General features: G+C 46.4%; 38 protein-coding genes. 14 read left to right on the plus strand and 24 right to left on the minus strand.

The genetic code is table 11. The annotated features are described in order from the left end of the window. Positions 1-210: 210 nt before the first annotated feature. On the plus strand, positions 211-1,329 hold the full coding sequence (locus K8R76_11330; GenBank protein ID MCD4848765.1) for a hypothetical protein: 1,119 nt from the start codon (positions 211-213) through the stop codon (positions 1,327-1,329). A gap of 164 nt (positions 1,330-1,493) precedes the next feature. Here the strand turns inward: K8R76_11330 and K8R76_11335 are convergent, their stop codons facing one another. After that, positions 1,494-2,177 (minus strand): hypothetical protein, encoded by a 684-nt coding sequence (locus K8R76_11335; protein ID MCD4848766.1) that lies wholly within the window; start codon positions 2,175-2,177, stop codon positions 1,494-1,496. Between the two features lie 275 nt (positions 2,178-2,452). Then, positions 2,453-3,406, minus strand: coding sequence for a hypothetical protein (locus K8R76_11340; protein MCD4848767.1), 954 nt, complete (start codon positions 3,404-3,406; stop codon positions 2,453-2,455). 599 nt (positions 3,407-4,005) lie between these two features. Between K8R76_11340 and K8R76_11345 the strand changes: the two genes are divergently transcribed. From K8R76_11345 to K8R76_11365, 5 genes are all read left to right on the plus strand, one after another. Beyond that, positions 4,006-5,703: a T9SS type A sorting domain-containing protein gene (locus tag K8R76_11345; GenBank protein MCD4848768.1), complete on the plus strand. Its 1,698-nt coding sequence runs from the start codon at positions 4,006-4,008 to the stop codon at positions 5,701-5,703. Between the two features lie 154 nt (positions 5,704-5,857). Beyond that, positions 5,858-7,348, plus strand: a complete 1,491-nt coding sequence (locus K8R76_11350; protein ID MCD4848769.1) for a T9SS type A sorting domain-containing protein — start codon at positions 5,858-5,860, stop codon at positions 7,346-7,348. 317 nt (positions 7,349-7,665) lie between these two features. After that, positions 7,666-9,483 carry a T9SS type A sorting domain-containing protein gene (locus K8R76_11355; GenBank protein MCD4848770.1) on the plus strand — a complete coding sequence of 606 codons (1,818 nt, stop codon included), beginning with the start codon at positions 7,666-7,668 and terminating at the stop codon, positions 9,481-9,483. Between the two features lie 415 nt (positions 9,484-9,898). After that, the gene (locus K8R76_11360) at positions 9,899-10,576 is read left to right on the plus strand and encodes a hypothetical protein (protein MCD4848771.1); all 678 of its coding nucleotides are present in this window, start codon (positions 9,899-9,901) and stop codon (positions 10,574-10,576) included. Between the two features lie 280 nt (positions 10,577-10,856). Beyond that, complete coding sequence (locus tag K8R76_11365; protein ID MCD4848772.1) at positions 10,857-11,924, plus strand: nitronate monooxygenase family protein; 1,068 nt, start codon at positions 10,857-10,859, stop codon at positions 11,922-11,924. Between the two features lie 12 nt (positions 11,925-11,936). Here the strand turns inward: K8R76_11365 and K8R76_11370 are convergent, their stop codons facing one another. Both K8R76_11370 and K8R76_11375 read right to left on the minus strand, forming a co-directional pair. Further along, positions 11,937-12,743: a methyltransferase domain-containing protein gene (locus K8R76_11370; GenBank protein ID MCD4848773.1), complete on the minus strand. Its 807-nt coding sequence runs from the start codon at positions 12,741-12,743 to the stop codon at positions 11,937-11,939. 1 nt (position 12,744) lies between these two features. Beyond that, complete coding sequence (locus K8R76_11375; protein MCD4848774.1) at positions 12,745-14,028, minus strand: radical SAM protein; 1,284 nt, start codon at positions 14,026-14,028, stop codon at positions 12,745-12,747. Positions 14,029-14,212: 184 nt separating this feature from the next. On the opposite strand from K8R76_11375, the gene K8R76_11380 reads away from it, so the two are divergent. Both K8R76_11380 and K8R76_11385 read left to right on the plus strand, forming a co-directional pair. Then, on the plus strand, positions 14,213-15,160 hold the full coding sequence (locus K8R76_11380; GenBank protein MCD4848775.1) for a hypothetical protein: 948 nt from the start codon (positions 14,213-14,215) through the stop codon (positions 15,158-15,160). A gap of 50 nt (positions 15,161-15,210) precedes the next feature. Next, positions 15,211-15,921, plus strand: a complete 711-nt coding sequence (locus K8R76_11385) for a hypothetical protein (GenBank protein MCD4848776.1) — start codon at positions 15,211-15,213, stop codon at positions 15,919-15,921. Between the two features lie 16 nt (positions 15,922-15,937). On the opposite strand, the gene K8R76_11390 is transcribed toward K8R76_11385, so the two are convergent. Further along, entirely contained in the window at positions 15,938-16,378 is a 441-nt protein-coding gene (locus tag K8R76_11390) for a hypothetical protein (GenBank protein ID MCD4848777.1), read from the minus strand. A gap of 239 nt (positions 16,379-16,617) precedes the next feature. Between K8R76_11390 and K8R76_11395 the strand changes: the two genes are divergently transcribed. Next, entirely contained in the window at positions 16,618-17,703 is a 1,086-nt protein-coding gene (locus K8R76_11395; GenBank protein MCD4848778.1) for a 6-bladed beta-propeller, read from the plus strand. A gap of 15 nt (positions 17,704-17,718) precedes the next feature. Here K8R76_11395 and K8R76_11400 read toward each other — a convergent pair whose 3' ends face one another. The 9 genes from K8R76_11400 to K8R76_11440 form a co-directional block, all read right to left on the minus strand. Beyond that, positions 17,719-18,399: an RNA methyltransferase gene (locus K8R76_11400; GenBank protein ID MCD4848779.1), complete on the minus strand. Its 681-nt coding sequence runs from the start codon at positions 18,397-18,399 to the stop codon at positions 17,719-17,721. Positions 18,400-18,527: 128 nt separating this feature from the next. Beyond that, positions 18,528-19,493 (minus strand): GDP-mannose 4,6-dehydratase, encoded by a 966-nt coding sequence (locus K8R76_11405; protein ID MCD4848780.1) that lies wholly within the window; start codon positions 19,491-19,493, stop codon positions 18,528-18,530. A gap of 13 nt (positions 19,494-19,506) precedes the next feature. After that, positions 19,507-20,691, minus strand: coding sequence for a sodium ion-translocating decarboxylase subunit beta (locus K8R76_11410; protein MCD4848781.1), 1,185 nt, complete (start codon positions 20,689-20,691; stop codon positions 19,507-19,509). Positions 20,692-20,718: 27 nt separating this feature from the next. Then, complete coding sequence (locus K8R76_11415; GenBank protein MCD4848782.1) at positions 20,719-21,159, minus strand: biotin/lipoyl-binding protein; 441 nt, start codon at positions 21,157-21,159, stop codon at positions 20,719-20,721. Beyond that, positions 21,152-21,571, minus strand: coding sequence for an OadG family protein (locus K8R76_11420; protein MCD4848783.1), 420 nt, complete (start codon positions 21,569-21,571; stop codon positions 21,152-21,154). The genes K8R76_11415 and K8R76_11420 overlap by 8 nt, the downstream gene beginning before the upstream one ends. Beyond that, positions 21,568-23,118 (minus strand): acyl-CoA carboxylase subunit beta, encoded by a 1,551-nt coding sequence (locus K8R76_11425; GenBank protein ID MCD4848784.1) that lies wholly within the window; start codon positions 23,116-23,118, stop codon positions 21,568-21,570. Before K8R76_11425 ends, K8R76_11420 begins: the two co-directional genes overlap by 4 nt. A 2-nt stretch (positions 23,119-23,120) precedes the next feature. Further along, positions 23,121-23,543, minus strand: a complete 423-nt coding sequence (gene mce / locus K8R76_11430) for a methylmalonyl-CoA epimerase (protein MCD4848785.1) — start codon at positions 23,541-23,543, stop codon at positions 23,121-23,123. Beyond that, a complete protein-coding gene (gene meaB / locus K8R76_11435; GenBank protein MCD4848786.1) occupies positions 23,524-24,531 on the minus strand; it encodes a methylmalonyl Co-A mutase-associated GTPase MeaB in 1,008 nt (335 codons plus the stop codon). Before meaB ends, mce begins: the two co-directional genes overlap by 20 nt. A gap of 7 nt (positions 24,532-24,538) precedes the next feature. Further along, entirely contained in the window at positions 24,539-24,937 is a 399-nt protein-coding gene (locus tag K8R76_11440; GenBank protein ID MCD4848787.1) for a cobalamin B12-binding domain-containing protein, read from the minus strand. 224 nt (positions 24,938-25,161) lie between these two features. On the opposite strand from K8R76_11440, the gene K8R76_11445 reads away from it, so the two are divergent. Then, positions 25,162-26,202, plus strand: coding sequence for a ribose-phosphate pyrophosphokinase (locus K8R76_11445; protein ID MCD4848788.1), 1,041 nt, complete (start codon positions 25,162-25,164; stop codon positions 26,200-26,202). Positions 26,203-26,304: 102 nt separating this feature from the next. Further along, complete coding sequence (locus K8R76_11450) at positions 26,305-29,283, plus strand: GNAT family N-acetyltransferase (GenBank protein MCD4848789.1); 2,979 nt, start codon at positions 26,305-26,307, stop codon at positions 29,281-29,283. A gap of 120 nt (positions 29,284-29,403) precedes the next feature. Here K8R76_11450 and K8R76_11455 read toward each other — a convergent pair whose 3' ends face one another. The 6 genes from K8R76_11455 to K8R76_11480 all read right to left on the minus strand — a co-directional run bounded on the left by K8R76_11455 (position 29,404) and on the right by K8R76_11480 (position 36,145). After that, positions 29,404-30,990 (minus strand): metallophosphoesterase, encoded by a 1,587-nt coding sequence (locus K8R76_11455; GenBank protein ID MCD4848790.1) that lies wholly within the window; start codon positions 30,988-30,990, stop codon positions 29,404-29,406. 18 nt (positions 30,991-31,008) lie between these two features. Next, a complete protein-coding gene (locus K8R76_11460) occupies positions 31,009-31,461 on the minus strand; it encodes a nucleoside deaminase (protein MCD4848791.1) in 453 nt (150 codons plus the stop codon). Positions 31,462-31,492: 31 nt separating this feature from the next. Next, positions 31,493-32,746: an aminopeptidase P N-terminal domain-containing protein gene (locus tag K8R76_11465; GenBank protein ID MCD4848792.1), complete on the minus strand. Its 1,254-nt coding sequence runs from the start codon at positions 32,744-32,746 to the stop codon at positions 31,493-31,495. A gap of 25 nt (positions 32,747-32,771) precedes the next feature. Beyond that, entirely contained in the window at positions 32,772-33,335 is a 564-nt protein-coding gene (locus K8R76_11470) for a nitroreductase family protein (protein MCD4848793.1), read from the minus strand. A 130-nt stretch (positions 33,336-33,465) separates the two neighbouring features. Further along, on the minus strand, positions 33,466-34,779 hold the full coding sequence (locus K8R76_11475; protein ID MCD4848794.1) for a TldD/PmbA family protein: 1,314 nt from the start codon (positions 34,777-34,779) through the stop codon (positions 33,466-33,468). Position 34,780: 1 nt separating this feature from the next. Further along, positions 34,781-36,145, minus strand: a complete 1,365-nt coding sequence (locus K8R76_11480; protein ID MCD4848795.1) for a TldD/PmbA family protein — start codon at positions 36,143-36,145, stop codon at positions 34,781-34,783. Between the two features lie 280 nt (positions 36,146-36,425). On the opposite strand from K8R76_11480, the gene K8R76_11485 reads away from it, so the two are divergent. Further along, positions 36,426-38,033: a T9SS type A sorting domain-containing protein gene (locus K8R76_11485; protein ID MCD4848796.1), complete on the plus strand. Its 1,608-nt coding sequence runs from the start codon at positions 36,426-36,428 to the stop codon at positions 38,031-38,033. Positions 38,034-38,058: 25 nt separating this feature from the next. Here the strand turns inward: K8R76_11485 and K8R76_11490 are convergent, their stop codons facing one another. The 4 genes from K8R76_11490 to K8R76_11505 form a co-directional block, all read right to left on the minus strand. Further along, positions 38,059-39,405: a phosphomannomutase/phosphoglucomutase gene (locus tag K8R76_11490; GenBank protein ID MCD4848797.1), complete on the minus strand. Its 1,347-nt coding sequence runs from the start codon at positions 39,403-39,405 to the stop codon at positions 38,059-38,061. Position 39,406: 1 nt separating this feature from the next. Then, on the minus strand, positions 39,407-40,522 hold the full coding sequence (locus K8R76_11495) for a flippase-like domain-containing protein (GenBank protein ID MCD4848798.1): 1,116 nt from the start codon (positions 40,520-40,522) through the stop codon (positions 39,407-39,409). Beyond that, positions 40,506-43,238, minus strand: a complete 2,733-nt coding sequence (locus K8R76_11500; protein ID MCD4848799.1) for a PAS domain S-box protein — start codon at positions 43,236-43,238, stop codon at positions 40,506-40,508. Before K8R76_11500 ends, K8R76_11495 begins: the two co-directional genes overlap by 17 nt. A 168-nt stretch (positions 43,239-43,406) precedes the next feature. Then, on the minus strand, positions 43,407-43,658 hold the full coding sequence (locus K8R76_11505; GenBank protein ID MCD4848800.1) for a DMT family transporter: 252 nt from the start codon (positions 43,656-43,658) through the stop codon (positions 43,407-43,409). Positions 43,659-43,752: 94 nt separating this feature from the next. Here K8R76_11505 and K8R76_11510 point away from each other — a divergent pair, with 94 nt between their 5' ends. Together K8R76_11510 and K8R76_11515 are read left to right on the plus strand one after the other, a co-directional pair. Beyond that, positions 43,753-44,172 (plus strand): helix-turn-helix transcriptional regulator, encoded by a 420-nt coding sequence (locus K8R76_11510; protein MCD4848801.1) that lies wholly within the window; start codon positions 43,753-43,755, stop codon positions 44,170-44,172. Between the two features lie 2 nt (positions 44,173-44,174). Next, positions 44,175-44,519, plus strand: a complete 345-nt coding sequence (locus tag K8R76_11515; GenBank protein MCD4848802.1) for a DUF5320 domain-containing protein — start codon at positions 44,175-44,177, stop codon at positions 44,517-44,519. The last annotated feature ends 50 nt before the right edge of the window (positions 44,520-44,569 follow it).

The raw sequence follows: 44,569 nt of genomic DNA on the forward strand, positions 1-44,569 counted from the left end.
GAATAGCGAACTGGTGTGTTTACCCTGAGCGAGCGTAGCGAGTCGAATAAAACGCTAAGTGTTCTGATCTTCGCTTCGCTGAAGTAAGCTTCCGCAGCAGCAGTAATGATAGTTCTCCAGATCTTCATGAAATTGACATGTCTGAGCTGCTACCGCTATTGTCAGTTCAATAGGGAAGCAATGACCGGATGGGTTGGATGGAGAATGAAAATGAGATACAGAGTCGCGGAGAACGGAAGATCTAATCCTGCGCTACGCCGAATCACGTTCATTCTGATACTTCTGATGACACTAACGGGACATGCTTCGAGTCAGGATATCTCTCAATCTCCATTCCTTCTTGCTGAGGATGTACAACTCTTCACACCAATCTCCGAGAAAGAGGTTCTCTTCGTGGATTCCAGCGGTGAGATTCGTCTTGTTAATATTGATCATCCTCTGGAACCTATTGAGTGGTCGTCCGACTGGGATCCTCGCATATTGGAATGGAGCGAAACGGGCAGAACACTGTATCTGAGTTCCAGCATAGATGGGGAGTGGGTCTGCTTCGCGATCTCCGTTGATACCCCCGGTTTGGAGGAAGTTGGTCCCGCGCCTTTAGCGGTGGTCGTTTCAAGATCCGACGGTTCAGGATCGAAGACTGTTGCTCTCGCACAAAATGCTGGTGGAGGTCCTCAGTTCAGCTTCAGCTCAGACACCAATCTGCTTTATGGCTATCCCTTCATGCCCTGTGGCATTAATGCATCTGACTACATCGCATACATGTCAGGGGAAACAGCTGAGGAGCAATACGAGTTCTACACAATTATCGATCTACGGGACGGCTCGCGGTTTCATGAAGATCTTCCGCTCAGTTCAGGCTATATAGATTGTCCTTTCAGTGATCTCGCAGCAATAGCGAACGAGGGATCGCTGCTCGCTTTTGCCCGCATTTCTGCCGAGGGATCATTCATTGATTTCTACGGTGGATCTTACTTGAAAGTCCTTAGCTGGGTTCTGCCGGATGGTCTGCTGGCTGAGCATGAGGGAAAGCAGTTCCTTGTTCTCTCTGACGGAACACTTCTGGAAAACACCACTGAGTGGTTGAATGTTCGATGCTGGGTATCGGACGCACTCTATCTCTGCTCTACAGGAGAATCATGCGAGGTTCTTCTGACCGGGATTGATTGGGAGAACTTCGAGCCTGTTCACGGACGAATCCTGGAGGACTTCCCCAGGGAAGGGCTTGTCATGTCTATGCCCGGCTCGGAGGGGTTGCTCATTGCCGACTATGATAAGCTCTTTTACTATCCACTTTTGCGTGGAACATCCAGCAGTATCACTGAATGATGAGAATACTGCTGCTAAAATCCATGAACTCAGCAACCTGTTTAATCACTTAATTCATTTATCGGGAGGATCAACAGAGAAAGTTCGATAATGTGTCACGATGCCCCGCCAGTGCCCCAAACAGTGCCACCCACCAATAAAGCGACAGGGGGGCTTTAGAACTTCTAGAAGAGGATTTTTATGTTGCCCCAGGTTTCAGATTCCACAGCAGCAAACTGTCCGTCGAAATCGAAGAACATATCGGAGTCCTGTTCGAATACAACATCGGACCTCTCCCATATGCCGGAACCATCGTTGTACCAGCAATAGTCACCGATGTAATTGTGACTTACAAGAATGAAGCAGTTATCAGAGATATCAGCCTGGGTTTCAAAGTAGTAGTGAATACCAGGAAGAAGCTCAAGAGTATACGAGTCTTCATAGAGGATTATATGGTTCTCGTAGATGTCAAAACCCCAGCTACTGTCACCGGTGAATGTGTTAGTACAGGATGCGCTCTCGGCCCACACATCGGTATTTGTGTTTGGGTCGGAATCGCCGGTATCATCCTTGGAGACTACTAAGTTCATCGTTGAGGCATGCCCACCTGTCCAGATCATCCAGACGTAGATCTCATGAATCCAGGCTAAACCAATAACCTCAACGTCATCGCAGGCCCACCGATCACCAGCGCCGTAGATGCTGTAACCGTTAAGCAAGTTTTCAAAATTGTAAGTCTGTGAATAAACCAGGTTGTCTATCCCAGTCGGACCAGTTCCTGGAATGTGACGGGAGCCCAATTCATAAGGTTGATCAGCCAGTGAAGATGACAGGGATATGATCAGAATAGCGGAAAGGAATACTCTCATAACTCACCTCCTTTCAATGGAGGTAGACCCAAATAGAGTGTAAAGTTTTACGTATGTGATGTCAAGATGAGTTCAGGAACTCTGAAACCTGCTGAATCACTTAAATTCTGTTTTCGGGAGTATCAGTAAAGAAAGTTAGATGATGTATCAAGATGCCTGCCTATGGTTAAATCTTTTCGAATACAGTTAAATTCATTTTTGCTATTATGCTGTCATTAACATGCATATAAGATTTCTATTTCTAAGTTATTGAGAACAAATAACCAGTACCCTGATCAATAAATGCCCATCGTGTTGTCCGTTGTGAAAAGAGCAAGGCCATTAATGCATTGGTATTCGTAATGAAATGTTATTCCGTAACTGAGTGGCTGATCGGGATGCTGAGGAATATCAACAACATAGATTTTTACGAAATAACCGTCATGCAGATGTGCGAATATCACATCATCCTGGATGATATACCCCATTACCCACCAGGCATATGTCCCTCCCGGAGCCGCCCCGTAGTTTATCCAACCCTGTTCACCCCATGCGAACATCATTGTCTCATAACCATTCCCAAAAGGTGGAGCAGCACCGCTGAAGAAACCTACTGGACTGATCGGCCAATTACCATCATAGCAATAGATGTCCTGTATGAAAGAAGAGCTGGCTGCGAATCCGGCTATACCCGATATCGCGCCGAATATAAACGCGTTATACTCGTATTCTGGTGCATGATTATCCCATATCGTATACAGTGTAGATATTTCATTTGGCATAGTACTGACAGTATTCGAATAGTTCTCGGAGAACTCGGATCCCAGGTAAGCCTTGACTGAGTAGAGTCCGGCACATGTAGCTTGATGGTTAAAGGTAGTAAGAGAAACATCACCGACTGAAACCCAACCTCCTTTAGCATTTGCCTTGAAGTATATCACATAACCATCAGCATCTCCTGCAACAGGATTCCAGTTAAGCACAACGGACATTCCTTCAGACAATGCTTCATCAATTGTCAGCCCTGTAACAGTTGGCAATGTACCCGTGCATGGAATTGTTACGCATACTTCGTTGCTCCACAATAAATCATCATCAGAGTTCAACACAGTTGCGAGGGCAACATAATAGGTTGTACCTCCGACTACCGTTGTATCAACGAACGAGGTATCAGTGGATTCCAGAAATGCTCCAAGATTTTCTGCTGATGAAATATTCTGAACAGAATAACTGATAAGAAGTGAAGTCACCGGCTTCGCACACCTGCCAATTAATGTGTAATGAGCCGGTGTCTATCTCCGTAACAGTAAGTGTTCCGGCTGAAGGAGCGGAATCTGTCGCAGTTGGCTCCTCAATACACGCCAGAAGAAATATTGAACAGGTAAATACAGACAGGAGTATCCGTTTTTGCAAAATAGCATCACCTCATATCTCTAAATAAACACTACTAATTCGACTGATTTCACTTCATCCAAAAGAGGATGATCAAAATAAATTGTAGGGTTTTGCTTATGCAATGTCAAGATGAGGCGTTTCTGCATGAACATGATATTCAATCCGGAAATTTCACCTGTATTCTGTGGATTTCCCCAGGAACCGCAGGTTTCCGGACATGCTGGTTGCTGTGGATTTCCACAGGACCGCAGGTTTCCAGACATGATGGTTGCTACTGAAACAACACATGAAGCCGGGTATGCTCTAAGTAAGTTTATTATTCGATTCGGATATTCGGTTGAATACTGAAATAGTGATTCTCTATCTATTATTGACTTGTTTACTGAATACTTGTATCTATAGTATTGATACAGTATTAAATTGCATCTGAGTATTGTGAAATGAGGAATCGCTGATGGGCAAACATATTGGCATATCAACACTTGCAGGAGCTGCAGTAATCTTTTTAAATACTATTCGGTGGAAGAGCATAGTTCGGAAACATTGCGCTGCGATTGTATTTCTATTTCTCATACCCTTCCTGGCACAGGTTGCCATTGCTGACAGAGAAGTTTTTTCTGATCCGGCAACGTACAAGACCACTTTCGAGGATATGGGAAGCGGATTCCTGCCTGAAGGAGATCATCTTGAACTCTTCAAACGGCTGATTGAGATGGAGACACCGCGGGAAGAGACGTTCATGGATCTCACCTCACCACTGCCTGATCCTGGCAGCGATCTGGACATAGCGTGGACCTTCCTCTTCTACGACGATGCAGAATTTCCGGCCTTCAATCCATTTTTGGTTTTCTCCAGCGATGCTTACTCATCCGAAAGCCTTAAAGTGATTGTCCTGCAGGACACTGAAGACGAACCAACTACCCTGTGGTATGTCCATGAAGACAGTTATCCGGTATTTCTGGAGGACTGGGGGGAAAGGAATATGGGGGATTGGTCAACACTCTACGACTTCATCGTATGGGGCAAGGCGAACTACCCGGCCGATAGATATATACTGACCATGTACGACCACGGGGGAGGATGGATGGGAGCATGTTGGGATTACACCTCTTATGGTGATTTTCTCCTTATGGACGAGATTGATTGCGCAATCAGAAAAGCCGGTGGGGTAGATATTTTAGCCTTCACCGCCCCTTGCTTAATGGGCGCGCTGGAATCAGCCTACGAACTCCGGGATTGTGTGGATGTCTACATTGGAAGCGAGGAGATAACCGGGTACATCTTCTGGTGGGACATAATTGATGATATCTGCGATATACTCAATGATTCCTCCTCTCTCTCCAATGCGGAGATCGGCAGCATGATAATAGATCTCGTTGAGGTAAACGCTCCTATTCAATACATTGAGTGGCTCACGATGAGCGCTGTTGACCAGGCCAGGATACAGGATTTCACTGACCCTCTGGATGAACTGATAGTGTACATGATACAAAACATGGGCGAACTTGGCCCGAATATTCAGACAGCCCGTAATAATGCCTGGATTATGGGAAAGGGAGGGACTTATACCTGTTACGAAACTGACCTGTACGATTACCTGTTGCAGATCACGGAAGTAGAGACCGATCCCTTTGTTCTTGATAAGGCGCTGGAGATCAGGCAGGCCTTCACTCCTGCTATAATCAACGAGTGTCACGGAAGCTCTCAGTCCAGGACTCACGGTCTGACTATATATTTTCCGCCTGATGCAGAATCTTTCAATACTCAATACGGAAATGTTAATCTGGATTTCGCCGACAACACTCAATGGAATGAATTCCTTGAAGCCTACTACGACTGGCAGCAGACCGGTATCGCAGGGGGCCCTTCCGTCAGCAATCCAGACATTAACGTGAATCCCAATCCATTCACTAACACAACGCAGGTAACATATACATGCCATTCCTCTGAAATTGTTGATCTGACAGTTTTCGATATTTCAGGTCGTACTGTCCGTACACTCACTTATGGTATGGTAGAAAGCGGAACCCACAATATCAGCTGGGATGGTAGAAATCATCTGGGTAGTCTGGTTCCGGCAGGCGTGTACATCTGTGTTCTTAAGACAGAGAAAGGTTCCGTGAGTAGTGCTATGGTCATCCTGGTGAGATAGAAAACCGATAATCGATTAAATACCATGATCTTCCTGTTCAGTTGTAGATGGTCTGCGAATCTGAAGCAGATTATGTTCCCTGAGTGCATTATGTTTTTGTTATATAATGTTTGAACGGCAAAGAGACTAAGATATCTCTGTACAGGAGGATGATATGATTCTGATGATTATAGCTGTGGCTCTTCTGGGTGATGTTTACGACGATATTACCGTGACCAGAAACCCTGATCCAAATTATGTGGCGGGAACGTACGAAGAGTGGCTAGAGGATCAGCCCGATTTCCAGCCGTTCTTCGCAAGAACCATTATGGGAAGCGATGGAGCGGAGTTTCTGCTGGTATTCGAGAATGGACTTACCGACAGTCTTGAGGCTGGAGTCCTCGAACAGTGGACCGCTGATATCGCGTCCCAGGGGCTTTCATGGGAGGTAGTGGAGGTTACCTACAGTACACCGGAGGATCTCAAGAGTTACCTTACGGATAAGTACAACGATGGACTGGAGGGCGCGGTTCTGGTGGGGATTCTCCCCACTGCCTGGGTCATGCTTGAGAACTCATTCGGAGGTAATGAGCACTTCCCTTGTGATTATTTCCTGATGGATCTTGATGGAACATGGGAAGATCTTTGGGTGGGTTATCCCTCAAGCGGTGTTCCCGGATCGGATGGAAAATACGATACTTTCAGCGGAAGTCTGGATCCGGAGATATATACCGGACGGATCAAGGTGGACAATCTCAATGCGCTTGGTGATCCCATCGAGATGCTTAATGACTACATCGAGCGGAACCATGTCTGGCGGATGAACGGAGGTCCCGACCCTCTGACTGCTCTATTGTATGTGGATGATGACTGGGCAGGCTGGTCTGGTCTGCAGGCTTCAATGCAGCACCTCTATCCCAACACGATACTGGTAAACGATATTTACGGAACCAACGGAACTGATTATCTGGAGACCAGGCTTCCGGATGCCTACGTTTGGATAAGCCCCTTTGTACATTCGAGTCCGAATACTCATTACTGGGCACAGGGTCCCTCCACCAACTGGGACGAGATCGTACCTGCCAACCCACAGGCGCATTTCTATAACCTGTTCGCATGTTCAAATGCCCGTTTTACAACTACTCGCTGCATGGGAGCGGTTTACGCATTCTGTACGTCCGCAGGACTTGCTTCCGTTGGCAGCACCAAGACGGGTTCCATGATGCAGTTCACCCAGTTCTACTATCCTATGGGACAAGGAGCATCGATAGGTGAAGCATACAAAGACTGGTGGGACTACATCGCTACCAACGGTCTGTCCCAGGATGAGAGATCATGGCATCTGGGTATGGTCCTTCTGGGTGATCCATCATTGATGCCTGCAATGCACATGCTGGGCATTGAGGATCAGAGTACTGAGACCAATACGTCATCAGGATTGATAATTGCGGAAAACCCCTGTCAGTCGGAACTGGTTCTGACATATGCTGAAGCACAGCAGGGTACAGTGGAACTGTATGATACTTCCGGAAGGCTTGTGGCATCCGGTACACTTGAAGATTCATCCTGCACGCTGTCTTTATCATCAATCCAGACGGGATTTTACATTGTGAAAGTTACAGCAGCAGGCATATCAGCACAGACATCGGTAGTTATCCTCAGATAGGGTCATCAATGTGCAGTGTGTGAATACGCGCTTCTGACAGAAGCACTGAATATGGATATGAAGTAAGTCCTCCTGCTTAAGGTAGAATCCGTCCGCGGTCAGGTTTACCCTGGCCCGCCATCCAAGCAAATAACCAAAGCGTAAAAGAATTTTACAAAACAGGACAGCACCGGTTCTGTCAATTCAATGCGAAATACGTGGATTAACCCATTTATCTCTATTTGTATAATTAAACTGACTAATGTTTGACAATCAGAACTCTATTAGTATACTTTGCAACAATCAATTATTATTTTCTTATTGATAAGGAGGGCGCTATGAAAATATCGATTGTTCTTTCTATGATTCTGACAGTAGTTTGCATTGCTGCTCAGGCCGTTCAGAGTGACTGGACTCAGGGTTCGGGCACAACTGGACCAACAGGGGACTGGGGCTCCTGCTTCGACAGCTGCCAGGACATTTCCTGGCTCGCTGTTCCCGGCCAGCTGGCCCTGGCTTCGGTGCAGCTTGAGGAGACGGTGTTTCATGCTGTTGATAACTCGTTTGCGGGAGCGTATACCGTTGACGTCGGCGATCTCAACGGAGATGGTCTCAACGACATCATCGGAGGAGGATCCCAGTCGCCTCAATTCTGCGCCTGGTACGCAGATGGCTCCGGCGGATGGGTGGAGGGTATAATTTCCTCAACAGCAGACAGCCCGACCGGCTGTGATATAGTCGACATCGATGACGATGGAGACCCTGATATCCTATGCGCTACCTACTACGGCGGGCGAGTACTGCTTTTCCTTAATGACGGCAGTCCCACTCCCATGTGGACTGAGGTGGTGATCTCCCCGTCCTTCGCGGGTGGACATGATGTAGAAAGTTTCGACATGGATAATGACGATGATCCTGATATTCTCGCCGCAGCTGCGGAGGGCGACAGGGTAACCTGGTGGAGGAATGATGGTGGTACCCCAATAGTGTGGCACGAGCAGGATATTTCAACATCAGTCAACTATCCCTGCAGGATACAGGCTTGCGATCTCAACGGAGATGGTCTTATGGATGTTGTTGCAAGTATGTGGCTTGGCGACAACATAGTTGCATGGTACGGATCCGGTGGGGGAGACCCTACATGGACAGAACAGCTTATCTATTACCCGGTTTACGGAGCCCATTCGGTGAGAGCGTCGGATGTTGATCTGGATGGCGACCCGGATCTTATAGCATCGTCCCTCGACGAAGGCAGAGTCCTTCTGTTCAGGAACGGAGGCGGCATACCTGTCCAATGGACAAGGGAAGTGATCAGCTCTCAGTCGGGCTGCGGCTACGCAAGACCCGGGGATATTGATGGTGACGGAGACTACGATGTTATTGCTTCTTCATTTGGTTCCGGTGGCGCCTTCTGGTATGAAAATACGGCGGGAGGTACTTCCTGGATGAGGCATCCGATAGCCACTGACCTTGGAAGCATAGCCTGCTCGCTACCCGCCGATGTGGACGGTGACGGTGACCTTGATGCAGTACTGACCTGCAGGGGCTCAGGCAGAATCCTGTGGTACGAAATGGCGGAGTTCAAGCCTTCTGGATGGCTTATCAGTTCAATTCTGGATACGGGAGAAAATCCACAGTGGGCAAGTATTGACTGGAGCTGTTTGCTTCCTCCAAGTACCGGTTTTTCTGTAAGCTACCGAACTTCTGATGACCCGGGTGCGATGGGTGACTGGTCACTCCCTTTCGAGAATCCCATGGAACTCAGTGGTCTTCTTGAAAGGTATTTTCAGTACCGGATAGATATAGATACTTCTGATCCCTCGATGTCTCCGGTTCTTGAATCGCTGCAGCTTAACTGGGATCCGACAGGGGTGCATGGCCAGGCTGAATCATCAGGCCTGACACTAACTCTGATCGGCGGTAATCCTGTCAGGGGATCGGTGATTATCCGATTAGAAGGGAACCGGAACTGCTGTGTAGAATTAGGGATCTATGACTGCTCCGGAAGACTGGTATGGTCAGACAGCCGGGATCTGGAAGAAAACTCCGAGGAATTCCTGCAGATATCCAACCTCCCGGATGGATCCTACAGGATGTACATGAGGGAAGCCTCAGGAACAGTTATCGCTCTTCCTGTGATCGTGCTTGATCGATGAACAGGTTGCAGTAAGGGCATATGATGAAGATATTAGTCCGCACATTTCACCAGGTTGCGTAACGAAACGGTGTAGAAGCGCACGCAGACAAGGCATGCGAATGAGATCGACGGAGATGTATTATACATACTTCAAGGAAGGACGATTGAGCATAACGCAGTATGCGAGTGTCTTATGCGCCGTTGCAGTAGTAACTCTGGTGAGATATACGGATTAGTATTTCACTGAACGAAAGGAGTCCCTTCTGCCCTTAAGCAGAACAGCAGAACATCTGCAGAACCTCGGTTTCAGCGGATTTGAATCGGATGTTTATCTTGCCCTTTTAATCGAGCCGGGTATAACCGGTTACAGAGTTGCCCAGATAACAGGCAAACCGGTACCGAATACATATAAAACCCTTGAGAACCTGCAGAAGATGGGGGCGGTTGTTGTTGATAACAGCGGTAAAAGCCGTCTATATTCACCAATTCCAATCGGTGAATATGTGGATATCGTTGTAAGAGGGCTTGAGAAATCCAGAAAAATCCTGGAGAAGGATATTGAATCAATTAGTAAACCTCCTCCCGAGGAGGGGGTTTACAGGCTCACAACCGTGCATCAGGTCTATCACCGGGCAGAGAAAATAATCCGTTCAGCGGAGAGTTCTCTTCTCGTTGATATTGATCCGACTCCACTCAATCATCTGAAGGACTCCATAATGGAAACAGCAGCAGGGGGCGTTAAAACACTTTTGCACATTCACAGCGACAGCATGGATAAGAATATTCCAGGCTGCGAGGTTGTGAACAGCTGCAAGCTGGACTGGCCCGGAGAATGGCTGATTGTCCAGGCTGACGCGAAAGAATACCTGATAGCGATCATTACATCTGACGATCGGAGGGTATATCAGGCAGTATGGAGCAAAAATCCCTTTATTGCCCCATGTATTTACCAGGGTTATATGAACAAAGCCATTCTCTACAGGATCCTTCTCATGATCGGAAGTGGGAAATCCTATGAAAATCTTAAGGAAGAACTTCATCGATTGTGGATGAAGTTCGGTGTTGATGATCCCGGCACCCTCGCTCTGCAGGATCTTCTTAAGAATCTTTAGTTCGGACAGCATACAGGCATAATGAAGAAACTCAATTAATAGATCATTAATATTGCTACTCTGCGTCATATCCAATTTCTGACTGATAATTTTCTTCTTGACGCACTTGTATGGACGACATTGTTTGTGGTATTTTCGGGCGATCAGGGCGAAGTAGCCACTGCTGACCATTGCGCAGTACAGACTTATTCCCACCGAATACATGTGCCGTTCGGGGCACTTCGATGACATTATGTATCTTTGAACGGTTCGAGTGCGCACTATTTATAGAAAGGTCCAGATGAAAATACCGGGTCTTACAATCGGTGATCTGACTATTCGCGTTCCTATTATTCAGGGCGGCATGGGTGTGTCCGTATCAAAGGCTTCACTTGCATCCGCAGTTTCTTTAATGGGCGGCCTCGGTGTCATTGCCAGCGTTGGTCTGGGAGAGGACATGGCTTCTACTATCCGCTTCGAGGAAAGGTCCCGCCAGGCTCTGGCAACCGAGATCAGGGAAGTGAAGCAGAAGGGGCTGGCCGTAGGCGTGAACGTGATGGTGGCGCTCACGAATTACAGTGATCTGGTGGAGGTTTGTGCGGAGGAAGGTGTTGATGTCCTCTTATCCGGTGCCGGTCTTCCCTTGCGTTTACCTGAATATGTTGGCAATTCTCCAATGAAACTTGTACCGATCATTTCGTCAGGACGTGCTGCGGATATCGTATGCAGAACATGGTCCAAAAGATATTCACGATTTCCTGACGCTCTGGTGGTGGAAGGACCGATGGCTGGCGGTCATCTTGGTTTCAAGTTCGAAGAACTGGTGGATGGTTCTGCTGCTGACCTCGAGACGCTGGTGCATGAGACCCTTGTAGTCGCTGATCGATATGAACAACAAGCTGGGCGAAGAATTCCCGTTATAGCAGCGGGTGGCATTTATTCTGGGGCTGATATCGCCAGGTTCCTGAATCTGGGTGCAAGCGGTGTTCAAATGGGCACACGCTTTGTGGCTACACACGAATGTGATGTCTCAGATGCCTACAAGCAGTCGTATATTGACGCAACCGTGGACGACATAGCTTTGATTCGGTCTCCTGTAGGAATGCCCGCACGTGTGATAAAGACATCATTCGTTCAGAAGAGTCTGGGTGAAAAACAGAAATTCGCCTGCTTTTACAAATGCTTACTGACATGCGACGCAGATACGGCAAACTACTGCATCGCGCTTGCGTTGTTAAACTCGGCTCGGGGGAAGCTCGACAAAGGATTTCCTATGTGCGGTCAGAATGTATATAGAATCAACAAGATAGTAAGTGTCAGGGAACTGATGGAGGAATTGGTACAGGAAGCGGAATCTTTTCTTTCCTGAGTGTGTTGAAAACTATCTGAGAAGGTAGACATCCTGCGCGGTATCCGGTGAACCTGATAGTTCGAAATAGAGGATTTCCATATCACCTGCAAGAATATTTCGAAAATAGCTGTCAGGATGGTATGCAAGGCAGTAATTCGCCCCGGACATCTCTGGTTCAATCACAACGAGTTTTCCTGACCTGAATCTTGCAGCCTCTTTTTCAGTGAGTTCTCCTATCCGATTTTTTCCCTTGACAGTTATAAGGAGAAACCCTCCCGGTTTGAGTACACGTCGCAGTTCGTTCATCCAGTGTTTCTGAAGTTCTTCTCGAAAATGTCCGAATACCGCTACTGCGTATACAAAGTCGAAGCTGTTGTCCGCATATTCCAGTGCTGATTCAAGCCCGTTTGTGCTGAACTGACCGAAGGCCAGGTTCTGTCGGGACCAGTCTATCAGCTTCGGGTTAATATCAGTACCGTATATCTTCGGCCCCTTAAGGTTTTGCCAGTGTCTTGCAATACGCCCGCAGCCACATCCAAAATCGAGTATTCTCTCAAAATCTTCGATATTTTTTCCATTCTTTTGAAGAATGTTCAGGATTGCTGCGGCTCCTTTCTTCCCTGAGGAGAAAAAATGAACCGGACCGTAATTAGCAGCTACGGGAAAACAAAGGTGTGGAGGAGGGTATGGGATACCGTCCGGTGCGGGTTCAGTACCATTCAGAATTCGCCAATGGAAGGTTTTCCAATGTCCGATCAATTTTCTGTATGTATATCGCCCCGCATGTAGAAGGTGAACTGATTTCAATAAATTGCCGGCTGCCTTTCTCATTTTCATTCTATATCGCTGTTCCAGTCGGGTAATTACTCAGTGCGGTTTTCAGTCGTTTGTATGAGTGCCCCAAATGTCTGTAAATTATCTCTGGATCATAGGCTGCGTTGTGAGTTACCGGTAATTGTACCATTTTATTGACATGTAAGAACAGTGCCCTCGCATCCCTCAACCTCCCCTTCCGGAGCAATTTACTTCCAAGGTCGAGGGTTTGCTGAAGTTCCGGTTCGTACAGTTGATAGAAGTCAGATGTTACTATCGTACTGAGAGAAGGCTTTCTTTTCGCTTTCCTCCATAGTTTCCGTGCTATGCTGTACAGGTTCTGATTACGATTCAGTAAGTGGCTCAGTCTCTGTCTTTTGCGGAGAGATTTGAAAGAGTCCATATGAATACTGCATGATGGCACACCCAGACTGATAAGACTTCTTCGCAGTTCCTCAGCGGAAGTAAGATCGGTGGACCACATTCCTTTATGAGTGAACACGAAGCGAAGTTCGTGAACTCTGAATTCAGAAGCCATTTCATAGGCCTCTCTGAGCTGGTCAGTACTGTCATTGTGGTTGAAAAGGATATATCGCCAGATCATGCGAACGGATGATCCGGATGATCTGGCAGCTCCTGTGAAGGATTTCATGTAACTGGATGCTTTCGTAAAGTTTCCACCAACTCTGTATTTTTCGTAGCTCTTCTGGTCCACACCGTCTATGGAAAACTGGATCTGATCCAGACCGGAAACGGCATGATTTTCCTCGAAATCTCCATGAGCGTTTGTGATTAAAGAGAGAAACGCTCTGGGATAGTGTTTTCGGGCCATGCTTACTATCTGCCAGAGGTCAGGATTCATCATAGGCTCTCCATGACCTGAAAAATCGAATGTTCGGATGTCTATCCCGCTCCTGGAGAAATCCTGTAGCACTTTCTGGAATACAGCTGACGAGAGGGTGTGGGGCAGTTGCAGCCTTGCTCTTTCTTCAGGCGTTGCACAGGCCTTGCATTCCAGTGTGCACCTGGAAGAGGGTTCAACCTGCATAACATTGAGTACATGGCTGTTGAAACAAGGCGAGCCGCGGGAGGACAGGCAATAGCATCCCGGACAGGTATCGGAAAATGGTAAAATGTTTCCGGCAAGTTTCTTTGAAATCAATGCACATGGACCGCTGTCTGATAGAATACGTGACATATCCATATCGGAATCGTATTGCTGCAGGATTTTATCACTTCCCGCATCGTCCCAGCAGACGAAATTACCGTTTGCCCGGAGAAAGAGACTGTCCGCGCCAGGGCATTGCATTCCTGTATCCTTACTGTTGGTTCATGGTGATTCACTGTACAGGTAATATAGAGTCATGAAAGCTTATAAAAAAATCGTACCGACTTACAGGATCAGAAGAAATCCTTGCGGTACCCATGAATCTTTATGTATAAACGATAGATATTCCTGAATGAATGAGCTTCAACGAAAAGGAGGGTTTATCATGATCAGAAGAAATCCTGTACAGAATTTCATGCGATCCCTGATACGCCTTGTAATATTCGCACCACTTTGGCTGTTGCTGGTATGGCCTGATTTTGATGTTGTCAATTTCGAGTTCGATCTCACGATACTCTGGATCATTCTCAAAACCATAGCTATCTTCTGGTTTGCCAATACCTTCGCGAAGATGGTTCATGTTCTGCCCCAGTGGCAGAGGATGGTTCTTTTGCGTCTTGGGAGATCTGTGGGAGCCAGGGGTCCCGGATTCTTTCTTGTTCCACCATTTATCTATTCCGTTGCGCGTATCCTTGATATCAGAATAACCACCTATGAAGTGAAAGCTACAAAGACTCTCACAAAGGACAATATTCCCATCGATGTTACCGCAGCCGTCGAACTGGAAATCGAAAACCCTGAAAAGGCCGCCATCGATGTTCAGAACTACTGGAAGACGACCGAATGGGCATCAATGGAAGCACTGAAAAGCACAATAGGAAGCAACGACCTGAGACCTCTTCTGAGCGAAACGGACAGAATAGCGGAAGACCTGAAGAGGGGTATCGACTCCGCTGCTTCGGACTTCGGTGTTAATGTTCGAGCTGTAAGAATAACCGATGTAGGTACGCCTCCCTCTCTTGTGGAAGAGCTCGCTGTTATCGCCAGAGCTGAGAGGTCGGCAAAGGCCAAGAAAATACAGGCGGAAGCCGAGAAATTTGTGGCGACTTCCCTCGCGGAAGCTTCACGAACCCTTGCTTCAGCACCGAATTCCATGGATCTAAGGCAGATACAGGCACTGCTGGATATCTCCAAGGAAGAGAGTTCAATGGTGATTGTCTATCCGATGTCCAGCATGATGGGACAGCAGATAGCCGCGGCAACTGCCGGGAACAAGGTGAAAAATCGTGAAGCTACCAATATTCCCCTGCAGGATCTGACCGGCCAGCAGTAAAACGAACCGTGAGGAAGGGATGCGGCTAAAAGAGAGGAACTCTGATATTCATGAAATACACTGTTGCAGTATTGATCACCCTGCTTATGCTTCCTTCCCTGTCATGCGGCGCTGGCAATTCAGATCCCGAACAGGAATCTGATGTTGTGGCTGTATCCGACCCGGGCGCCGTCCTGGCTGATAACGAAATTGAATCGGTAAACGCGACCGATGATCCGGGAAAGCTTGCTTCCCAGGGGGGTACAGATAACTACAAAGCAGACTCTCTGCCGGCTGAACCAGCAGCAGTCGACGAAGATCTCTTCCTTCTCGGAAACGGTCGCGCCGGACTCTTTGAAGTGGGGATGCACCGCGAAGTTATCGAGGAGATCGCTCAAGCCTATGGAGATGTCGAATTCGAAGAAACTGAACTGATGCTTGAAGGCATGCCTGCGCCGATAATCAGGATTACATTTGCCAGGGAGGCTACGGAAGCTCTGGTTCTGGAACTCGGCGGCGAGGATACAACTGTTTTCAGAATAAGGGTATACTCCGATCGCTTCGTAACCGACAGGGGAATAGGAACCGCTTCAACATTGGGCAATCTTCAGGCTAATTACGAGTATGAAGGTGTATTCTGGGGCAATGACGGTAACCCGCTCATTCTAATCGAGGAACTGAACGCTTCGGTAATTCTTGTACCTGGTGAATGGTGGAATATAGGAGTACTGGAAGAGAATATCCCGTTAGATACGAAGATATCATCGTTTCTGATCCTTTAACCCTTATCTGATCCTGCTAATTCAACATACGGGCAAGTTCGACATAATCTGCTGACTCAACGTATTCGATCAATTGCCTTACAAGATGAGCGAGAGCTGCATTTGGACTCTCGTCTATCTTCGACATGTACTCCTTGATATCATCCCCTATGATAACGCCGGGATTCAAGTCTAATTTTTCTTCAGCTCTATCACTTTTCAGATTAGCTTTACCCAGACGGGCTTGCCTCAGGGCTGCAAGAATCTGACTCTCCATCGACGATCTAACGGGGATGAGAATTTTATCGAAGTACAGACGACCCGGTATTTTGTCCGGATCAATGGGCTCCGTGAACATGTGCTGCCAGAGCACTATGTCATGTTTGTCACCTTCCGGATCTTTCAACTCAAGGGCTATTGAACCTCCATCCATAGCATAAGCCCCACCCTTTATAACGAATCCGTCAGGAATTTTCATGTCTCAGCTCCCTCCTGATAAACGACTGCCCTGTCTGAAGCGACAATACTTCGGACACGGCAACCTCGCAAATGGATGGAGCCATAATCAGGAGGGAGAACCAGTCGCTTTCAATTCGTATTGCAGGTATTTACAGCGGATATACCGCGGATTATTAATAGTTAAGGCACGTTTGCGAAAGAATCAGAATAACATTGGATTGGTAAGAGATGAAATTATGTCGGTATTCAGGACTATTTATGATATCAATTCTATTCTGTCTTTCATGCGGCGATGAATGTGATGATCAGGATGTAAGCATTATGCCCATTGATACGCTGTACATTGCGGATTCCATAGGTGTCGAAATGGGCGACAGCAACTACGTTTTCGGCTCCATAAGCGACTTCGATTATGCGCCGGACGGAAGAATTCTGATTCTGGACGGTATTCAGTGCTGCATATTTGTTTATTCCCGATCGGGTGAATTCATCAAGCGGATCGGCAGAACGGGTTCCGGTCCCGGAGAAATGCAGTTTCCGTCTATGCTTGAAGTCCTTGGAAACGGCACCCTCTGCGTAAAAGATCAGCCTTTCTGGTATATCTACGATCCCGAAGGGATTTTCATCAGTTCAATTCATCTGGGACGAAGCGTTCCTATGAGCATGATTTCAGTGGGTACTGAAGGTGTTGTCGGAATCCGGAACAGGATGGACTTTCTGGAAACAGGAGAACTGCAAGTGACTAAACGTATAGCTCTTTGGAATGGAATAATCCCTGACAGCATTGAAACAGTCTATTTTGAGCAGGAATTTCTGCTTAATCTGGAGGACACTCCAAATAATGTTTATAGAATGGATCTCTTTTCAGCAATATCCACCGCCGGAGAGGATAGGGTATACGTGGCGCCCTCTCCCACTGATACGCCTGTTATCTACTGCTATCGGTTCGATGGTTCAATAGCAGATACTCTATACCTTCCTTATGATGAAGTCCCGAAATCTCTTTCTGAAATCGAGGAAGAGAAATTTCTTATCGAACTGGTTTACAGTCAGGGCACTGATATGACAATGGTCTGGGAACCGCTGCCGAACCGCCCAATGATACGCTGCATGGGAGTTGACAGTCTGGACTATTTATGGGTTCAGAGGGGAACGGAGCTTTCGCCAACTTTCGATATTTTCGATAACCGGGGCAATCTTCTGTATACTGCAGGTCTGCCTGACAGAGAAGATGCTTACAACTGGAGATTTGATATATCACCGGGCGGGATCATAGCTGTTCCTGAGGATCCTGAATTTTACCCTTTGCTTTACACCATTGATCAAAAGAGTGCCACCCACTAATAAAGCGACAAGTGATTATTGACTTCCCGCAACATATAACAGGATTGATGCGGAAACCGCCGCGTTAAGGGATTCCACTCCTTCTTTCATAGGTATGCTGACAGTGAAATCCAGACGATCACGAACTTCTTCTGAGATTCCGTGAGCTTCAGAACCTATAACTATGCCTGTGTTACCAGCTGAGCCTTTAATTTGTTCTATGGGGCCGCCGGAAGCTTCAGCTCCTATAAATGTACTGTTATCGGAGTGCTGCAGCATGAATGAGGGAAGATCAATGTCATACAGAAGAGATTCCTTCACATTGGCTCCAGCTGATGCACGTGTAACCTTGGGCGTGAAGGGAAAGCAGCAGCCTTCGCCCAGAATCACACTGCTGCAGCCGAATGCCGCAGCGGATCGAATGATTGTACCTGTATTCCCTGGGTCGGATATCCTGTCCAGCAGGAGAAAAGTCCCTTGTGGCTTCAATTCGCTCTCTATAATTTCAGGTAGTTTGCAGACAGCGATGATTCCCTGGGAGTGAGCTGTATCTGATATTTCAGAAAAAAATTTCGGAGGTATTTCCAGAACATCAATGCCTGCTTCAGATGCATCATTCGCGACAGCTCTGGAAGCAGAAGTGGCTTCCTCCGAGAGGATGATCCACTTCGGTTCATTACTCCTGAGATAATCGGCAACGAAGCGTGATCCTTCCATAAGAAAAGCTCCTTGTTTCATTATGTATGATCTGGAATGCAGACTTCTTGATATTTTCAGCCGATTGTTCGAACTGCTGGATATTTTTAAATACATATTGCTTTGTTTCTGTTAAATAGTGCCTGTCACTATTTAAGGATGTTTCTGATGATTGCTTCTATGTCTGCCTTTGGATAAGATCCTGTTAAAGACTTCAGGAGGTTAACATCCGGTGCTCTTCTCCTCATGTCTTCAAAGTCATCAGGATATGCTTCCTCGTATGAGATAAACCTGATCTCCGAATTTGAGCCTGATACTTCCCTTACTTTTTTCGCAAGATCACCAATCGATATCTCCTGCGTTGAACCAATATTGATCACTTTACCGATAGCCTCAGGATTTTCAACAAGGGCGACTATCGCATCGACAACTTCATAAACCAGGCTGAAGCTTCTAGTCTGTTCTCCATCACCAAAAACTGTAATAGGCTTCCCGGAAAGAGCCTGCTCAATAAATCTCGGAAGTACCATTCCATACCTTCCGGACTGCCTGGGACCAACCGTATTGAAAAGCCTTCCGATGATCACGGGAAGCCCCTTGTCCTTCCAGTAGGCCAGGGCAAGGAATTCATCTATCGCTTTTGAACAGGCGTAGCTCCACCGGCTTCTGCTGGTTGCGCCGAGGACTATATCCCCATCTTCACGAAAAGGTATGCTTTCACTCTTCCCATACACTTCGGAAGTGGACGCGATGAAAACTGGCGTAATGTCTCCACTTGCGGCCAATAAGATATTCTCTGTGCCCTTTACATTTGTTTCTATTGTCTCAACCGGCCTTTGTATGATGTTTTCCACACCTACAGCGGCTGCCAGATGTATGACTTTATTGCACTGGTGTACCATTCCGCGGGTGAGAGATTCATCAAGAACAGACCCGATAACGAATCTGAATGATGAATTGTCTGAGCATTCATCAAGATTTGAAAGGCTTCCTGTTGACAGGTCGTCCAGAACCAGAACACTGTTTCCCTTCGACAACAGGAACTCACAAAGATGTGATCCTATGAATCCGGCTCCACCTGTTACAAGGTAATCGTATCTTCGAGGTCCTGGCATACTTGTTCCTCTCTTAATGCGGCACAATGCTGAGAAGCACACCGGCAGCTATCGCGCTTCCGATAACTCCGGCAACGTTTGGTGCCATTGCATGCATCAGAAGATGGTTTTTAGGGTCATACTTCCGACCCTCTATCTCGACAACCCTTGCGGAATCCGGAACAGCGGACACTCCAGCCGCACCTATAAGGGGGTTGATCTTATTGTCACCTCTCAGGAAAAGGTTCATGAACTTCGCAAACAGCACGCCTCCTGCAGTCGCGATAGCGAAACTGACAGCACCAAGTACAAATATCTTCAAAGAATCGAATGTAAGGAAGTACATCGCCTGTGTGCTGGTTCCGACGGCAAACCCCAGTAGAATGACTACAATGTTGTTAAGTGAACCCTGAGCGCTTTTCGCAAGTCTGTCTGTGACTCCGCTCTCTTTTAACAGATTCCCGAAGAACAGCATTCCCAGAAGAGTAATAGCACCCGGCGCGATAAAAGAAGTTATCAGGAAAGCTATTATCGGGAACAGCATTTTTTCCGTCTTTGAAACATGTCTTACCGGTTTCATTTTACGCCTGCGTTCTTCATCAGTTGTCAGCAAGCGCATTATGGGGGGTTGTATTACAGGCACCAGCCCCATATAGGAATACGCGGCAATTGCTATTGCTCCGAGTAAAGTGGGCGACATCTGACTCGCGACGAAAATCGCGGTCGGGCCGTCTGCTCCTCCGATTATTCCAATCGATGCCGCCTCCTGCAGATTAAAGCCAAGCAGGAGAGACCCGAGCAGAGTTATGAATATTCCTATCTGCGCAGCCGCTCCAAGGAGGAGCAGTTTAGGATTGGAAAGAAGGGCGCTGAAATCAGTCATCGCGCCGATTCCCAGAAAGATCAATGGAGGAAAGAGACCGCTTTTCACGCCCAGATAGAAAAGACTGAATACCGAGTGCTGGCCTCCAAGAACATCCTGATACCCGATTGGCATGAGTTCAGGATTGTAGGGAATGTTACCCGCGATGATTCCGAATCCAATGGGAACCAGCAGGAGCGGCTCGTAGTCTTTCTTGATAGCCAGATAGATCATCACCAGACCTATAGCTATCATCACGATGTTCCCTATCTCCGCTCTTCCAAAACCTGTATCATCGAGATATGAAAGCAGATCCAGTCGCTGTCCGTTACCCTGAAGACATCCTGTAATCCACATGACCAGACTCGAAGAAAATGACATTCGTCAGCTCTCGATTTTCATTATGATGGCGTTTTCCAGAATAGTATCCCCTTCAGAGACAACTATTTCCTGTACAGTCCCTGTTATGGGAGATTCAATCTCATTCTCCATTTTCATGGCTTCCATGATGGCAACAGGCTGCCCTTCGGAAACATTATCTCCTTCTTTGACATGAATTTTCAGTATCAATCCCGGCAATGGCGCTATGACATCTCCCCCGGACAGAACTGATCCGGGTGCTGAGGTTCTGTCCGGAACTTCAGCAGCATTCATGACTTCATGTCTTCTCCTGATGACAGGTGTTTGGGATACTCTTCGCATCGGGGTTTCTACGCTGACCTGATAAGTTTTTCCATCAAGAACAATATCAACTTTATCATCGACAATTCTGCCGATGTCTACTGAATACGTTGTTCCGTCAATTGTTACCTTGTATTCACGCATTTTCTCGGCTCCTGTTCCACACCGATTCGGTTTTCTGGAGCTGTTCTGCTTTTCCAGCCAATCTCCAGGGAGAGTAAGGCTTTTCGTGAGTCTCCCATGTAAGTTTCATATTCTCAATCTGATCAAGGAAACAGAAGTGAGCATGAATCGCCGCGGATACCGCGGTAACCTCATGAGGGGAAAGGCGCCTGATATTTTTTCCTACGGAATTCTCTGACTTTCCTGTATTCTTTCTTAATCCAAAACCATCTCTGACCCACTTCTCCAGAGCAGGTAGAAAAAAGGACAGGCAGACAAGTCCGGAAAACACCGTAATCATGCCTACAAGGGCAATTCCAAACCCTCCATGAATATTTTCTGAGTTCGATTGAGCCTGTACTATAATCTGTATTATCGTTGCTGTAATTATCATAACGGGATATTCCCATGCTTTTTCGGTGGCAGGGTCTGCCTTTTGCCAGCAAGCATTTCCAGAGCTTTGATCAGTCGGAATCTTGTGTTAGAAGGCATTATCACATCATCAATGTAACCTCTAGAAGCAGCATCGTATGGATTGGCGAACTTGGACCTGTATTGGTCAACCAGTTCTTTCTTCCTTTGAACAGGATCATCCGCCTCTTTTATGTCATGATGGAAGATGATCTCAACAGCTCCGTCAGGACCCATTACAGCAATTTCCGCCGTTGGCCAGGCATAATTGATATCCGCGCGGATATGCTTGGAACTCATGACATCGTATGCTCCTCCGTATGCCTTCCTGGTAATAAGCGTGATTTTTGGTACTGTTGCTTCCGCATAAGCGAAGAGAAGTTTTGCGCCGTTTCTGATTATCCCGCCGTATTCCTGTGCAGTACCAGGCATGAAACCGGGCACATCCACAAAAGTCAGCAGCGGTATATTGAACGCGTCACAGAATCTTACAAATCGTGCAGCTTTGATGGAGGCGTCGTTATCGAGAACCCCTGCAAGGTAGGAAGGCTGATTCGCTATTATACCAACAGAGTGACCGTTCATCCTTGCGAATCCTATAATGATATTCGGAGCAAACATTCTCTGTATTTCAAAGAATTCTCCGTTATCTGTAACGGCTTCAATCAGTGTTCGCATCTCATATGGCTTATTCGGGCTGGCTGGAATGTATTCGTCCAGCCACATCTCCTGCCTGTCAACAGGATCAGTGCATATCACTCTGATAGGATCTTCCATGTTGTTCTGAGGCAGGTAACTGATCAGCTTTCGAATAAGAAGAAGAGCTTCTTCCTCATCCTCACATGCAAGACTGCAGACCCCGCTGCGCTTGCTGTGTATTGATGGTCCCCCAAGTTGTTCCTTTGTAACATTTTCTCCAGTTACTGTCTTCACAACGTTGGGACCGGTTACAAACATGTAGCTTATGCCCTTCACCATAATGGTGAAATCCGTAATAGCAGGACTGTATACAGCTCCTCCTGCGCAGGGGCCAAGTATAGCGGATATCTGAGGTATAACTCCGGAATAGAGAACATTCTTCAGAAATATCTTCCCGTAACCGGCAAGGCTTTCAATACCTTCCTGGATGCGGGCTCCTCCTGAATCGTTCAATCCTATCAGTGGAGCGCCATTCATAGCGGCCATATCCATTATTTTAAGAATCTTCTCGGCGAAAGTTTCTGAAAGACTTCCTCCAAAAACCGTGAAGTCATGGGAAAAAACATAAACCTGTCTGCCGTCGATGGTTCCGTAACCGGTAACCACTCCGTCTCCTGGAATCTTTTTCTTGTCCAGTCCGAAAGCTGTGGACCGATGTGTAACAAGCATGTCAAATTCCTCAAAACTGTCATGGTCAAGCAACAGATCGATTCTTTCTCTTGCAGTCATCTTTCCCTGAGCATGCTGCTTCTCTATCCTTTTCTCACCGCCGCCTTCAAAGGCTTGTTCGCGAAGAGCGCGGAGTTTGTCCGCTTTCTCAAGAGAACTCATTATCAGTTTTCCTCTTCCGCTTGTGCATGTTCGCATAATTCTGTGAGTACTTTTCCGCTGTCGGAAGGATGTACAAATGCTATTTTCGAACCTCCGGCTCCATCCCTGGGAGCCGCATCAATCATTCTGATTCCTTTTTCGATGAATGATTCTATTTCAGCCGCAGTACTGTCAACCGCATATGCGATGTGATGAACTCCCTGCCCTCTCTTCTCGATCGCCTTTGCAATAGGGCTTTCAGGCGATGTAGGTTCGAGAAGTTCTATCCGGGAATCGCCTATCGCAAACATCGCTACCCGCACTTTTTGCGTAGGAACTTCTTCAACACAAAGTAATTCCAGTTCGAGAACATCTCTGTAGAACGGAATCATCTTTTCAAGACTCTCAACAGCAATTCCGATATGATCAATCCTGCTTACTGCCATTATCCTTCTCCTGTATCCCCTCAAGGAATCCGCTGAACATCTCCCCTATCATGTAAGGTGTTGTTTTTCCAGAGAGTACTGATTCAATCGCTTTATTAATGCTGCCATATTCGCCCGAAATAAGCTTTTTCGCAAGTTCAGATCCTCTTTCCCTGATAATCCCATTCAGAATGAGGGTTGTTCGCCGTTTCGCATTATCCCGGCCTGCGACTTCAGACGAAAGCAGACTGTCTACGGTGCTGGCAAGATAATCGATTCCTTCCCCCGTCTGTGCGGAACACTTGATAACAGGAGGTCGTTTGGTTTGATCATCCATAAATTCAAGGCTGGCATTAACAGCTGTTTCAAGCTGTTCTATACCGGGTCTGTCCGCCTTGTTCAGAACGATTACATCAGCGATTTCCATAATACCGGCTTTCATGGTCTGGACTTCATCACCAAAACCGGGCACAAGCACAAGCAGAGTAATATCCGCGAGAGAGGCAACTTCCACTTCCGCCTGTCCTACCCCAACCGTCTCCACCAGTACAGGGTCATAGGAAGCAGCAGTCATCACTTCAAGAGCGTCCCGTGTTGCCCCGGAAAGACCCCCAAGGTGTCCCCTGCTACCCATACTCCTGATAAATACTCCCGGATCTGAAGCATGTTTCTGCATCCGCACTCTATCCCCCAGCAGCGCACCGCCGGAAAAAGGTGACGACGGATCAACGGCTATAACTCCAACATTCCGGTTGAGCTTTCTCCAGTATTCAATGAGCAGGTTCACAAGAGTACTCTTTCCCGCTCCTGGAGGACCGGTTACTCCGATGGTTTTTCCCTGCCTGTCCGGATTGTAAAGAGAGTGGAGTATCATGGAACTGGATGGGTGCCCGTTTTCCACCATAGAGAGAACTCGCGCCAGACCTCTGGTTCTGCTTTCCCTCACGTCTGTAATAAAACCTTCGATTTCCGCTGGAAGCGAATTTGCATCATAACGGATTTGCGCCATTGCGGGATTATCCTGACTGAAATTCGTTCTGAATAAATTCGATAACTTCAGTCGCGGCAGTTCCCGGAGTGAAGATAGCCTTGAATCCAGCCTTCTTCAGAGCAGGAATATCCTCCTCCGGAATAACTCCTCCTCCAAAAAGGATGATATCAGCAGCACCCTTTTCTTCAAGAAGCCTGGCTACTTCAGGGAACAGATAGTTGTGAGCACCGGACAGCAGAGACAAACCGATGAAATCGACATCCTCCTGGATGGCCGCGTTAGCTATTGCTTCCGGTGTCTGCCGAATTCCGGTGTAGATAACTTCCATGCCTGCATCGCGCAGAGCTCTCGCTATGTATTTGGCACCTCTGTCATGTCCATCAAGACCCGGTTTTCCTATCAGTATACGTATTCTGCGATCCATAATCGCCTCCGGCATTTAGTATTAATGCAATCCTGAATATTCAATATCAGAAAACTTCAACTGAGCACTTCCCTAAAGCTTTCTCAACCCGCATAATATAAGCATCTCTATTTCCTGTGCATAATCCCGACCTGGAGGTTGAATTATAACCTGCCGCATGATGCTGTTGATGAGAGATTGTATCTATTTGTAGCTCTCTATTATCTTTGAATGGAGGGGTTTGAATGTTCGGAAACATAGCTATCTGCTGCGGTAGATCAAGCCAGACCCTTGGAAACAGGATCTGTGAAATACTGGGACTTGATCCCGAGCCTGTTGAATTCATCCAGTTCTCCAATGGTAATCTTATGGTTAATTTCACAGGTGAATCCGTTCGGGAAAAGGATGTTTTCATCATCCAGTCCGGTGAAAGGTCGATCTTTCAGGACCGGGATCGGTCTTTCGGCAAAATATCGGGTGATATCATCGAACTGCTCCAGATGATCTATGCACTGAAAGACAGTGCCGGCAGGATAACTGCTGTTACTCCCTACTTTCCTTACGCAAGAAGCGATAAAAAAGATAAACCGAGGATACCTATATCCGCGAAGATGTTATTCGACCTGCTTGAATCCGTTCAGGCTGACAGGGTGCTAACCATGACCCTTCACTGCCCTCAGAGTCAGGGATTCAGCAATATCCCGGTGGACCAGCTTCATGCAGATGATGTATTTATGGAGAAGATATTGTCATTTGGCACAGAGAAACTGGCTTTTGTTGCTCCTGATTCCGGAAGTATCATGAACAACGATTTTCTTGCGATGCACACGGCGAGATCAATTAGAGAAAAGGGCGGTACTCCTGATATAGTAACAGGATACGTCAAGAAGATGAGGATTGATGATAGCGAAACACCACATGTAAGAACTGTTGAGGGAGTTGATGATCTCACCGGCAGAACAGTCATTATAAACGATGATGAAACGCTTTCAGGAAAAAGCCTTGTCATGTGCGCCGATATAGTGACTGAACGCGGGGCGGAGGATGTATATGCATTTGTCACCCACGGTATTCTTTCAGGGAATTCCGTAAAGCGAATAGAGAACAGCTGCCTTACAAAACTCTTCGTAACAGATACAGTTGAATTTGACACCGATGCTGCCGAGAAAGTTGTGACCGGCCCTCTGAAGAAGATCGAGACTCTCTCCGTTGCCAGAGTCTTTGCTGAGGCCATCAAGCGAATACATGAAGGCCGAAGCCTGAGTTCACTCTTCCTCGGAAAATAAGGATTCGGAACACGTCAACAATAATGCGAGTGCGGTAAGGTTACTAGCCGGATATCTAATTACATAGCTAAACATTCACTGTTTTTCTGAAAGAGAACTGTTATGAAAAGAAATATAATTCTCAAAATTTATGAGAAGCACCACGCAAAGGGTGTGGCAACCATGTGGTCTGAGAGTCGGGAGGGTTGGCCTCCCGGTTTTCTGGGCGCTTCCGAGTTCACTGCTGAAAGCGTTGAGATGGAAGAGCAATCATCCGGCAAGCTCTTTACTGTACTGGCTCTGGACGGAGACCGTGTGGTGGGTTTCTGCCGCACAACACCGTACGGAGGTGAGCCGGACGCCGCATATGTGGCTCTTGTAAATGTAGTTCCGGATCTGCACGGAAAGAAGATTGGCAAACGACTTCTTCTGGACGCTGTGGAAAGAACCGCATTAAAGGGCTTTTACAGAATTGACCTTCATACATGGCCTGCAAATCTCAAGGCTATGCCTCTTTACAAAAAGACAGGCTTCTTCTGGGTCCCTGATACTATGGTTTACATGCAGAACTACATGCCTTTTCTGATAGGAAGGCCGGAATTTAAAGAATTCCTGGATGGTGAATCATGGTACGACATTTTCGAGCGGGAACTGACAGTTGAACCGGATGAACAGAAAACCGATTCGGGCAGGGAAGTGTTCAAATATCGATTTGCGATCAAAGATAGATCCTTTGAGGCTGTGTTCGACAGAAGGGGAAGAATACTTTGCGCGATAAATGCCCCCGGCGTGACTGCTTCCATCGAGCGTGAAGTGGGGAAGATTTTCTTCGGCAGAGAAGTCAGCATAAACCTTGCAGGGGATTCACTGCCCGATAGAATTGATATGAAATCTCATGAATATCTTTCAGCTCCATCATCGGTCACGCTGGATGAAGCGACTTCGGGCTTTAAAATCGTTCATGAACCGGTAGAGGTTCCTGTACCTGAGAGGGATAGATCTCCCAGAGTATCAGCACTGATTCCAGGGAGAATTCCTGTGGAATTAGGGCTCGGGATAAGAGCTGAAGAGCCTGTATCGCTGCTTTCGCCTCCTGTCAGGAGGATACGGCAGGGACAGAGTGTGCTCGAGCTCGACCTCAAGAAACTTGCTGACGCCGATTCCGTGACTGTGCTTACTTCATTGAACGGTGAAAAGCTTCAGGAACAGAAATTCGGACTTGATGAATCCGTCTTTCAACGGATCAGAATTCCTCTCCCGGAATTGTCGAATGGAATTCACGAACTGGCGCTCAGGTTCAAGTTGTTCGATCAATGCGGAGCCGAGGAAAAACTCATCCTTGTATCCGGACCCTTTACAGGCATTCCTGAATCGAGAATCACAAGGAAATCAGCAGTGATTATCGGCAGGGATATTTCTATTGAGGTTGCCAGCACCGGAGCATGGACGTCCGTCTGGGGGCACGGTATGGACGATAAACCATCCAGACTCGGAGGGCTCAGACTTTACGCCGGTCCGCCTTACTGGAATTCTGACTTACCTCATCAGCTGTACAATTTCAAACTCGACGGGAATGTTATCAATGCAGGCACTGCCTGGTCTGCCAGACCAGGAATGGTTCATGAATGCAGTTTTTCACTTGATCCGGCAGGTTTCATCAGGGCTAGCAGTATTGTTCGGAATGGATCGGATTCAGTACAGAAAATCAGGTTTTCAGCTGTATGGGGCGGGGGTCAATCATTTACGCCCGGAACCGACGCTATCCCTCTGAAGGAAGGTGTCTACACCGGCAACAGGATATACAACCAGATCCCTGACTGGACCGAAGATCTCCCAAAAATAGTAGACGAACTCGGTGCACCATGGCTGGCTTTGTCCGGCCCCGACAGATCATTGATAGCTTACTTCCCTGACTGGTCCAGTCTTCGGTATGATCGACCCGAAACTGAGGAAATACTTATCAAACCCGGCGAATATGCTGAATCACCAGTATTGAAGCTGCTCTTCTCTGACGGCAATTTCGACTGTCTTTTCAGGAGAGCTACATCCCTTGGCTGGGAACTGGGAGAAACAGAGAAGCAATTCGGTTTTCTCAACCATAATATTACTCCTGTCATGCGGAATGGAGCAGAAGTAAAGCTTTCTCACCGCCTTCTTGGAAAGCGTAAAGCCGCCATTATTCTCGATGGTGAAGTGCTCTCTGAAGGATCTGTATCCAAAGAAACTTCCATCTCCGCTGCGATGTCCGGCTCCGGTTTCAGTGAGATCGACCTTGTGATGGCGGAAAGAAAGACCGTATATCCGGTTCTAATGCTACCCGAAACCGTTGAATCCACAGAACTTATCGAGGAAGACAAGATCCTTGTTCTTCAGAATGCGAGGATAAAGGCTCTGATAGACCCGGCAGAGTTCGGTCATGTATTCAGCCTGAAACTGGACGATGTGGAGTTTCTAATGTCCTCTCATCCGGGACCTTCGGACTTCGCCTGGGAGAAGCCATGGTTCGGGGGAATAATACCCAGGGTAAATACTTCTGGAGAGAAACCCTTCAGACTCGACACGCTAAAGCCTGAATGGAGCAGATTCGAGCTTGAAACAAACGGTCTGGCGGAGAAAGGCTGGGAACTCAGGTGGAAGATAGACCATAAGAAATACGGCTCATTGAATCTGACCTGGCGAGTCTCAATGTTCCCCGGTATTCCTGTTATCCGAACCAGTTTCTGTCCCGAGGCTCTTCACGAAACTTATTTAGGAGGTGAATTCGATGTCCGCGGTTTCCTCTCCCCTGGAGGAGAACATGAGAATGCTGTGTTCTCATCTCAAACCGAACCGCTCCTCAGGCAGGGAAGAAAGCATGCGGGATCGTGGTCTTTTGTCGGTGACTGGGCCAGGGTCGAGACGCCCGGAAAGGGTTTTGTCGAGGCATATTCTCTTGAAAAGGGTATTTTCTTCTCTGAAGACTACGCTGAACATGGTTGTCATCTTTCCGTTTTTTCAACACATGATAAAAAGAACATCGTGGAGATGCTCTGGCTGTTCGGCTCATGTGAAGATGATGACAGGCTCTCGAAAATCTTCAGAAAACATGGGGGCCGGGCCTAACATTTAAACATTTCCATCAAATTATCTCACTGGGATATGCACCAGAGCCAAGCTTATGGGGGACACGCAGCAGAGCCAGGTTTATGGGGGACACGCAGCAGAGCCTGCATGTCCCCTACTCTATTCGAGCCAGATTCTGCCCATTGTTGAAGCATCGAACTCTATTGGATAGATCCATGTCGCGTAGTCATCGTCAATTACTCTGTACAGATGCATAAACACGAAATCATCTTCGGGATCAAGCAGCGGTATGTTAAAGGCAGCTTCTATACACCAGTAGGTATCGTCTGTCATGACTACAATGGAATAGCCCTCTTCCCAATCCTCCCACTCTCCCTCAGGGGGAATGATAAGAGCTTCTGTTGTACCGTCACGCCAGACCTTGAGCCAGTAGAAGGTCTCACCGGAACTGAAAATAAATCCTGCGTAATCATCGCTTATGGATGAACTCCCCTGCATTTCCATGCAGAGAAACAGATTCTTTTCATCAGTTGCCGCTCTGAATCCCGTTCCGGGAAGATCTGATGGTTGCCCCTCCGGGTTGGCGAAATCCTTTTGAAAAACCCCTCTGTATTCACCTATAGATACTCTTCCATCAAGAACGGGTTCCATAACAAACGCATTTGCCCTGCGAAGAACAGGCCAGAAATACTCAAATGACATTTCCCTGTTTCGCGAACCATACTCCATTTCGATTGTTATAACCGGTGAGGGGTATGGACTGCCTTCGGGGGATTGAGTGAAATGGAGCTCAACAGGATCTTCCATTAGTTCTATCTCAAGAGTGTCAGGATGCAGGTTCCAGTTCCCCGAATTTACGCTCAATCGAATGGTTCTTGTTCGGTCTTCTACCGGACGTAATGTGAGAACTGTGGATTCCATTTCCATCTCCAGTTGTCGTCCTGCAATCATTTCATTCCTGTAGAGGTAGAACAGACTCATTTCTTCACCGGTATTGATACTCTCAGAGTAAACCCCTCTTGCATCAACTATGGCATAGGCTACAGAATCAGGCCAGATTGTCATCCAGCCGAACTGAGTGAAATTACCATGCTCCGGGTCAGGTTCCGGCACAGCGCTGCCGGAAGGTCCTGCTGATATGTAGAGAACGCCATCCTCGCGATCGGCGGCAAAGCGATGTATATGTCCACCCACTACTGCCAGCGGCCCTGATTCCGTCATGAGCTTCTTGAAATCACTCACCACATCCGGATCCTCATAAGACATGAACCAGAAAGGTTTGTGAGTTACAAGTATCCATGGTTTGTCCTTGTCAATCTCCTCTATAAAACTTTCTATAAGATCCAGATCATCCATCGACAGGCAGTCATCTCTTGATGTGTCCCATATGACAAATGTAATTCCGGATATTTCTTCGATCCGGGAGGGTTCGGTGCCGGTGTATTCCTTCCAGTAATTCTCTGTCTGATCGTTCCAGATGTCATTGTTTCCGGGAGTGAACACAAATGGAAAACGGGAGGTAAGTCTTTCCAGAACGGGAAGGATACTGTCCCAGTCCTCACATGCGGTCGCAACATCTCCGTTTCCTTCAACGAAATCACCAACTGAAAGCACTATGTCCGGAGACATCTCCACGATAGCATCGATGGCTATTTCAAATTCGTTATCATCGGGAGAACCAGTTCTGTCTCCAAAAACAGCTACCCTCACCGGAAAAGAAGCCAGAAGAATCAGTATTAATGTCACTATTCCCTTCTTTCGTTTTCAGGCAGATGGAGGCCCCTGATTGTTGCGACCCTGGCGGAAGAACTCTTTCAGAAGCTGAGATGACCTGTCCGCAAGGCATCCGCCCTTAACATCAGGATAGTGATTAAGGTTCGGCATCTCAAGGATATTCGTGACAGATCCAAACGCTCCAAACCTTTTATCCCAGGCACCATAGATAATTCTCGGTATGCGAGAGATCACAGCGAGTCCCGCGCACATAAGACAGGGTTCAAGGGTGGAGTACAGACTGCAATCATCGAGTCTCCAGTCTCCCCTTGCGGAAGCAGCAGCTGTTATCACAAGATGCTCTGCATGAGAAGCTGGAAGACCTGTTTCTCTTGTTCGATTCCGATCAGTAAAAATCCTTCCGGAAGATTCCACGAGTACTGCGCCTACAGGAACTTCTCCCTCCTTGAATGCCTCTTCTGCCTGTTCGAGTGCCAGTTCCATCCATTTAAGTTCATCAAGGATATATTCTATATCAATTTCCTCCAGCCATAATCGCTTCGATCTCATCAGGATACTTCGGAATGCTCTCTGAAAGCACTGTGTTTCCATTTTCTCCAATAAGAACATCGTCTTCTATTCTTATGCCGATACCTTCTTCTTCCGAGTAAAATCCTGGTTCCACTGTGAGTACCATGCCCGCCTTAAGCTCATCGCTGATAACGTTTTCATCATGTGTATCCAGCCCCAGATGGTGCCCGACAGGGTGGTAGTAAAAAGTCTTAATGTCCTCTTTCGTTTCAATGAAACCTTTTTTCATCAGAATCCCGGCGTAAAATTCTTCAACTTCAGAGTTCCACTTCGAATGCAGCTTCCCTGGTCGAAGCAGCCGTATTGCTTCCTCCTGAACCTCTATGACCATCAAAATATGTTCTCGCTGCCTGTCTGTGTACTTGCCATTCACAGGAACGGTTCTTGAAATGTCCGCATTGTACAGCTGTTTCCTGGCTCCGAAATCAAGGAGAAGCAAAGTTCCATCCTCAAGAGGTTTGTCATTATCTTCATAATGAAGGCAGGTTGCGCGGCTTCCACCGGCAATTATCGCTGGAAACGCGGGTGTTTTCTCCCCGTTTCGCATGAATTCGTACAGCAGCTCTGCTTCGAATTCATACTCGAGCATCCCCGGTTTCAGAGCTTTGATAGCGCGTATAAAACCCTTTCGCGAGAGCTCTATTGCCTGCCGCATCAGATCCAGCTCAACGGAGTCCTTGATCATTCTCATGCGAAAGACGGCTTTGGACAGCCTGCCAAAATTAAGATGCGGGTATGCTGCAAGCAGTTCATCTGCAAACCTTAACCTGCTGCCTTTTTCACCCGTAACACCGGCAATCGGATAATCAACAAGAACATTCTCTATACCCCAGCGCTGTATGATTCGGTCTATCCACTTCTTCACGCCTGTATTGAATGAGATGTTCTCTATTCCACTTCTTTCCTGAGCTTCTTCCTTTGTCAGAACAGATCCAATCCATTTTGCGTAAGTTTCGTCGTAGGCGTCAATGAACAGGTCTTCCCTGACTTCCATGTTCTTTCTCCTGTGTATGACAAGCCAGGTTCTTGGCTGTGTTATACCTGTCAGATAGACAAGATTCAGATTCGGTGTGTAGGGATAGTGCCCATCCGCACTGGAAGGTTTTGATCCGGAAGGGGGGAGGATCAAGGCGAACTCATCAGGCATTTCCTTTATCAGTCGTTGTCTGCGATCCGAGTATATCTCCGAACTGAACATTCTGATCCTCCAATATATGTTACTGTTACGTTAATATATCTGACAGTTTCCGTTTTGGAACATGGTGTCTGCCAAGTTCATCTCTCCAGTATTTTATATTCTCAAGTACAGTCTCCAGAATAACTTCTTCCCCGGAAACGCCAAGGGCTATCACAAGCTGAGGTCTGTAATTTTCGGGAGTATCTACTGCTTCTGCAACAGTTTTGCATTCAAAACTCATTATGATACATGAACCATAACCCGCTTCTCGCGCAGAGAGAACTATATAGGCCGCTGCAATTCCTACATCCATTCCTGTATAGGGCTTCTCCTCGTTTGGAGCATGAATCACTATATATGCTGCCGGTTTCTCTCCCTCTTCCGGGCCTGTCCAATCCTCAAGATAACCGGCCCACTTAAGTGCCGGAAAAATCTTTTCGCAATTATTTTCTGACGTTACAACACTGAATCGCAACACCTGAAGATTGGCCGCATTGGGAGCGAGTCTGGCTGAATCGACAAAATTGAAGACGTTTTCTCTTGAAAGTCTGACATTCTGTTTGAATCGTCGAAATGACCTGGTTTCCAGCGCAAGTTCCGAAAAACGCATTTAATCCTCCCGAAGATGGGGGCCGGGGCTAACATTTAAACATTTTTATGCGGGGACACGCACCATAGAGTGCCTGTCCCCGCAGGCCGAAGATAAAATGTTTAAATGTTAGCCCCGGCCCCCAATTGTGCTAATCCTTCGCGGCAACACTGACGTTATCAATCAGTATTGCCGGATATTTACCTCCCGTTATGGAATCATGAATGGTATTCTCGACATGCTCGATATTCTTCAGTATCTCGTAGACATTGCCCGCTACCATTCCATCCTTGACCCTTCCCCTGATCTCGCCATTTTCAACGTAAAATCCGGGGTTGAGTCCAACAGAAAAATCACCATTAAGAATGTTGCCTGAATGGGCGCCAAGAACTCCGTGAATGATGACTCCTCTGTCGATACTTGCGATCATCTCTTCAAAAGAGGTTTTCCCCGGCGATAATCTACTGCATTGAAGTGAAGGAGCCGGAAGTATCGCGATTGTCTCGCCTCCCCACATTCCGCTTCTGAATCCATTTCCTGCAGGTTTCTCGTTCAATTTTTCAGCGTAATCAAGATTGAGAATGATATCTTTGAAAACCCCTCTATCTATTATTGTGTGTTTCCTGGTTGGCACGCCTTCATCATCGAAATACTGCTGGGAAACGTCTTCCGGGTCGGTCGGGTCACCGTATAGCGTAAACTTTTCTGAAACGATCTGCTCGCCCAGCTTATTCTGAAGAGGTGATATTTTGTTGTAAAAAGACTTTCCAGACGAAGCTGCTGATAATCTCCAGATAAGTGTATACATCGCGTCAGACATGAACATGACCTTCATTCTGCCGGTGGGTATCTCAACTTCAGGCAAGCCTGCCAGATACATATTCACCAGTTTATCAAGTTCCCCCGTCGGAAAATCAGCTGTCTTCCTGCTCAGGAAGATCTTCTGAACTGAGGTCTCCGTGTTCGGAAAAAGCAGTGAAGTGAACGTGTACATAAATGAAGTTCTGCTTGAGACATCGAGTCCGCTCGTATTGACAATCGCGGTATCAGTGATACCTCGCCCTGTTCGAACATCAATCTGTCCCTCAATCTTTCCTTTAAGATGATCAAGCACTCTCTCCGATAGCGAATGAAGATCATGAAAACCCATCTCAGCAATAGATCCATCGGGAACCACAGGGCTGGGAATATTCGAGGGGGAGGGAAAAGAGAATCCAGCCTTAACATTTCCTTTGAGCGAACCAAGGGCATTCTCAACAAGTTCTTCTCTGTCAAGAAGATTCTTCGTGTAAGCTGTTCCTATTCTGCCATCCTTCAGCAGCCTGATCGCATATCCCGATTGAATTGATGCGGACAGATCCGTCGGAGTACCGTTTCTCATCTCGAGACCGCTGGAATCAGTGCGTATACTGTATACCTCTGCCTGATCCGACACTCTTGATGCTGTTTCCAGAAGTTTTTTCATGTCATACACCCCCTACTACCATATCACGAATGAGGACATGAGGCCCTCCAAGAGCAGATTTGATATTCAGCTGCCCTTTTCCGCAGCCTCCCCTTTCCGAAAGCGTCAGGTCATTTCCGACAGCTACAATATTCTGCAGTGTGGTGAACAGGTTGCCCATGATATTAATATCACGAATCATCGGACCGAGTTTTCCATTTTTCACGATGAAACCGTACTGTGCTCCAAATGTGAAATTCTCTCCACTTGTCTGACCGCCTTTACCATCAACGAGATAGAGTCCTTCATCGAGTTCTTCGAGCAGGTTGTCAAAGCTTTTCTCTCCGGGCTCAATATAGATGGTCCCCATTCTGATTATGGGTTCAAACCGCATATCTTCGGCTACCGAATGACCTGTTACCGGTTCTCCGTAAGCTTTTGCGGTACGACGGGAGTGAAGTCTTCCGGTCAGTACACCCCTGTCCATAAGGGTGACCGGTTTCACTTCGACACCTTCATCGTCGTATTTGTAGTAACCGATCTGATTCGGGATTGTTGAATCCGCAATTATTGTAACTTGTTCCGTACCTAGCCTTTCCCCAAGAGACATCTTCTTTCTGAGAGAGGGATTATCTTCAATGATATCCGCCTCACTGAAATGGCCAAAAGCCTCATGAGTAAATACGCCGGTTAGAAGAGGGCTGAGTATCACATTGTATGTGCCGCCTTTAACCGGTTCTGCATCAAGCAGCTTTCCTGCTATCCGCGCCCTTTTGACAAAATCTTCATTTCTGCCAAGAAGACGATTATATCCGTCAGCTCCGCCAATCGAGATTCTTATGTTCTGAAGCAGGCTGTCACGCTTTGCAATAACCTCACCTGCGATATTTGTTGTCAGTATCTCTTCCGAAACAGCAGATCCCTCCGAGTTGACGTAATACTTCTCCCTGCCGATTTCACTGTACGAAATATTAGTTGTTTCAATAGAAGGCTGCTCCAGCATAAGATCATTGTACATGCTGGTCAGAACTAGTTTCTCATCAATGGGGATCTCTCTGGGATCTCCATTCAGATTAATCTTGACTCTGTCCCGTACAACCGGCACCTGTTCCAGCGAAGATTTCCTGCCTCCTGTCTCAACTATTGTCTCAGCCCCTTCAACAGCGAGTTCCAGCGCCCGGCTGACATCTTCCTCCTTTGTTACCGTGGCGGTTGAGAATCCTCCACCTTTCAATACTCTTACGACATACCCATCAGTGTTGTTGGAGCCGATCTGCCTGATTTCCCTGCCGGTGAAACCTATGAGGGTGTGCCTTTTGATCTCGTACCGGATATCAACGAAATCCGCTTTAACTCCTTTGATCATATTTCTGAGTTTTTCGAGCATGAAATGCTCCTTCCAGATTGAACAGGATTAATAACAGTTGAATGAAAATTTTCCTGGTCAGCTATTTTTTCGGAAAATTCTTTGCATTCAGATTTCTAATCAGCAATGTATAATATATATAAGTCTTTTTTTTTCTGCGCGAGCGATTCAGAATATACAACCAGCTTCAAACTTGACCTGTTCAAGATATACAGGCATTATAACTGGAACTGTCCTGCCAAATTCATGTTACAGTAGAATGACGTACTTTTAATAGATTTTTTTCTTTGGAGGTTCATTTATGAAAAACCTGATAGTGATTTTTCTGCTTTTATGTTTCGTTTCCTTTTCAACCGCTGATCCGCCTTCTAGTTTTGACTTGCGCAATGTCTTTGGCGAGAACTATGTAACTTCTGTAAAAAGCCAGCAGGGTGGCACATGCTGGACCTTCGGAGCAATGTCAGCCATTGAGGGAAATCTGTTAATGACGGGTGTCTGGGCAGCATCGGGAGAGACCGGTGAGCCTGATCTTGCTGAATACCATCTTGACTGGTGGAACGGTTTCAACCAGTTCAACAATGATGATACAGACCCTCCCACAGGGGGCGGACTTGAGGTGCATCAGGGAGGTGACTACCTTGTGACTTCAGCATATCTCACCAGGGGTGAGGGAGCCGTAAGAAACATTGATGGTCAGTCCTTTGATACTGCTCCCGATAGATACCAACCAAGTTATCATTACTACTATCCAAGGACTATTGCATGGTACACTGCGGGAGCAAATCTTGAGAATATCAATGAAATCAAGCAGGTCATTATGGACCACGGTGTCATAGGAACATGCATGTGTTACGATGGCAGCTTCATGTCAGGCTATATTCACTATCAGCCGCCATCCAGCACACTTGATCCTAACCATGCCATTTCGATCATAGGCTGGGATGACGCGAAGGCAACACAGGCTCCGCAGCCAGGCGCCTGGCTCTGCAAGAACAGCTGGGGCACCGGCTGGGGGAATAGCGGATACTTCTGGATATCCTTTTACGACAAGCACTGCTGCCAGAATCCCACGATGGGTGCTATTTCTCTTCGCGATGTAGAGCCTCTTGAATATTCGAATATTTACTACCACGACTACCACGGATGGAGAGATACTCTTCTGACAGCAACTGAGGCATTTAACGCTTTCGTGGCTGATAATTATGAAACGGTGGAAGGTGTCAGTTTTTTCACTGCTGTGGATAACGTTGATTATACAGTGAAGATCTTCAATACTTTCTCTGGAGGAGAACTCCTTGATGAACTAACTAGTGAAAGCGGTACAGCTTCATATACCGGTTTCCATACCATTGAACTTTCAACTTCGGTAAATATTGATACAGGATGCGATTTCTATGTCTACCTGGAACTTCTGGATGGAGGCCAGCCCTTCGGCTGTACTTCAGATGTTCCTGTACTGCTCGGAGCAAGTTACAGAACCATTGTAGAATCATCTGCAAGTCCGGGTGAGAGTTTCTATCTTAGCGGCGCATCCTGGACAGACCTTACAACAGTGGATACCACTGCAAATTTCTGCATAAAGGCTCTGAGCAATCTTTCAGTTGGTATTGAGGGAGAGGATGATGTTCCCTCTGTTCTTTCGTTAGATCCTTTATATCCCAATCCCTTCTCCGCACAGGTTGTTATACCTTTCAATCTTGCTTCTGCTGGATTTGCGGAGATCTCTGTTTACGACCTCTCCGGAAGACAGATTAAGACCATTGCCGGACAGGAATTCATGGCCGGAGAATATACGGTCATATGGCAGGGCAGAGACACCAATGAGAACCCCGCAGCTTCCGGGGTTTACTTCGTACGTATATGGACAGAAGCCGGTTCTGTAACCAGGCAGGTAATGCTTATCAGATAAAATCACAGGAAACCGTGGGACACTATTAGCAGGGTCCCACGGTTCCCAGCAGTTGTCTGATTTTGTTCAACTTCGATTCCAGGAGATTCTCGTCAACCGCTTCAGCGACAAGGCGCAGATACGGTTCGGTATTGGAAGGTCTTATACTGAACCACCAGTCAGGAAATTCAATTCTATATCCATCGAAGTCATAAATTGCTTCCGGTTTCTCTTTTGAAGTGAAGTAGTCCTTCAGAATCTCCATTGCAGCCTCTTTATCATCAATCCTGAAGTTGACTTCTCCGGAGTTCGCGTAAGTCGAAATTGAATCGATCAGAGAGGAGAATGTTATTCCATTCATTTTTAACTGTACCGCAATATTCAGAACAATAAGCGCTGCAATCATACCGGAATCACAGTTGAAGAATTCGCTGAAATAGTAATGACCTGCCAGTTCTCCTCCATAAATAGCGTTCAGTTCCCTCATCTTCATCTTGGCATGAGAATGACCGACTTTCCACATGAAAGATCGGCCTCCAAGTTTTTCAATGTATTCGATGACACCACGGGAAGTTCTAATATCACACAGAACGTATCCCTTCCGTTCAAGAAGATAATGGAGTCCGATAACAGCAGTGATCAGATCAGGACGAACAAATCTCCCTCTGTCATCAACAAACATGACTCTGTCCGCGTCACCATCAAAAATAATTCCTATATCCAGTTCGTTTTCTATTACCAGGTCTTTCAGATCACTGGTGTTCCTTTCATCCAGAGGATTTGGAGGGTGGTTTGGAAAAGTGCCATCCAGAATATCGTAAATTACTGAAGGGGTGGATCCGAAAAGATCACGAACAAGTATTGAAGCCATTCCGTTTGAGCAGTCAATTCCGAAATTCAGATCTGAATAATCTCCGCTGAATTTTCTCAGAAACGATAGATATTCAACCTTGATATTCGCTAGTTCAAATACTTCACCTTTGAGTTCAGACGGTTCTACTATTTCATTTTCAACCATTGCTTCCAGTTCTCTAAGACCCGAATCGTATCCGACGGGAAGAGCTCCCCCGCGGGAAATTTTCAAACCATTGTACTCTCCGGGATTATGCGAGGCGGTAATCTGAACCGAGGCTTTAAATCCATGTTTAGCTGTCGCGAAGTAGACCATTGGAGTTGTTGCGAGTCCCATGTTGAAGACAAGGGCTCCTGCATCTGTGATGCCCTTGATGAGATTCTGAAATACCTCGGGTGTTGATTCCCTGCAATCGTAACCGACCAGAATTTCCTCTGCTGAAAGTAGTCCGGGAAGGAAATATCCTATCCTGTAAACTGTCGATCCGTCGAAATCTCTACCGTATACTCCCCTGATATCGTATGCTTTGAATACTCTCAATTCAAACCTCTCCTGGATCATCTGTGCTGTCTCCGGCGGTTTTTACATTTTCTGTCCTGCGAACCGCACCCAGCACCGTAAACACTCCCAGGATCACTGGGATATAGAGCAGGAAAAATCTCTGCAGAAGCGTAAATATAGGAAGCAGATTCCTTGATATAACAGAACTCATCAATGCAGCGGTTGTCAGTTCCGCTACTCCACTGGCACCCGGACTCGGGGCAAAGTAGGAGATAAAGAAAATGATCATATGTATTGCGATCACATCCATATATCCTCCTGTTCCGCCTATACCCCTCATAATGAAGTATGCAAGTGTAAACTTATTCAGGTACAGCACTCCTGTGAGTACGAAACTTTGTAAGACAACCATCAATTCCTTGTTAAAAAAGAATTTGCAGGCATCTCCATACTGTTCTACGAATCGACCGAACCATTCTCGCAGAGCCTCTGTCCTTTTTGCGATTCTGGGTATCCTGCTGAAGAAGCCTGTCAGAAAATGGAAGAACCTTTCAAAGATCGACGGTTTCAGCAATGCGGTCAGGACAACTATGAACTGAAGACAGAATACCACGAAACCCGCTATTATCAAATGATTCACAACATTCGATGAAAAACTTCCTCCAAGAAAAAGAAGTGCTCCGCCCGAGGCAATAATAAAGAAAACTATCGTCGATAGAAAATTAATAACACCAATTGACATTCCCCTTGCAACAGATATCCCCCCATTATACAGAATGAAAAGCTGTGCTGGACCACCGCCCGTCTGTGACGGAGTAACCGCACCCATGAAGATATTGGCAAGATTTGCCCTGAAGCTAAGCCTTGTGCTTGTACCCGGTTTCAGCTTACGGGTGAAAACATGAATCCTCAGCCCCCCGAGCCAGAGGTCAAGAAAGGAAAGGGGTATTATCAAAAGAAGATAAACAGGTTGCAGGTTTGAAAGAGCTTCAAAAGAATTTTCTGTATTCGAGTAAAGATAAATGAAGGCTAGTGCTGCTACTGAGATGAAGAGAAAAAGGATAATACCTTTTCTAATTGTCTTCCTGTTGAATATCCTGCTTGTATCCTCCAGGTCGAATAACGGTTTCTGCCTGCTTTCATTTACTGAGGACAGCGTGAATCTCTCGTTTCAGTGTTGATACTTTAAATGGTTTTGCGAGTCTTCCGGAAAAACCATAATCGGAGAAGTTAGATATTACAGGATTGTTCGAGTATCCACTGGATACTATAGCTTTTATTTCAGGATCTATTTCCCTGAGATATTTGATAGCTTCTTCCCCGCCCATCCCTCCGGGTATAGTTAGGTCCATAATCACAATGTCGAATGGTTTCCCAGAAGACATTTCTTTTTTATAAAGAGATATTGCATCTGCACCGTTGTTACATTCTGCAACTCTGTGTCCGAGAATCTCAAGCATACCAGTCAGAACATCTCTTATACCCGGATCATCATCCATAACCAGAACATACATCGAGCCATCAACCGGTTCATGATTCTCAAGGTCTTCAGTTAAAGCTTCTTCAACGAAAACACCAGTTGCAATCGGCAGATATACTGCAATTTCAGTTCCCTCTCCCTGTTCGGAGGATACCCGGATAGTGCCTGAGTGTTGGGAAATAATGGAATAGCACATAGAAAGACCCAGTCCTGTGCCGCCTGGTTTTGTTGTGAAATATGGATTGAAGATTTTTGCAAGATTCTCGGAGGAAATTCCTTCTCCAAAATCCTTTATTGAAGTAAGAACATAACTGCCTTTCTTCAGATTATTATCATCTTCTAGAATCTCCATATTTCTGCAGGTTATCTTGATTATTCCACCATCCGGCATGGCTTGAACTGAATTCAGAACTATGTTCTTGATAACTTGAGATATCTGTTCAATATCAACTTCAACAAAATCAAGATCGTCGTTAATGTCGAATTCCGCCAATATGCTGGACCCTCTTAACGCAAACTGCGCTGCCGTGCGAACGATATCCTTCAGATCAACTTTCTTCTTAACGGGAACTCCGCCTCTTGAGAATGTAAGAAGCTGTCTAGCCAGGTCAGCAGCAGCATCTGTAGCTGCTTCCGCCATAAGCAGCCGATTGCGGCTTTCTTTTTCATCAGTTCCGGATATGGCAAGCGAGATGTTTCCCTGAATGCTCATCAGGAGATTGTTGAAATCGTGCGCAATACCACCGGCCAGGGTTCCTATTGATTCCAGATTCTCAACTTTCTGCTGGTCTTCCTCTACTCTGCGCTGATTCGTGATGTCTCTGATTATACCTTCATTGTACTCGATCTCTCCACTGCTTCCTACTATTCCTTTTGCTGAAATGGAAGCAAGAAACGTGGTTCCATCCATTCTCTTCAGTTCCGCTTCGAAATTCTCAATCACTTTTTCACGATGTATCTTTTCTATTAAGTCCCGTCTTCTGTCAGCGTCAACATAAAGTTCCTGAACACAGATGTTTCCGAGATCCTCAACATTCGCGATCCTGAACATGTTGAACATCTCAGGGTTAGCGGAGAGAATGCGTCCACCTGGCTCCGATGTGGATCGGTAAATGGCAACCGGAATATTTCTGGAAAGCTCTCTATATTTGTCTCGTGTTACTTCGAGTTCTTCTCTTGTTTTAAACGATTCGGTGAGATCTACCGTCAGTGTAATGACTTTATCAACATCTCCATCTTCATCCTTGAGCGCATAGAAGTGGTGAGATATCCATTCAGTTCCTTCAAGGTAAGGATTAAGAAGCCTGAGCTGCGGTATGTAGAGCTCTCCACCTTTGCGATATATTTCCTCTACCGCCCTGATATAGTCCCCGAGATAGGAGTCTTTTTCATCCATTCTGAGTTCAGATCTTGGAATCATTTTTTTCAGCTGGTCTTCCTTTGTCTTCTTCCAGATTCTTCTCCAGGATTCATTTGCAATCAGAAGTGTTCCATTTCTGTCGTGAACAGAAATACCAATCGGTGAATTCTCTATCAGTGCTTCCAGGAACCCCTGTTTTTTTTGCAGCTCCTTCTCAATCTTTTTTCGATCCGGAAGTTCTCTGATCGAAATGAACACCGCATGACTGTTACGGTACTTGATTCCGGCCACGGACAGTTCTCCCTGAAAATATCCCTGGTTCTTACATACTCTGGCCTCAAGAATAAGAGCTTTCTTTAAAGCTTTCCCCTCTGCGCTGATTATTGAGAGCAGCTTACTTCTGTCATCCTGATGAAACAGCGTAACAGGATTGACGGAATAGATATATTCGCGGGTCTTTCCGATCATATTGCAGAAACTTGTATTTGTGAAAAGAATTCTGTCTTTACTGCAGATAAGAATTCCATCTCTCGTGTTCTCAATTGCAGCGCGATATCTTTCTTCGCTTTCTGCTGCCTTACTTTGTGCCTGAATCACTTCAGAGAGATCTTTCAGCACTACTATTCTATCATCAGTTCCTGGAATGAACGCGACATTTGCCTGCATCAGTCGAGATTCTTTCCCTGGAAGGATAACATGAAGGCTGTATGTTGATGGAGAATCACCGGATCCCGTTGCTCTGTTCAAGAAATATCCTCTTGCACGTTCGATATCCTCTTCTGCAACAAATCGGGACCAGTTTACTTTACCGACCAATTCATTTGTGCTGAATCCAACAATTTTTTCAAACTGCATATTTACGAACTGGATAATTCCATCTTCATCGATTATAACAATAAGACTATCAATGAGATCAAGAATTGTCTCGAGAACTTTTTTTCGTGAATTCAATTCTTCTTCAAGCTTTGACATCCTTGCTGTAACAGATTCAAGGTGTTTCAGTATCTGATCGTTATCTTCTTTTTGCTTCATTTTTTCACCAGGTTTCTTCCAGTCGTCTCAGCTGATAACAGTATTGTATTACTCCTGGTTCCAGAGAAGTTCACCTGCGAGTGAATCTAATGGTTTTAATAGTACAACCAATTAGTAATAATGTACTATTTTTGAACAGGTTAAATATATTGGTAACAGGCTTCTCCGTCATATGGGGATCTCTCTGTCTCTTGAATTTTCAATGCCTGACAGGATAATGGCTGTGAACATCAACAGACAACTGAATATTCCCTGTGGAGTTACGGTTTCTCCGAGCATAAGCCGACCGCCAATGAGAACGAATACCGTCTTCAGACTCATTACTATTGCAGCATGAGAGGGGTGAGTTCTCTTATGAGCAACAATCTGTAGAGTATATGCTATTCCTACACGGGTACGGGTATAATGATAGAAGTGTATTCTGAATCAACTGTATAATTCAGAAAAGGACTTGACATAAAATTATATGTTATTATCATCTAGATGCTATATGCACATAGATGAAAGGAACAGTATGTTGCGAAGAGGTCGAAGGGGATATGGAGCTCAGGATGGATGCAGACGGAGAATCAGAAGGTTTCTAGAACCATGCCTTCTTCTACTGCTTCATGCCGGAGAATCGCACGGTTACGAGCTTCTTGAAAACCTTGATCGCTTTGGCTTCGGCGGAAATCCGGCTGATTCCAGTACTATTTACCGAATTCTCAGAAGTTTCGAGGAGAGAGGGTTCGTTACATCAAAGTGGTCCGAGGGTGACTCGGGTCCTGCCAGAAGAGTCTACACTCTTACAGAAGAAGGTCATTTCTACCTTAATACATGGGTTATGGATCTTGAGGATACTGACAGAATTCTGCACAGTTTCTTTCATGAATATCACAATCATATGAAAGTCCATCATGCAAGCGATGGACAAGCAGAAAAGAGAAAGGAGTAATCATGCCAGCAGGAGATGGATCTGGACCTCGTGGAGAGGGGCCATTGACAGGGAGAGCTATGGGAAGGTGTGCTGGTTTTCCGGCAGGCGGATATGATTCGGCACCCGGTAGGGGAGCGGGAAGAGGGTTTATCAGATATGGTCGGGGAGGTGGAAGAGGTTATAGAAATCGTTTCTATGAAACGGGTCTGCCGCTCTGGCGTAGATATCCGCAGTACGATCCTCCCCGGGATCCTGAATTCGTTGAAACGGATTCCCTGAAGATACAGGTACAGAATGTCGCGGATACGCTTGAGTATATTGCCAGCCGCGTCAAGCAGTTGATAGAACGAAGAAAGGGAAAATAATTAGATGAAAGTAATAGTCAGTTCACTTGGGAAGGATCTTGACTCAAAGA

Origin of the sequence: Candidatus Aegiribacteria sp. (assembly GCA_021108435.1) — a bacterium.
GTDB lineage: Bacteria > Fermentibacterota > Fermentibacteria > Fermentibacterales > JCC-6 > Aegiribacteria.

Bases quoted from the DNA above. Each gene is read 5' to 3' on its own strand.
- K8R76_11330 (MCD4848765.1), top strand. From the start codon at position 211: ATGAGATACAGAGTCGCGGAGAACGGAAGATCTAATCCTGCGCTACGC.
- K8R76_11335 (MCD4848766.1), bottom strand. From the start codon at position 2,177: ATGAGAGTATTCCTTTCCGCTATTCTGATCATATCCCTGTCATCTTCA.
- K8R76_11345 (MCD4848768.1), top strand. From the start codon at position 4,006: ATGGGCAAACATATTGGCATATCAACACTTGCAGGAGCTGCAGTAATC.
- K8R76_11350 (MCD4848769.1), top strand. From the start codon at position 5,858: ATGATTCTGATGATTATAGCTGTGGCTCTTCTGGGTGATGTTTACGAC.
- K8R76_11355 (MCD4848770.1), top strand. From the start codon at position 7,666: ATGAAAATATCGATTGTTCTTTCTATGATTCTGACAGTAGTTTGCATT.
- K8R76_11360 (MCD4848771.1), top strand. From the start codon at position 9,899: ATGGGGGCGGTTGTTGTTGATAACAGCGGTAAAAGCCGTCTATATTCA.
- K8R76_11365 (MCD4848772.1), top strand. From the start codon at position 10,857: ATGAAAATACCGGGTCTTACAATCGGTGATCTGACTATTCGCGTTCCT.
- K8R76_11370 (MCD4848773.1), bottom strand. From the start codon at position 12,743: ATGAAAATGAGAAAGGCAGCCGGCAATTTATTGAAATCAGTTCACCTT.
- K8R76_11375 (MCD4848774.1), bottom strand. From the start codon at position 14,028: ATGCAATGCCCTGGCGCGGACAGTCTCTTTCTCCGGGCAAACGGTAAT.
- K8R76_11380 (MCD4848775.1), top strand. From the start codon at position 14,213: ATGATCAGAAGAAATCCTGTACAGAATTTCATGCGATCCCTGATACGC.
- K8R76_11385 (MCD4848776.1), top strand. From the start codon at position 15,211: ATGAAATACACTGTTGCAGTATTGATCACCCTGCTTATGCTTCCTTCC.
- K8R76_11390 (MCD4848777.1), bottom strand. From the start codon at position 16,378: ATGAAAATTCCTGACGGATTCGTTATAAAGGGTGGGGCTTATGCTATG.
- K8R76_11395 (MCD4848778.1), top strand. From the start codon at position 16,618: ATGATATCAATTCTATTCTGTCTTTCATGCGGCGATGAATGTGATGAT.
- K8R76_11400 (MCD4848779.1), bottom strand. From the start codon at position 18,399: ATGGAAGGATCACGCTTCGTTGCCGATTATCTCAGGAGTAATGAACCG.
- K8R76_11405 (MCD4848780.1), bottom strand. From the start codon at position 19,493: ATGCCAGGACCTCGAAGATACGATTACCTTGTAACAGGTGGAGCCGGA.
- K8R76_11410 (MCD4848781.1), bottom strand. From the start codon at position 20,691: ATGTGGATTACAGGATGTCTTCAGGGTAACGGACAGCGACTGGATCTG.
- K8R76_11415 (MCD4848782.1), bottom strand. From the start codon at position 21,159: ATGCGTGAATACAAGGTAACAATTGACGGAACAACGTATTCAGTAGAC.
- K8R76_11420 (MCD4848783.1), bottom strand. From the start codon at position 21,571: ATGATAATTACAGCAACGATAATACAGATTATAGTACAGGCTCAATCG.
- K8R76_11425 (MCD4848784.1), bottom strand. From the start codon at position 23,118: ATGAGTTCTCTTGAGAAAGCGGACAAACTCCGCGCTCTTCGCGAACAA.
- mce (MCD4848785.1), bottom strand. From the start codon at position 23,543: ATGGCAGTAAGCAGGATTGATCATATCGGAATTGCTGTTGAGAGTCTT.
- meaB (MCD4848786.1), bottom strand. From the start codon at position 24,531: ATGGCGCAAATCCGTTATGATGCAAATTCGCTTCCAGCGGAAATCGAA.
- K8R76_11440 (MCD4848787.1), bottom strand. From the start codon at position 24,937: ATGGATCGCAGAATACGTATACTGATAGGAAAACCGGGTCTTGATGGA.
- K8R76_11445 (MCD4848788.1), top strand. From the start codon at position 25,162: ATGTTCGGAAACATAGCTATCTGCTGCGGTAGATCAAGCCAGACCCTT.
- K8R76_11450 (MCD4848789.1), top strand. From the start codon at position 26,305: ATGAAAAGAAATATAATTCTCAAAATTTATGAGAAGCACCACGCAAAG.
- K8R76_11460 (MCD4848791.1), bottom strand. From the start codon at position 31,461: ATGGAACTGGCACTCGAACAGGCAGAAGAGGCATTCAAGGAGGGAGAA.
- K8R76_11465 (MCD4848792.1), bottom strand. From the start codon at position 32,746: ATGTTCAGTTCGGAGATATACTCGGATCGCAGACAACGACTGATAAAG.
- K8R76_11470 (MCD4848793.1), bottom strand. From the start codon at position 33,335: ATGCGTTTTTCGGAACTTGCGCTGGAAACCAGGTCATTTCGACGATTC.
- K8R76_11475 (MCD4848794.1), bottom strand. From the start codon at position 34,779: ATGAAAAAACTTCTGGAAACAGCATCAAGAGTGTCGGATCAGGCAGAG.
- K8R76_11480 (MCD4848795.1), bottom strand. From the start codon at position 36,145: ATGCTCGAAAAACTCAGAAATATGATCAAAGGAGTTAAAGCGGATTTC.
- K8R76_11485 (MCD4848796.1), top strand. From the start codon at position 36,426: ATGAAAAACCTGATAGTGATTTTTCTGCTTTTATGTTTCGTTTCCTTT.
- K8R76_11500 (MCD4848799.1), bottom strand. From the start codon at position 43,238: ATGAAGCAAAAAGAAGATAACGATCAGATACTGAAACACCTTGAATCT.
- K8R76_11510 (MCD4848801.1), top strand. From the start codon at position 43,753: ATGTTGCGAAGAGGTCGAAGGGGATATGGAGCTCAGGATGGATGCAGA.
- K8R76_11515 (MCD4848802.1), top strand. From the start codon at position 44,175: ATGCCAGCAGGAGATGGATCTGGACCTCGTGGAGAGGGGCCATTGACA.